General features: G+C 65.4%; 52 protein-coding genes (1 of these 52 cut by a window edge). 27 read left to right on the top strand and 25 right to left on the bottom strand.

Annotation, left to right across the window (positions count from 1 at the left end):
- Positions 1-227: 227 nt before the first annotated feature.
- Genes coxB through ABFP37_RS07180 form a run of 3 tightly spaced genes read left to right on the top strand, consistent with a single transcriptional unit; the run spans position 228 to position 3,236 of the window.
- Positions 228-1,100, top strand: a complete 873-nt coding sequence (coxB, locus tag ABFP37_RS07190) for a cytochrome c oxidase subunit II (protein ID WP_078027828.1) — start codon at positions 228-230, stop codon at positions 1,098-1,100.
- Positions 1,101-1,110: 10 nt separating this feature from the next.
- The gene (gene ctaD / locus ABFP37_RS07185; RefSeq protein ID WP_347033114.1) at positions 1,111-2,838 is read left to right on the top strand and encodes a cytochrome c oxidase subunit I; all 1,728 of its coding nucleotides are present in this window, start codon (positions 1,111-1,113) and stop codon (positions 2,836-2,838) included.
- On the top strand, positions 2,835-3,236 hold the full coding sequence (locus ABFP37_RS07180; protein WP_078027827.1) for a cytochrome c oxidase subunit 4: 402 nt from the start codon (positions 2,835-2,837) through the stop codon (positions 3,234-3,236). Before ctaD ends, ABFP37_RS07180 begins: the two co-directional genes overlap by 4 nt.
- Before the next feature lie 186 nt (positions 3,237-3,422).
- Here the strand turns inward: ABFP37_RS07180 and ABFP37_RS07175 are convergent, their stop codons facing one another.
- Positions 3,423-3,716, bottom strand: coding sequence for an HPr family phosphocarrier protein (locus ABFP37_RS07175; RefSeq protein WP_347033113.1), 294 nt, complete (start codon positions 3,714-3,716; stop codon positions 3,423-3,425).
- A gap of 165 nt (positions 3,717-3,881) precedes the next feature.
- Between ABFP37_RS07175 and ABFP37_RS07170 the strand changes: the two genes are divergently transcribed.
- The gene (locus ABFP37_RS07170; RefSeq protein WP_078027825.1) at positions 3,882-4,673 is read left to right on the top strand and encodes a GntR family transcriptional regulator; all 792 of its coding nucleotides are present in this window, start codon (positions 3,882-3,884) and stop codon (positions 4,671-4,673) included.
- A gap of 123 nt (positions 4,674-4,796) precedes the next feature.
- Here the strand turns inward: ABFP37_RS07170 and ABFP37_RS07165 are convergent, their stop codons facing one another.
- The 4 genes from ABFP37_RS07165 to ABFP37_RS07150 all read right to left on the bottom strand — a co-directional run bounded on the left by ABFP37_RS07165 (position 4,797) and on the right by ABFP37_RS07150 (position 9,071).
- On the bottom strand, positions 4,797-6,467 hold the full coding sequence (locus tag ABFP37_RS07165) for a cytochrome bc complex cytochrome b subunit (RefSeq protein ID WP_078027824.1): 1,671 nt from the start codon (positions 6,465-6,467) through the stop codon (positions 4,797-4,799).
- Positions 6,445-7,515, bottom strand: a complete 1,071-nt coding sequence (locus ABFP37_RS07160) for a Rieske 2Fe-2S domain-containing protein (RefSeq protein WP_078027823.1) — start codon at positions 7,513-7,515, stop codon at positions 6,445-6,447. Before ABFP37_RS07160 ends, ABFP37_RS07165 begins: the two co-directional genes overlap by 23 nt.
- 101 nt (positions 7,516-7,616) lie before the next feature.
- Positions 7,617-8,405, bottom strand: a complete 789-nt coding sequence (locus ABFP37_RS07155; protein ID WP_078027822.1) for a cytochrome c — start codon at positions 8,403-8,405, stop codon at positions 7,617-7,619.
- 87 nt (positions 8,406-8,492) lie between these two features.
- Complete coding sequence (locus ABFP37_RS07150; RefSeq protein ID WP_078027821.1) at positions 8,493-9,071, bottom strand: heme-copper oxidase subunit III; 579 nt, start codon at positions 9,069-9,071, stop codon at positions 8,493-8,495.
- 208 nt (positions 9,072-9,279) lie between these two features.
- Between ABFP37_RS07150 and trpD the strand changes: the two genes are divergently transcribed.
- Positions 9,280-10,338 (top strand): anthranilate phosphoribosyltransferase, encoded by a 1,059-nt coding sequence (gene trpD / locus ABFP37_RS07145; RefSeq protein ID WP_078027820.1) that lies wholly within the window; start codon positions 9,280-9,282, stop codon positions 10,336-10,338.
- A 65-nt stretch (positions 10,339-10,403) separates the two neighbouring features.
- Here trpD and ABFP37_RS07140 read toward each other — a convergent pair whose 3' ends face one another.
- Together ABFP37_RS07140 and ABFP37_RS07135 are read right to left on the bottom strand one after the other, a co-directional pair.
- Positions 10,404-10,682 (bottom strand): Lrp/AsnC ligand binding domain-containing protein, encoded by a 279-nt coding sequence (locus tag ABFP37_RS07140; RefSeq protein ID WP_078027819.1) that lies wholly within the window; start codon positions 10,680-10,682, stop codon positions 10,404-10,406.
- Positions 10,683-10,754: 72 nt separating this feature from the next.
- Positions 10,755-11,168 carry a DUF3054 domain-containing protein gene (locus ABFP37_RS07135; protein ID WP_078027818.1) on the bottom strand — a complete coding sequence of 138 codons (414 nt, stop codon included), beginning with the start codon at positions 11,166-11,168 and terminating at the stop codon, positions 10,755-10,757.
- Between the two features lie 115 nt (positions 11,169-11,283).
- Here ABFP37_RS07135 and ABFP37_RS07130 point away from each other — a divergent pair, with 115 nt between their 5' ends.
- On the top strand, positions 11,284-11,667 hold the full coding sequence (locus ABFP37_RS07130; RefSeq protein WP_078027817.1) for a VOC family protein: 384 nt from the start codon (positions 11,284-11,286) through the stop codon (positions 11,665-11,667).
- A gap of 9 nt (positions 11,668-11,676) precedes the next feature.
- On the opposite strand, the gene ABFP37_RS07125 is transcribed toward ABFP37_RS07130, so the two are convergent.
- The 4 genes from ABFP37_RS07125 to ABFP37_RS07110 all read right to left on the bottom strand — a co-directional run bounded on the left by ABFP37_RS07125 (position 11,677) and on the right by ABFP37_RS07110 (position 15,602).
- Positions 11,677-12,312: a LysE family translocator gene (locus tag ABFP37_RS07125; RefSeq protein WP_078027816.1), complete on the bottom strand. Its 636-nt coding sequence runs from the start codon at positions 12,310-12,312 to the stop codon at positions 11,677-11,679.
- A 120-nt stretch (positions 12,313-12,432) separates the two neighbouring features.
- The gene (locus ABFP37_RS07120; RefSeq protein WP_139362762.1) at positions 12,433-12,795 is read right to left on the bottom strand and encodes a hypothetical protein; all 363 of its coding nucleotides are present in this window, start codon (positions 12,793-12,795) and stop codon (positions 12,433-12,435) included.
- A 638-nt stretch (positions 12,796-13,433) separates the two neighbouring features.
- Entirely contained in the window at positions 13,434-13,868 is a 435-nt protein-coding gene (locus ABFP37_RS07115) for an SRPBCC family protein (protein WP_078027813.1), read from the bottom strand.
- A gap of 72 nt (positions 13,869-13,940) precedes the next feature.
- On the bottom strand, positions 13,941-15,602 hold the full coding sequence (locus ABFP37_RS07110) for an alkaline phosphatase D family protein (RefSeq protein ID WP_347033112.1): 1,662 nt from the start codon (positions 15,600-15,602) through the stop codon (positions 13,941-13,943).
- Between the two features lie 134 nt (positions 15,603-15,736).
- Here ABFP37_RS07110 and ABFP37_RS07105 point away from each other — a divergent pair, with 134 nt between their 5' ends.
- The 10 genes from ABFP37_RS07105 to ABFP37_RS07060 all read left to right on the top strand — a co-directional run bounded on the left by ABFP37_RS07105 (position 15,737) and on the right by ABFP37_RS07060 (position 22,142).
- On the top strand, positions 15,737-15,865 hold the full coding sequence (locus tag ABFP37_RS07105) for a hypothetical protein (protein ID WP_347033111.1): 129 nt from the start codon (positions 15,737-15,739) through the stop codon (positions 15,863-15,865).
- A gap of 134 nt (positions 15,866-15,999) precedes the next feature.
- Positions 16,000-16,152 carry an LPXTG cell wall anchor domain-containing protein gene (locus tag ABFP37_RS07100; protein ID WP_139362761.1) on the top strand — a complete coding sequence of 51 codons (153 nt, stop codon included), beginning with the start codon at positions 16,000-16,002 and terminating at the stop codon, positions 16,150-16,152.
- 257 nt (positions 16,153-16,409) lie between these two features.
- A complete protein-coding gene (locus tag ABFP37_RS07095; protein ID WP_347033110.1) occupies positions 16,410-17,945 on the top strand; it encodes an NCS1 family nucleobase:cation symporter-1 in 1,536 nt (511 codons plus the stop codon).
- Between the two features lie 36 nt (positions 17,946-17,981).
- Entirely contained in the window at positions 17,982-18,920 is a 939-nt protein-coding gene (locus ABFP37_RS07090; RefSeq protein ID WP_347033109.1) for an aminotransferase class V-fold PLP-dependent enzyme, read from the top strand.
- Positions 18,921-19,028: 108 nt separating this feature from the next.
- Positions 19,029-19,664 carry a dihydrofolate reductase family protein gene (locus ABFP37_RS07085; RefSeq protein WP_347033108.1) on the top strand — a complete coding sequence of 212 codons (636 nt, stop codon included), beginning with the start codon at positions 19,029-19,031 and terminating at the stop codon, positions 19,662-19,664.
- Between the two features lie 130 nt (positions 19,665-19,794).
- Entirely contained in the window at positions 19,795-20,241 is a 447-nt protein-coding gene (locus ABFP37_RS07080) for a hypothetical protein (RefSeq protein ID WP_347033107.1), read from the top strand.
- Positions 20,175-20,414 carry a dihydrofolate reductase family protein gene (locus ABFP37_RS07075; RefSeq protein WP_347033106.1) on the top strand — a complete coding sequence of 80 codons (240 nt, stop codon included), beginning with the start codon at positions 20,175-20,177 and terminating at the stop codon, positions 20,412-20,414. The genes ABFP37_RS07080 and ABFP37_RS07075 overlap by 67 nt, the downstream gene beginning before the upstream one ends.
- 317 nt (positions 20,415-20,731) lie before the next feature.
- On the top strand, positions 20,732-21,286 hold the full coding sequence (locus ABFP37_RS07070; protein ID WP_347033105.1) for a dihydrofolate reductase family protein: 555 nt from the start codon (positions 20,732-20,734) through the stop codon (positions 21,284-21,286).
- A gap of 272 nt (positions 21,287-21,558) precedes the next feature.
- Complete coding sequence (locus tag ABFP37_RS07065; protein WP_078027810.1) at positions 21,559-21,885, top strand: hypothetical protein; 327 nt, start codon at positions 21,559-21,561, stop codon at positions 21,883-21,885.
- Entirely contained in the window at positions 21,864-22,142 is a 279-nt protein-coding gene (locus ABFP37_RS07060) for a hypothetical protein (protein ID WP_347033104.1), read from the top strand. The genes ABFP37_RS07065 and ABFP37_RS07060 overlap by 22 nt, the downstream gene beginning before the upstream one ends.
- Before the next feature lie 143 nt (positions 22,143-22,285).
- Here the strand turns inward: ABFP37_RS07060 and ABFP37_RS07055 are convergent, their stop codons facing one another.
- On the bottom strand, positions 22,286-22,690 hold the full coding sequence (locus ABFP37_RS07055; protein ID WP_347033103.1) for a VOC family protein: 405 nt from the start codon (positions 22,688-22,690) through the stop codon (positions 22,286-22,288).
- On the opposite strand from ABFP37_RS07055, the gene ABFP37_RS07050 reads away from it, so the two are divergent.
- Both ABFP37_RS07050 and ABFP37_RS07045 read left to right on the top strand, forming a co-directional pair.
- A complete protein-coding gene (locus tag ABFP37_RS07050; protein ID WP_347033102.1) occupies positions 22,689-22,835 on the top strand; it encodes a hypothetical protein in 147 nt (48 codons plus the stop codon). The genes ABFP37_RS07055 and ABFP37_RS07050 overlap by 2 nt on opposite strands.
- 541 nt (positions 22,836-23,376) lie before the next feature.
- Positions 23,377-29,316, top strand: a complete 5,940-nt coding sequence (locus ABFP37_RS07045) for a peroxidase family protein (RefSeq protein ID WP_347033101.1) — start codon at positions 23,377-23,379, stop codon at positions 29,314-29,316.
- 169 nt (positions 29,317-29,485) lie between these two features.
- Here ABFP37_RS07045 and ABFP37_RS07040 read toward each other — a convergent pair whose 3' ends face one another.
- Entirely contained in the window at positions 29,486-31,879 is a 2,394-nt protein-coding gene (locus ABFP37_RS07040; protein WP_347033100.1) for an excinuclease ABC subunit UvrA, read from the bottom strand.
- A gap of 130 nt (positions 31,880-32,009) precedes the next feature.
- On the bottom strand, positions 32,010-32,366 hold the full coding sequence (locus ABFP37_RS07035; protein WP_347033099.1) for a VOC family protein: 357 nt from the start codon (positions 32,364-32,366) through the stop codon (positions 32,010-32,012).
- Between the two features lie 346 nt (positions 32,367-32,712).
- Here ABFP37_RS07035 and ABFP37_RS07030 point away from each other — a divergent pair, with 346 nt between their 5' ends.
- The 5 genes from ABFP37_RS07030 to ABFP37_RS07010 are packed head-to-tail and all read left to right on the top strand — an operon-like array spanning position 32,713 to position 37,456.
- Positions 32,713-33,894, top strand: coding sequence for a type III polyketide synthase (locus tag ABFP37_RS07030; RefSeq protein ID WP_347033098.1), 1,182 nt, complete (start codon positions 32,713-32,715; stop codon positions 33,892-33,894).
- A 6-nt stretch (positions 33,895-33,900) separates the two neighbouring features.
- Entirely contained in the window at positions 33,901-34,596 is a 696-nt protein-coding gene (locus ABFP37_RS07025) for a methyltransferase domain-containing protein (RefSeq protein WP_347033097.1), read from the top strand.
- On the top strand, positions 34,593-35,738 hold the full coding sequence (locus tag ABFP37_RS07020) for an NAD(P)/FAD-dependent oxidoreductase (protein ID WP_347033096.1): 1,146 nt from the start codon (positions 34,593-34,595) through the stop codon (positions 35,736-35,738). Before ABFP37_RS07025 ends, ABFP37_RS07020 begins: the two co-directional genes overlap by 4 nt.
- Positions 35,739-35,786: 48 nt before the next feature.
- A complete protein-coding gene (locus tag ABFP37_RS07015; RefSeq protein ID WP_260680720.1) occupies positions 35,787-36,746 on the top strand; it encodes a hypothetical protein in 960 nt (319 codons plus the stop codon).
- Entirely contained in the window at positions 36,743-37,456 is a 714-nt protein-coding gene (locus tag ABFP37_RS07010; protein ID WP_078027801.1) for a peptide deformylase, read from the top strand. Before ABFP37_RS07015 ends, ABFP37_RS07010 begins: the two co-directional genes overlap by 4 nt.
- Here the strand turns inward: ABFP37_RS07010 and ABFP37_RS07005 are convergent.
- On the bottom strand, positions 37,453-39,513 hold the full coding sequence (locus ABFP37_RS07005; RefSeq protein WP_347033095.1) for a S9 family peptidase: 2,061 nt from the start codon (positions 39,511-39,513) through the stop codon (positions 37,453-37,455). The genes ABFP37_RS07010 and ABFP37_RS07005 overlap by 4 nt on opposite strands.
- A gap of 90 nt (positions 39,514-39,603) precedes the next feature.
- Between ABFP37_RS07005 and ABFP37_RS07000 the strand changes: the two genes are divergently transcribed.
- The 4 genes from ABFP37_RS07000 (at position 39,604) to ABFP37_RS06985 (ending at position 42,856) form a co-directional block, all read left to right on the top strand.
- Positions 39,604-40,539, top strand: a complete 936-nt coding sequence (locus ABFP37_RS07000; protein WP_347033094.1) for a methyltransferase domain-containing protein — start codon at positions 39,604-39,606, stop codon at positions 40,537-40,539.
- Positions 40,540-40,661: 122 nt separating this feature from the next.
- Entirely contained in the window at positions 40,662-41,123 is a 462-nt protein-coding gene (locus ABFP37_RS06995) for an NfeD family protein (RefSeq protein WP_347033093.1), read from the top strand.
- Positions 41,124-41,224: 101 nt separating this feature from the next.
- Complete coding sequence (locus ABFP37_RS06990; RefSeq protein WP_078027797.1) at positions 41,225-42,175, top strand: SPFH domain-containing protein; 951 nt, start codon at positions 41,225-41,227, stop codon at positions 42,173-42,175.
- 333 nt (positions 42,176-42,508) lie between these two features.
- Positions 42,509-42,856 carry an RNA polymerase-binding protein RbpA gene (locus ABFP37_RS06985; protein ID WP_056627246.1) on the top strand — a complete coding sequence of 116 codons (348 nt, stop codon included), beginning with the start codon at positions 42,509-42,511 and terminating at the stop codon, positions 42,854-42,856.
- A 98-nt stretch (positions 42,857-42,954) separates the two neighbouring features.
- On the opposite strand, the gene ABFP37_RS06980 is transcribed toward ABFP37_RS06985, so the two are convergent.
- The 10 genes from ABFP37_RS06980 to pafA all read right to left on the bottom strand — a co-directional run.
- Positions 42,955-43,701 (bottom strand): polyprenol monophosphomannose synthase, encoded by a 747-nt coding sequence (locus ABFP37_RS06980; protein WP_347033092.1) that lies wholly within the window; start codon positions 43,699-43,701, stop codon positions 42,955-42,957.
- A 507-nt stretch (positions 43,702-44,208) separates the two neighbouring features.
- On the bottom strand, positions 44,209-45,870 hold the full coding sequence (locus tag ABFP37_RS06975; protein ID WP_347033091.1) for an amidohydrolase family protein: 1,662 nt from the start codon (positions 45,868-45,870) through the stop codon (positions 44,209-44,211).
- Positions 45,871-45,938: 68 nt separating this feature from the next.
- Positions 45,939-48,842 carry a DEAD/DEAH box helicase gene (locus ABFP37_RS06970; protein ID WP_347033090.1) on the bottom strand — a complete coding sequence of 968 codons (2,904 nt, stop codon included), beginning with the start codon at positions 48,840-48,842 and terminating at the stop codon, positions 45,939-45,941.
- 24 nt (positions 48,843-48,866) lie between these two features.
- Positions 48,867-49,703: a twin-arginine translocase subunit TatC gene (gene tatC, locus ABFP37_RS06965; protein ID WP_347033089.1), complete on the bottom strand. Its 837-nt coding sequence runs from the start codon at positions 49,701-49,703 to the stop codon at positions 48,867-48,869.
- A gap of 6 nt (positions 49,704-49,709) precedes the next feature.
- Positions 49,710-49,991: a Sec-independent protein translocase subunit TatA gene (tatA, locus tag ABFP37_RS06960; protein ID WP_078027792.1), complete on the bottom strand. Its 282-nt coding sequence runs from the start codon at positions 49,989-49,991 to the stop codon at positions 49,710-49,712.
- Between the two features lie 32 nt (positions 49,992-50,023).
- Positions 50,024-50,386 (bottom strand): hypothetical protein, encoded by a 363-nt coding sequence (locus ABFP37_RS06955; protein WP_078027791.1) that lies wholly within the window; start codon positions 50,384-50,386, stop codon positions 50,024-50,026.
- A gap of 10 nt (positions 50,387-50,396) precedes the next feature.
- Complete coding sequence (locus ABFP37_RS06950; RefSeq protein WP_347033088.1) at positions 50,397-52,415, bottom strand: WYL domain-containing protein; 2,019 nt, start codon at positions 52,413-52,415, stop codon at positions 50,397-50,399.
- 106 nt (positions 52,416-52,521) lie between these two features.
- On the bottom strand, positions 52,522-52,917 hold the full coding sequence (locus tag ABFP37_RS06945; protein ID WP_078027789.1) for an FKBP-type peptidyl-prolyl cis-trans isomerase: 396 nt from the start codon (positions 52,915-52,917) through the stop codon (positions 52,522-52,524).
- Positions 52,918-52,958: 41 nt separating this feature from the next.
- Entirely contained in the window at positions 52,959-53,885 is a 927-nt protein-coding gene (locus ABFP37_RS06940; RefSeq protein ID WP_078027788.1) for an FKBP-type peptidyl-prolyl cis-trans isomerase, read from the bottom strand.
- 114 nt (positions 53,886-53,999) lie between these two features.
- Positions 54,000-54,967: the 3' portion of a Pup--protein ligase gene (gene pafA, locus ABFP37_RS06935; protein ID WP_078027787.1), read on the bottom strand. Its footprint extends 397 nt past the window's final position; only the last 968 of its 1,365 coding nucleotides appear in the window; its start codon lies beyond the right edge, outside the window; the stop codon is at positions 54,000-54,002.

Below are 54,967 nucleotides of genomic sequence, written 5' to 3'. Positions count from 1 at the left end.
GGCGGGGGGGCGGGCCCCGCTGTTTTCACACAACACCAACCCCATTATTTGCCCCTCGCCTCCTGTGGGGGGGGCCCGGCCCCCCCCCCCCCCCCCCCCACACTGGTCAGACATGTGGGCGAAATCCCGCGGGGGACGGTAAGCTCTACACCGAGTAGTAAAACTTTTAGTGTGCCCGGGAAGCTTCGCGCCTCCTTGGCAACAGCAACAAGTAGGAAGGGCCGTCTGTGAGTTCGCAGAACCGAACCGGCAGCCGACGCAAAACGATCACCTCGATCTCTGGCTTGGCAATTGCCGGCGCGTTGGTTTTGACTGGATGTTCGCCAGAGGTAACGAAGGGGTGGCTGCCTACAGAGCGTGGCACCACCAATCACACTGACCGCATCATGGACCTCTGGGTCAACTCATGGATTGCCGCCCTCGTGGTGGGCATCATCACCTGGGGACTCATTGTCTGGTGCATCGTCGCCTACCGGCGCCGCAAGGGTACCGTGGGCTTCCCCCGGCAGACCAGCTTCAACCTTCCCCTTGAGGTCTTCTACCTGACCATCCCGCTCTTCATGGTGCTGGTGTTCTTCTACTTCACCGACCGTGACCAGCAGGCCATCGATGACCGCTCCAAGCCCGCCGACGTCGTTGTTGACGTCCGCGGCAAGCAGTGGGCCTGGGACTTTAACTACAAGCAGGGCGACGTCGTCACCGGGGACGTCCACGAAGCCGGTGTCCAGGCGCACCTGACCGGCAAGGAAGTGGACAAGGAAAAGCTGCCCACGCTGTACCTGCCCGTCAACAAGTCGGTTGATCTTGAACTGAACTCCCGCGACGTCATCCACTCCTTCTGGGTTCCGGCCTTCCTGCAGAAGCGGGACATGATCCCGGGCAAGACCAACTACATCCGGTTCACGCCCACCAAAGAGGGAACCTACGACGGCAAGTGTGCCGAACTCTGCGGTGAGTACCACTCCGAAATGCTGTTCCGCGTGAAGGTCGTGTCCGAGTCCGAATTCCAGGCTCACCTGACCCAGCTGCGCCAGGACGGCAACACGGGCCTGCTCGGCGAAGAGTACGACCGCAACCCGAACCTGAACGAAACAAAGTAAGGGGAGCGACGTGGCTACTTACACACAATCCGCACCTGTCGGGACCCTTGGCGCTCCCGTAGTTCCTAAGTCCAAGGGACGCATCGTCGTCAACTGGATCACCTCCACTGACCACAAGACCATCGGGTACATGTACCTGATCGCCTCGTTTATCTTCTTCTGCTTCGGCGGCGTGATGGCACTGCTCATCCGCGCCGAACTGTTTGAACCCGGCATGCAGATCCTGCAGACCAAGGAACAGTACAACCAGCTGTTCACCATGCACGGCACGGTCATGCTGCTCATGTTCGCCACCCCGCTGTTCGCCGGGTTCGCCAACGTCATCATGCCGCTGCAGATCGGCGCCCCCGACGTCGCCTTCCCGCGGCTGAATGCACTGGCCTTCTGGTTCTTCCTCTTCGGGTCGACCATCGCGGTGTCCGGCTTCATCACCCCGCAGGGCGCGGCATCGTTCGGCTGGTTCGCGTACGCTCCGCTGTCCAACACGACGTTCAGCCCGGGCATCGGCGGTGACCTGTGGGTCTTCGGCCTGGCGCTCTCCGGCTTCGGCACCATCCTGGGCGCGGTCAACTTCATCACCACCATCATCTGCATGCGCGCCCCGGGCATGACCATGTGGCGCATGCCCATATTCACCTGGAACACGCTGGTCACGGCCATCCTCGTGCTGATGGCCTTCCCGCCGCTGGCCGCCGCCCTGTTCGCCCTCGGAGCAGACCGCCGCTTCGGCGCCCATATCTTCGATCCGGAAAACGGCGGGGCCGTGCTCTGGCAGCACCTGTTCTGGTTCTTCGGCCACCCCGAGGTCTACATCATCGCGCTGCCGTTCTTCGGCATCGTCTCGGAAATCTTCCCGGTCTTCAGCCGCAAGCCGATCTTCGGGTACAAGGGCCTGGTCTACGCCACGATCGCCATCGCCGCGCTGTCCGTGACGGTGTGGGCGCACCACATGTACGTCACCGGCTCGGTGCTGCTGCCGTTCTTCTCGTTCATGACCATGCTCATCGCGGTGCCCACGGGCGTGAAGTTCTTCAACTGGATCGGCACCATGTGGCGCGGTTCCATCACGTTCGAGACCCCCATGCTGTGGAGCATCGGCTTCCTCATCACGTTCCTCTTCGGCGGCCTGACGGGCATCATCCTGGCCTCCCCGCCGCTGGACTTCCACGTCTCCGACTCCTACTTCGTGGTGGCGCACTTCCACTACGTGGTGTTCGGCACCGTGGTGTTCGCGATGTTCGCCGGCTTCTACTTCTGGTGGCCGAAGTGGACGGGCAAGATGCTCAACGAGCGCCTCGGCAAGATCCACTTCTGGCTCCTGTTCCTCGGCTTCCACGGCACGTTCCTGATCCAGCACTGGCTCGGCGTTGAAGGCATGCCGCGCCGCTACGCGGACTACATGCCGCAGGACAACTTCACGTGGATGAACCAGTTCTCCACCATCTCCTCGTTCGTCCTCGGCGCCTCACTGATCCCGTTCTTCTGGAACGTGTACATCACCGCGCGGAGTACGGAAAAGGTTCAGGTGGATGATCCCTGGGGCTTCGGTGCCTCGCTGGAATGGGCAACGTCCTGCCCGCCGCCACGCCACAACTTCACGTCCCTGCCCCGCATCCGCTCGGAGCGTCCGGCCCTGGACCTGCACCACCCCGAGCTCTCACAGTCACACACCATTGAGTCACCGGCACCGGCAGCAGCTGTGCTCGGCAACGCCGATCAGAAGGACACCGCGCAGTGAAGATCGAATCTTGGATTTTTGGAGCAGGAGTCTTCTTCTTCGTCCCTGTCTCAATGATTTACGGTTTCCTGACCAACTGGTCTGAGTGGGTCGGCATCCTGGGCATCCTCCTCGTGGGCGGCCTGGCCGGCATGATCGGCGCCTACCTCGGATTCACCGGCAAGCGCGTCGGCATGCGTCCCGAGGACCGCAACGACGCCGAGATCCACGAGGGCGCCGGCGAGCAGGGGCACTTCAGCCCCTGGAGCTGGTGGCCGCTGGTGCTGGGCCTGTCCTGCGCCACGGGCTTCCTGGGCCTCGCGATTGGCTTCTGGATCGTCTTCATCGCAGCGGGCATGGCTATTGTGGCCCTCGTCGGCTGGGTCTACGAGTACAGCCGCGGAGACCACGCACACTAACGCCTCAGGACACACCCTGAACGACGGCGGGGCCCCCCCATGTGGGGGGGGCGCCCGCGGGGTTTGTGGTGGGGTTTGGGGGGGGGCACGGCCCCGGCCCGGGGGGGGGGCCCCCCGGGTGGGGGGCCCCCCGCCGTCGTTGTTGTTGGTGTTGTTGGCCGTGGCCATGGCCGCATGCCGTTGGTGTCAGCCCGCCTTTTGGGACTCCAGGAGTTCGGCGAGGCCCGATAGCGCGGATTCCGCCTCCACAACGCTGCGGCCGGCCGGGAGGGCCGCTTCGGTGACGCGGAGTTCCACCTCGCAGCCGCAGTTGAAGTCGGCGGTCATGACCTCGAGCAGGGAGCGGGCGTCGACGGCGTCAATGCCGGCCTTACGGATGGTCACCGGCAGCCCGGTCTCAGTCACGGCACGCACAAAGGCCGCTGCCGGGCGGGCGTGCAGGCCAATGGCGGCAGTGACGGTTGCCTTACGAACTGGCAAGTGGACTCCTCTTCCTGGACGGAACGACGCCGTCGTCTTTTCATCTCTGACGTTAAGAATATCCGCCCGGCAGCGCCTCCGCGGCCGCCCCCGGTGCGTGGTCTAGACCTGACAGGCGAATGGCCTAACCTTGAAATGTGAACATGCATTCCAGGAGCAACGACTGTGGCCGCTAATGCTGCCGGCATTGCCGGCGAAATCGACAGGAAAAGCGGAACCCCCATCTACGTCCAGCTTCGCGAGATCCTCAGGACGTATATCGCCACCTCGTGCCCGCCCGGCTCCGGCCTGCCGTCGGAGCGCGACCTGGCGGAGCGCTTCGGGCTGGCTCGGATGACCGTCCGGCAAGCCATTGATGCGCTCGTGGGGGAGGAGGTCATTGAACGGGTGGTGGGGCTCGGTACGTTTGTCCGCAAGCCCAAACTTGATCTCCAGGTCAAGCTCACGTCCTACAGCGAGGAAATGCAGCGCCGCGGAATGGTGCCGGCCGCCAAAGTGCTGAGTTTTGAGCAGATCGCCGCCAGTGCCTTCCTCGCGCGCGAGTTGCAGGTGGAGGAGGGAACGCCCCTGGTGCGGTTCCGGCGCCTCCTGCTGGCCGATAACGAGCCAATGAGCGTGGATGAGAATTTCATCCCCGCGCACCGGGTGCCGGGCCTGCTGGACGGGGAGCCGCCCACCTCGCTGTATAACGTCCTCAGCGAACAGTTCGGCCTGGTCATGGAATGGGGCGAGGACATGATCGAAGCTACGGCCGCCTCGCCCTCCACTGCGCGGCTGTTGAACGTTGAAATAGGCTCCCCGCTGCTGAAGATCCAAAGGCACGCGTTCGTTGCGCGAGCCATGGTGGACTATTCCGTCTCCTACTACCGTGCCGACCGCTATAAGCTCTGGGTGCCGCTGCAGCGGCCCGGCATCCGGCCCGCGCGAAACTACGCCTCGGGGTACCGCCACCAATAGCCGGTTCCGCCCGGGAGGACTCGCCTGGCGGCGCACCGGGCGAGCAATGAACGCGACACAGAAAAGGCCCGGTCCAAAGCGGACCGGACCTTTTCTGTGTGCTGACCGTGACTAGCGGCAGGGCTAGTGGCTGAGCGTCTTGTGCGCCTCGCCGGCTTCCACTGCCTCGTGGTGGCCGTGGCCGGCCTCGAGTTCAGCGGGCGATGCCGGAGCAACCCTGTCCTCGAAGAACCACTGCGACAGCTTCGCCCGCCGGTTTTCCTTGCGGGTGACGACGCCGTTTTCGTTCGGCTCCGCAGGAAGGGGAAGTGGGGACTCGAAGCCGACGAGCTTGTAGCGCTTGTACTCGTCGAGGGGGGCGTGGACTTCGATGAACTCCCCGTGCGGCAGGCGCACTATGCGTCCGGTCTCCCGGCCGTGGAGGGCAATTTCGCGGTCCTTGCGCTGCAGGGCCAGGGCAACGCGCTTCGTGACGACGAAGGCGATGATCGGGCCGATGAAGAACAGTGCGCGCAGCCAGTACGTGACGTCGTTCAGTGCCACGTGGAAATGCGTTGCGATGAGGTCCGAGCTGGCGGCCGCCCACATGACGCAGTAGAACGTGAACCCGGCCATGCCGATGGCGGTACGGGTCGGTGCGTTGCGGGGACGGTCCAGGACATGGTGCTCGCGGTTGTCCTTGGTGATCCAGCGTTCGATCCACGGGTAGGTGAAGAGCACCGTGAACACGAGCCCGGCCGGAACGAGCGCCGGAAGCAGTACGTTCAGCGTCAGGACGTGGCCGAAGATGACGTATTCAAAGTGGAAGTCGCCGATCACACCGGGCATGAGGCGCAGTGCACCATCAACCCAGCCGATGTACCAGTCAGGCTGCGTGCCTGCGGACACGGGGGAGGGATCGTAAGGACCGTAGTTCCAGATGGGGTTGATCGTGAAGAACGCGGCCATCAGTGCGACCACACCAAACACGATGAAGAAGAAACCACCGGCCTTGGCTGCGTAAACCGGGCCGAGCGGGTAACCGACGACGTTGCCGTCGTTCCGGCCCGGGCCGGGGTACTGGGTGTGCTTGTGCACAACCACCATGAAGAGGTGCAGCACGATCATCAGCAGGATCAGGGCCGGCACCAGCAGGATGTGCAGCATGTACAGGCGGCCGATGATCATCGTGCCGGGGAACTCGCCACCAAAGAGGAAGAACGAGATGTACGTGCCGATGACCGGAATGGACTTGATGACGCCGTCGATGATGCGCAGGCCGTTACCGGACAGCAGGTCATCGGGGAGGGAGTAACCGGTGAAGCCGGCGGCCATGGAGAGGATGAGCAGGACGCCGCCCACCACCCAGTTGAGCTCGCGCGGCTTGCGGAACGCGCCGGTGAAGAACACGCGCAGCATGTGCACGGAGACGGAGGCAACGAACAGCAGCGCCGCCCAGTGGTGGACCTGGCGCATGAACAGGCCGCCGCGGACATCAAAGGAGATGTTCAGCGAGGAGCTGTACGCGACTGACATTTCGACGTTCTTCAGCGGCGTGTACGAGCCGGTGTAGTGCGTCTCGGCCATGGACGGGTCGAAGAAGAACGTCAGGAACGTTCCCGTCATCAGCAGGATGACGAACGAATACAACGCCACTTCACCGAACATGAAGGACCAGTGGTCAGGGAAGACCTTCCGGCCAAACTCACGAAGAATTCCCGAGCCGCCGACGCGTTCGTCGACGAAATCTGTAATTCGGCCGACTTTGGTCTTGGCTACGTAGGCGGGGGCTTCAGCCGTTGACGCTGCGCTCATGCTCATCACGCTCCCAGTAACTTGGTCCTACAGGTTCTTTGAAGTCGCTCGTAGCGACCAGGTAGCCCTCATCGTCAACTGCGATGGGCAGCTGGGGGAGGGGACGGCTGGCCGGGCCAAAGATAACCTTGCATTCCTTGGTGAGGTCGAAGGTCGACTGGTGGCACGGGCACAGCAGGTGGTGCGTCTGCTGCTCATACAGTGCAACAGGGCATCCGACGTGGGTGCAGATCTTGGAGTACGCGACGATGCCGTTGTAGCCCCAGTTCTCCCGGCCGGGAGACGGGTTGAGCGAAGCCGGATCGAGGCGCATGAGCAGAACGACGGCCTTGGCCTTCTCGTTCAGCTTGCCTTCGTGGAGTTCGTTCAGCCCTTCCGGGATGACGTGGAAGGCCGAACCGATGGTGACATCCGAGGCCTTGATGGGCGTTCCGTCGGGGTCGCGGGTCAGGCGCTTGAGCTTGCCCTCCTGCGGGGCCCACATGGTGTGCGCCAGCTTGTCGTCAGGCCGGGGACCAAGGTCGCCGAAGACTGCCAGGGCCGGGAGCGGTGCCAGAGCCACGGCACCGAGCAGGGTGTTCCGGATGAGGGGACGGCGCTTGATGCCCGTTTCCTCGACGATGTCGTCAACGATGCGCACCGCTGCCTGGCGGTCGTCTTCCTCGCGGATTGCGTGACGTTCCTCGGATACTTCGTGGTCCGGCATCAGGGCCTTGGCCCAGTGCACAATGCCCGTACCGATGCCAAGCATCGCGAAGGCCGTGCCCACGCCGAGGAGCGCGTTCTGCAGCCGGATCGTAGCGATCGTTGAGTCACTGCCCAGGTCAATAGCGAAGTACGCCACCAGGAAGATCACGGTGCCAACGACCGACGTGCCGAACAGAATGGCTACCTGCCGTTCTGCTCGCTTTGCGGCCTTCGGGTCCGTGTCAGCCAGGCGCAAACGGTGCGGGGGAATTCCAGGATCCTGGAACTTCTCCACCTCATTCTGACCAGCCGTAGCTACGGTGCCCGAGTGGTTCGGACTGCCGTCACTATGGTTGCCCATGATTCGCCTCATCCTTCTCTCGTCTCGGCGTTGCCGAGTTAATGTTCAATTTCAAACCTGCTGAGCGGTCAGCAGGACGTTTCTTTGTTGTGACCTGCGCGCTAGGACGTGCGGGACGTCAGCCAGATGGTGAAGGCGATGATCACGCCGAGGCCGGCGATCCAGACGAACAGACCCTCAGATACGGGGCCGAGGGCTCCGAGGTCGGCGCCGCCGGGAGATCCGTTGGCTTCAATCTGCTTCAGGAAGGTGATGATGTCGCGCTTGCCTTCGGGGGTGATGTTGGAATCGCTGAAGACCGGCATGTTCTGCGGGCCGGTGGCCATGGCCTCGTAGATGTGCTTACCGGTTACGTCAGCGAGTGCCGGTGCAAATTTGCCGCGGGTAAGTGCTCCACCGGCTGCTGCCGCGTTGTGGCACATGGCGCAGTTGGTGCGGAACAGTTCCCCGCCCTTGGCAGAATCGCCCTTTTCGTCAAGGAGTCCTGCTTCGGGAATGGACGGGCCGGGGCCGAGGGAGGCGACATAGGCGGCCAGCTGGTGGGTCTGCTGGTCATTGAACTGGGCAGGCTTCTTGTAAGCCTGGGGTCCGTTCATCTGCATGGGCATGCGGCCGGTGCCAACCTGGAAGTCAACGGCAGCGGCGCCGACGCCAACCAGGGACGGGCCGTCCTGCGTTCCGCTGGCACCCATGCCGTGGCAGGTGGCGCAGTTAGCTGCGAAAAGCTTGCCGCCCTCCTCGGTGTCGCTGGCGCTGAAGTCGGCAGTGCTGGCTTTCGCCTGGTTGACGGTGGTGGCAACGGCGTACAGCCCACCAGTGAGGAGGAGACCCATCAACAGCAGCGCAATGGCTGCCAGTGGGTGACGTCGCTTCTGCGAGAGTGCCTTCACGTGGTGGTTCCTTTATTCGATCGTGCGTCGGCTCCGCGAGCCGCTTCTTGAAATTCAGTCTCTTGGCAAAGAAGAGTCAAGTTTTGGCTACTGGAGGACATAGATGACCAGGAAGAGGCCAATCCAGACGACGTCCACGAAGTGCCAGTAGTACGAGGTGACAATCGCCGACGTTGCCTCGAAGTGGCCGAACTTCTTCGCAGCGAAGGAGCGGCCCATGATGAGGAGGAAGGCGATCAGGCCGCCGATGACGTGCAGGCCGTGGAAGCCCGTGGTCATGTAGAAGGCGGAGCCGTAAGCGTTCGTGGACAGCGTCACGTGCTCGGAAACCAGCATGGCGTATTCCGTGGACTGGCCGGCAACGAAGAACGCGCCCATGAGGAACGTCAGGGTGAACCACTCGTTCATGCCCCAGCGGGTGAACTGCAGCGGACCTCCGCTGCGGCGCGGCTGGAGCCTTTCGGCGGCGAAAACGCCCATCTGGCAAGTGAATGAACTGGCCACGAGGACGATCGTATTGACGAGCGCAAAGGGGAAGTTGAGCTTTGCTGTCTCTTCCGCCCACATCTGTCCGGACGTAGACCGGAGTGTGAAGTACATGGCGAAGAGGCCGGCGAAGAACATCAACTCGCTGGACAGCCAGACTACGGTTCCAACAGAAACCATATTAGGGCGGTTCAGCGTGGGGTGCGCCGGGGTACTGGGGGCATGGGTCGCAGATGTCACATAGACATTATGTCTGTAAAACTCCGTCCTGCCCAACGCAAACCGCCTTTTGCGGAGACTTTTTCTACAAAGACGCGAAATCGCGCTGAAAAGTTCCTGGCACCGTTCACATTGGTTTTCTGAAGGCGCACCTCGATAGCATCAGGAGGTGACTTCTCAGGCATCGGCACTGGCGGCAGGCAACACCTGGCCGCGGCTCATCTCCGCACTGATGGACGGTAAAGACCTGACTGCGGACAACACGGCATGGGCCATGGACACCATCATGTCCGGGGAGGCGACGCCCGCCCAGATCGCCGGCTTCCTTGTTGCGCTGCGCGCCAAGGGCGAGACCGTGGAGGAGCTCGCCGGCCTCGTCGACGCCATGGTTGCCCACGCGAAGCCCATTGATATTGCAGGCGAGAAGCTCGACATCGTGGGCACCGGCGGGGACCAGCTCAACACCGTCAACATCTCCACCATGGCGGCGCTTGTCTGCGCCGGAGCCGGCGCCCGGGTGGTCAAGCACGGAAACCGCGCCGCGTCGTCGTCGTCAGGCTCCGCTGATGTTCTCGAGGCCCTCGGCGTGCGGCTGGACCTTTCCATCCCGGACGTTGCCCGCAACGCGGAAGAGGCGGGCATTACGTTCTGCTTTGCCCAGGTGTTCCATCCGTCGTTCCGCCACACCGCGGTGCCCCGCCGGGAGCTCGCCATACCAACGGCCTTCAACTTCCTGGGGCCGCTCACCAATCCGGCCGGGGTCCAGGCCTCTGCCGTCGGTGTCGCCAACGCGCGCATGGCGCCCCTCGTGGCCGGCGTCCTGGCCAGGCGGGGAAGCCGCGGCCTGGTATTTCGCGGCAGCGACGGACTGGATGAACTAACCACCACCGGCCCGTCGACGGTGTGGGAGATCCGCAACGGCGAAGTGACTGAACAGCAGTTTTCGCCGCAGGACCTTGGAATCCGTCCCGCAACTGTGGAAGAGCTCCGCGGCGGTGACGCCAAAGCCAATGCCGCCGTCGTCCGTGACGTCCTGGCCGGCGTGTCCGGTCCGGTCCGCGACGCCGTTCTGCTGAACGCGGCCGCGGGGCTCGTGGCCTACGATCTTGACGCCGCCGGGCCCCTGACTGAGCGCATGCGCCTGGCGCTCGGACGGGCCGCCGAGTCGGTTGACTCCGGCGCCGCCGCTGCAGTCCTCGACAAATGGGTCAGCCTGACCCAGGCGTAGGACTGCAAAAGGGGATGGCCCGGCACCACGGTGCCGGGCCATCCCCTTTTCAATTTCAGTGCCGGCTACTCGAACCCCAGCGCAAAGGCGGCGTCGAGGTCATGCTGCGAATACGCGCGGAAGGCTATGTGCGTGGTGGTGTGCACCACGGCGGGCACCTTGGACAGTTTGTCGGCGATCACGTCTGCTAGGTCTTCATGGTGTGCCACGCGGGCCACGGCGATCAGGTCCCATTCTCCGGTGACGGAGTAGACCTCGCTGATGCCCTGGATGGCGGAGATCTCCTCGGCTGTCTCCGGGATTCGCGAGGCGTCGGTCTTGATCAGGACGAATGCGGTGATCACTGTGAACCCTTCGGATCAGTTGTGCCGTGACGGTGCCCGGCTCGTGTGCGCTGGTGGTGCCAGCCTAGTACATCAGCCTCGCCGCCGGGATCGCCGCAGCCGGAGCAGGCCGGCGGCCAGAAGGCGGTAGCCGAGCAGGAAAACGGCGAGGCTCAGGAGCGCCACAATGATGAACGCCAGCACGACTGCCTGCCCCGTCAGGGCGCGGATGACCATTCCGATGCCCACGGCGCCAAGCCATACCGCAACGCCGGCCGGCCACACCGCCAATGGCCGGCGCCACACGCGCAGCAGGAGCCAGGCGGCCGCTGCACCGGCCAGGAACGGCCAGGCGGTGAGCAGGATTCCCGCCACGGATTCCCCCCGTGAATGGGCGTCCCGGCCTATGGCTGCGAACGTCAGGATGAGCACGGTGTCCGCGGCCGCCGCTGCTGCAATGATTCGGGGAGTGGACCGCTGGATCACGGGTTTTTCTGTGGAACGCATGCTCCCGAGCCTATCGGGTCCGGGGCCGGCTGTTCCGCGGCAGGTGTTGCCCCGAACGGCAAAATCGCCGACGATGACTCGACCGGTCCATGCACCGTCCAGCGAAGGAGGACCAGTGAGACTCGTACAGATCGCACAGCACGCCGAGAACCTCGACCGGGCGGCGGAGTTCTATTCGGCCCTGCTGGGGACCCGGCCGCAGGCCGTGTTTGACCCGCCGGGACTGCTGTTCTTCGACCTCGACGGCGTTCGCCTCCTGCTCGAGAGGGGAGCCCCGCCGTCGCTGATCTACCTGGCCGTCCCGGACGTCAGGCGGCTGATGCCTGAACTGGAGGCTGGCGGGGTCGAGGTGGTGGCCCCACCCGAGGTGATTTTCCGTCACGAGGACTCAAAGCTCGGCCCCGCGGGAACCGACGAATGGATGGGTTTCATCAGGGACAGCGAAGGAAACACGGTGGGACTGGTGAGCCAGCTGCCGGGCGGCGGGTCCGCGGCCTAGCTGGACTGCTCAGGCGGCTTTGCTGGTGGCGATCTTTGCGGCAAAGGCCAGGAGGACGACGCCGGCGATCCGGTCTGTTGCCTTGGACACCGTGTCCGACTGGAGCCAGCGCCGCGCATGATGGGTTGCCAGAATGATCAGCGCGAACCAGGCCATTCCTTCGACGTTGTGAACCAGCGGCAGCAGGACGCCCATCAGGAGCGGGGACGCGCCCGGCGGCAGGAACTGCGGGATCATCGCCATGTAAAAGACGCCCACCTTGGGATTCAGCAAGCTGGTGGTGATGCCCGACAACCACGCCGCGCGCGCACTGCCTTGCCCGGCCGCGATTGCGGTGTCAACGGCTGCGCCCCGGCGGAAGCTGCGCACGATCATATTGATGGCCAGCCATGCCATGTAGCAGGCGCCGGCCACTTTCAGCACCGTGAAAGCCGCTTCGGAGGCAGCCAGCAGCGCCGACGCACCGAGCGCTGCGGCTATGCCCCAGAACACCGTGCCGGTGCAGATGCCTGCCGCGGTGGCAAACGCCGATCCGTGGCCCCGGCTGATCGCCGTGCGCAGAACCAGCACCGTGTCCATCCCCGGAATGACGGTCAGGAGGGCCGCGACGAGCGCGAACTGAAGGAGTGCTTCGGAAATCGCCATAATCGATGCTAAACGGACCACCCGGGAAGCGCGCAAAAGTGACCCCGCCCGCCGTTGTCTCTGCGCGCGGGTAGGGGAATACGCTCAAGCCGCAGCAGATCGTCCCGTCGGTGCCGGTGATTACGTTGTCCGGGTCCCGATTGAAATCACCGCGGTGAGGAAAACGGGAAGTGCTGCTGCCGAAACGGCGACGAGGATGCCTGCTCCCACCCACGCGGGTACCTGCGTCCTCCCGCGCCCTCCCAACGAGCCGGCAGGAAAGATCGTCATCCAGGTGAGCAGCGCCAGTGCGCCCAACCCCACGGCGACGGCCGCGGGCGGGAAGAGCACGAATCCCAGAAGCAGCGGAACGTAGTATTTGGCTGTCCTGTCGGACCACAGGGGCAGCCATTCACTCCACCAGCCAGCCGCGGCCGCGGCTATGGCGCAGTGCAGGATCGAGAGGCCCGCGAACAGGGCGACTGCGAGCCAACCGGGTCCCATTGAAGTCGATGTTGTCTGCGCGCAGGGGATCGAGCAGGGCGCCCAGCCAAATGAGAACGAGGATCCCAAACAGGGGTCCTGCCAGCCGGCCGGCCGGAAGCCAGCGGTGCAGGACAACGAACAGGATCGCGACGAGGTATCCGGCGGGCAGTCCGGCGACGACAAACAAGACCAGAGACCCCTCAAGGGTTGGGAAGCCGACGTTGGCCTGTGCCTCCGTCAGCCTGCCCTGGGCGGAGTCCGGCGAGGTGAACGCAAGGACCCGCATGATCAGCCGGCCGCCGGGCCACACGGCCAAAATGCGGAGGCCAGCGCCGCGAACGTGGCCACATTGGCCCACCAGAGATAGTTCCGGAGCGCAGCGATTTTGGCGTCTGATGGGTCAACCCTCGCTCCGCCGGCTCCGCCGGCTGCGCCCGGCGGGGGAGCTGCAGAGTCAAACGGGGGAGAAGGAGCAGCGGCGGGCTCGGCGTTGGCAGATGCGGGGTACGCAAGGCGATGGCCTCCCCACCGGATCACCGTAAAGAGGCCGAGCAACAGCAAGACGGTGCACCCGATCACTATTGCGGGGGCCATTTGCGATCACCACCGGGCTAGGGATGTGACCATTGTGCTCCCCGGGGCCCGCCGGGCCATCCCTAGATTGCTTCGATGATTCCCTTGAGGTTCGCGAGCTGGGCGACTTCGGATTCCATGGTTTTGGTGACGAGGGAGTCCAGGACCCTCATCATCAGCGGAAGTTTGAGGTCTAGGCTGAAACGGACCGTGGTGCTTCCCTCATGTTCCGCTAGCTGATAGCGGCCCGCGGGGCGGGCGGGTCCGGCCACCACCTGGAAGCACAGGAGGCGGCCCGGCTCGGCGTCGGTAATTTCGTAGTCTCCCTGCAAGGGCCGCCCTTTGGGACCGGTCAGCGTTTGGCTGTATACGGCTCCGGGTTCGCCGGCGGCGCCGCTCTTGAGGGCAATTTTTTGGACGCCCGGCCGCCACTTCGGGTTGTTGAGCCCGTCCGCGAGGAAGGCGTAGACCTCCCCGGCGGGTCGGCTGATGGTGATGTCGTTCTCGGCGTGTGCCATGTTGTTCCTCTCGGCCGGGCACTTCGATTCTCGGACTTCGTCCGGACCATGTGGCTACAGCCTACGTTCAGGCTAGGTGCTCCTCGGAGCCAGCGTCAGCGTGGCGACGCTTTCCAGCCGGGGGTGCAGGTGGTCGCCGTCGTCCACCACGCCGGTCTGCCACCAGAGCTTCAGGCCCTCCGGCGCCACCTCGAGGCAGGCAAGGTTGTTGTAAAACCACGGGCCCTTGAGTCCGGACCAGCGGAAAGGCGGGTCCGGGACACGCGCCGAATGCGCGGCCAAGGAACCGATCGGCGCGGCCAGGCCATAGGACATGATGGCAGCGAAGGACCTCATGATCCGTGGCAGCGGGTTGCGGATGGGGGAGCAGACTGCCTGCACTATCCGGCTGCCCGCGGCACGCTCCACCTCCGAGACGAAGGAGTAGTGGACGTCACCGGAGAGGAAGGCGACGACTTCTGGTGCTGGGCCGCGTTTGCCGTCGGCGACCTCGGCCACCATGTCCGCTACCCTCCGGAAGCTCTTTTGGAAGGCACCCCAGTGTTCAAGGTCCAGCGCCTGCCGCAGCCTTTCGCCGGCACGGGCAGACAGTTTTCCCCAGGCGCCTTCAGAAACGGCCTCGTTCCAGGACTCCACATAGTGCAGGCCCATCGGCAGCAGGAACGGCAGGGACGTCGCAACCAGCAAGTGGCGGAAACCGCCTCGCACCCGGCTATCGAGCCAGGTCATTTCCGCCTCGTCAATCAGCGCGCGGTCTTCAGGGGCAAGGTTCCGGGCGGCGCGGGAGTCCACCACTATCAGTCGCGTGTCCCCGAAGTCACGGCAGTAGCTCCACCGGTAGGACGTCGGATCCCGGTTGGCCCGTTCGGCGAAGCTGTCCAGCGCTTCGCTCAGGTCAAGCTCGGTTTCGCCCGTGTGCCCGGCGATCTGCTGCCATAGAGCATCCTCCGAACGCTCCAGCGGCGACAGGTTCCCGAGATGCTGGTAGACCCAGTACGAGGCCAGCCCCGAAACAATCCGCTCACGCCACCACGAGGTGGCTTCCATTTTCTTCCTCCAGCTGCGTGAGGCGTTCCAATCGTCGCGGATGTCGTGGTCGTCAAAGATCATGGCGCTGGGAAGGGTGGACAGCAGCCACCTGTTTGCCGGGTCCGACCAGGCCAGATTGTAGAGGTGGGCGTACTCCTCGTAGTCCTTGAGCTCCTTGCCCGGCGGCGCGTCGATGTCCCGGCGTGCGCTGATGAATTCCTGCATCTGCTCGCTGGTCAGGTCCGCGTACACCTGATCCCCGAGGAACGCCAGCAGATCCGGCCACGCCTGGGCACTGCCCGAGGCCATCCCGAGCGCGAATGCGCGGAGTGCGTCAACGCCGTGGGTCCGGTTGCCGGACGCATCGTGCGGGACACTGGTGCGGCACGAGCCGTAGGCCATCCGGAGCGGCTTGCCGGGTTTCAGTGTCGGGATCACCGGCGGCGGGAACCCGGACGCAGGTTCCGGCCAGACCTGCGTTCCGTCGATTTCAAGGGTGTAGGGCGTGACAGTTCCTGCCGCGAGTCCGTCCAGCGGCACCAGCGCGTAGTGGTGGCCGTGCACTGCGAAGGTGCGGGCCTCCCATTCCCTGCCCCCGGCACGCACCGCGACCCGGGCAGCTTCCCGGGTCTCCACCCAGATACTCGCCGAGGTTTCATCCACGTATCGCATCATCGGGCCGAGCACCAGGAGCGAGGTCGTCATGACTCAGTTGTACCTGCTGGGGCCGGGTGCGGCCATGGCTCGGCGGGAGTTTGTCATGGCTGGCACATAGGGCTCTGGGCGGCCTCGTAACCAGATCCAAGGGAACGTTCAGGAACCCGCGGTATGACTGGATGATGCGGGAGTACAAAGACAGCGAAGATTCGGCTCGGTCTCCCACCTGGTTGCCTTATCTCAAGTACGGGTCCATCATCCTTCTCGCCGCTTTCGCCGTCTGGATCCTCGTGGTGGCCCTTGCCCGGTAGCTCAAAGACTGCATCCGTTCGGGCAGCCACATCGTGCCCTGTGGGTTCGACGATCAGCACCCGTTGCTAGTCGCGCGCACGACGAAGCCGCGTTGCGCGGCAGCCGGAACAAGCCGCAGGCATAGGATGCCTGTATGGGACTAATAATTGCGCTTCTGGTCATCTGGCTTGTTCTTTCGATCGTTGGCTTTGCCGTGAAGGGCCTGATTTGGCTGGCCATCATCGGCCTCATCTTGTTTGTCGCCACGGGCGTGTGGGGCTGGGTGAAGCGGAAGGCTAACGTTTGATCCGCGACTTGGCCTGACTTGGCGGCGGCTGCACCGAATTGGTGCCGGCCGCCGCTTTCGTTTTGTGTGGCCAACGACGGCGACCAGGGCCGGACTTTCTTGTTCGCCCGACAGCGCAGCCCAGGCAGGTTGGGTCTGCGGCGCCGTTGCCAAGCTGGGTATATTGGCATTAGTGGCAGCGCTACGGCAGCCTCAAAGCGGGCGGCCTCTAAGAAGTAACTCTCAGTACCTGTGAATGTTTGGGAAGCGAGGGCCAGATGTCTCACGCCATTCCGCCCGGGGCCAGCAGGCGTCTGTACAACGAAGACCTGGCACCTGCCGAGCATCGCACGTGGGGCTTCTACTCGCTGTTTGCGATGTGGATGTCGGACATTCATTCGCTCGGTGGATATACCTTTGCCGCTGGCCTCTTCGCGTTGGGCCTGGGTGCATGGCAGGTGTTCCTTGCTTTGGTGGCGGGAATTGTCATCGTCTTCTTCCTGATGAACTTCTCCGGATACGCTGGCCAGAAGACCGGCGTTCCCTACCCGGTGCTCGCCCGGGTTTCGTTTGGAACATTCGGCGCGAACCTGCCGGCCCTGATTCGTGCGCTCGTGGCGATCGCCTGGTATGGCATCCAGACGTGGCTGGCCTCTCGCGCCGTCATCATCATCGCGTTGAAGATCTGGCCCGGACTGCAGGGTCTGACGGAGAACAACTTCCTTGGTGAGTCCACGCTGGGCTGGCTGGCGTTTGTGTTGATGTGGTCGCTCCAGCTTCTTTTGCTGCGAAACGGCATGGAGACCATCCGGAGGTTCCAGGACTGGGCCGGTCCTGCCGTCTGGGTGGTGATGGGCCTGTTGGTCGTCTATATCCTGATCAACGCGGGCTGGAATATTTCCCTCGATCTGCCCGGGGGAAGCGCTCAGTGGGGGGCAGCACATGCCTTCCTTGCCGCCGTCGCGCTGACGGTGACCTACTTCTCCACACTGATGCTGAACTTCTGCGATTTCTCCCGGTTCGCGCCGTCCCGCAAGGCAGTCCGCACCGCGAACCTGTGGGGGCTGCCGGTGAACTTCATCGCCTTCTCCGTGGTCTCAGTCGTCGTCACCGCCGGAACGTTCAAGGTCTACGGGGAACACATCTACGACCCGGTTGAGATCGTCGGGCGGATCGACAGCATCTGGGCTCTGCTGCTCGGGGCCGTCACCTTCGCTGTCGCAACGCTGGGAATCAATGTCGTGGCAAACTTCGTCTCGCCGGCCTATGACCTCGCGAACGCCTGGCCCTCGAGAATTGATTTCAAGCGCGGCGGCCTGATAGCGGCAATGATCGCGCTGGTCATTACGCCCTGGAATCTGTTCAACAGCCCGGTCGTGATCAGCCTTTTCCTCGGCGGGCTCGGCGCGTTGCTCGGGCCGCTTTTCGGGATCATCATGGTCGACTATTACGTGCTCCGCCAGCAGCACGTGCTGGTTCGGGACCTGTTCAGGGAAGAGGGGTACTACACGTATACGGGTGGCTGGAACCGGAAAGCGGTCATCTCCTTCCTTGTCTCGGCGGTCCCGGCAGTGGTTGTCGCTCTCGTTCCCGTATTCGGTGCACTGTCGGCCTTCTCCTGGTTCATCGGAGCCATCGCGGCGGCCGCAGTGCATTACTTCATTTCGCGCCATGACACGAGCCTGGCCGAATCGATCGCCGCCGCGGCCGCTGAAGAAACGGAGCCGGAAGCTGCTTGGACACAGATTCCCTTTAGTGCGAAAGCGTCGACCGGGCGGACCGCCATCCACGGCGGCACCGCGCGAAAGAAATAGACTTCGGCTGTTGCGATGACAGGGGGTGGCGCAGCAGTGCATGCCGTTGATATCCGTCGGCTATTCCCCGGACTCCACGACATCATTTATCTCAATACGGCCAGCATCAATGTTGGCCGCGCCCCGGCCCGAGCAGCCTATGAGTTGGCGGTCGAACGCTGGTCTGCTGGCCGGTTTGACTGGACAGAGGCGGAACAGGCGGGGGAGGACGCCCGGGCCATTTTTGCCGAGATTGTTGGCGCCAGGGCCGGCGAGATTGCCATCGTTCCTGCCGTGAGTACTGCTGCGGGAATTATTGCCGCTAACCTGCCGTCAGCGAAGTTCGGTGAGAACATCGTCGTCGCAGAGAATGAGTTCGCCTCGAACTACTTTCCCTGGCTCCTGCTTCGAGAACGCGGTTACGAAGTGCGCACGGTGGCGCCCGGCGGAGATGGCGTGTCGGTGCAGGAGGTTCGTCAGGCGGTCGACGGCGGGACCCGCCCGATCGCGGTAAGTGCCGTTCATTCGGCCAACGGCTATCGAGCTGACCTGGCGGCCATTGGCCGGGTTGCTGCCGAGTCTGGAGCATGGTTTTTCGTCGACGCTTGCCAGGCGGCCGGGGCCGTGCCGCTAGACGTTGTGCGCGACGGCGTCGATTTCCTCTCGACATGTCGATGGCGTGGTTTCCCGCCATGGCACCACCGTCTCCGTCCGGGTCAGACGCCGATGCGGTCCTGGCGCGGCTCCGCCAGGCAAACGTGGTGGTCTCGGTCCGCGCCGGCAGAATACGGCTGGCAGTACATTTCTACAACCTGGATGAAGAAATCGATCGCGTCGCCGAGCTCATCGGACACCCGTGAATTGACCGTAAACCGGCATGACCACGGGTGTCGGCGTAGATCCACTCGTGGTGGGAGCGCCATTGCCTGTCGACCCGAGTTGGCCCCACTTACAGCTATGCGGCCATCTTCCGTTCCCGTGCCCTTGAGCGTCTGATCGCTCCAGGGATAGCATTGCCGGCACGGGCCTCGGTGGCCCACCTGTACACGTGGTGCCGGTCAGGGACTTGCGGGGGGCGACGTCGATCAGATCGAGGAGACGGCGATGGTGGAGACATCTGCAGAGGCGTCATCAGCGGAGCTGATGGTCGGCCTGATCATCTCCCTGGACGGGTACGCCTCGGCCGAGGGATGGCCCGGCTGGTGGGGCCTGGAGGGGCCGGAATACCTGGGGTGGCTCGAGCAGGAGGGGGAGATGGGCTACACCTTCCTTCTCGGGGCGAACACATATCGGGTGATGTCCAGCATGTCAGAGGATGCAGCGTCCGGCGGCTCGGGATTCTCCGAGAATGAGGGGGCTAGTCTGACCGGCCTTGCCGCCGTGCCCAAGGTCGTCTTCTCCTCCACGCTGCAGGCGCCTCTGACTTGGCCGAACTCGGAGTTGGTCACCGGGGACGCGGTCGAAGCCGTGACGGAATTGAAACGGACCCGGACGGGACCCTTGAGCACCCTCGGCAGCCTCAGCCTCTGCCGGTCGCTGCTGACCGCCGGCCTCGTGGACAGGTTCCGGCTGGTCGTCTTCCCGGTGATCACCGGCCGCACCGGGCGGGAGCGGATCTATGACGGCTATCCGGACGTCTCGCTCGACATGGTGGACAGCAGGACCTTCGACGGCCGGCTCCAGCTGCTCGAGTACGTCCCCACCGTGCTCAGCGGCCCGCCGGGCAGCGGTCCTACTTGAGTCCATCCGTGCGGAATCCCTCGCACCCCACGTACACGTGACGCGACGCTAACCGGTTGATCAACAACTGCGCGTGTGCTTGTTTATACCCGTAGCGCAGATCCAGAAGGGGTGTCACCACGACATGAGGTTGACGACGACGACTAACGTCTCGGTGGACGGCGTGATGCAAGGGTTGCGCGGACCTGACGAAGATCGCAGCGGCGGTTTCGAGCGCGGCGGATGGGCCATACCCCTTCTCGATAGCGAAACCGGGGACTATCTCAACCAGGTCTACGGCGGTGCGGCCGCGTTCCTCTTCGGCAGGCGGACGTACGAGATCTTCGCCGGCTACTGGGGAGCGATGATCGATCCGAGCACGAGCCCGATCTCCGCAGCACTGAACAGCCGGCCCAAGTACGTGGCATCGACCAGCCTCACCGACCCGCAGTGGGCGGGCACGAGTGTGCTGACCGGCGACGTCGCCGCTGCCGTCCGTGACCGAAGGCGCAGCAGGACGGCGAACTGCTGGTGCCCGGCAGCGGTGCCCTCGTCCGGTGGCTGCTTGCCAACGACCTGGTCGACCAGCTCGACATGATCACCTATCCCGTCGTCGTCGGCCAGGGCAGGCGGCTGTTCCCCGAAACGGGTCCGGACGTCGCGCTCGATCTGGTCAACTCGCGGACCACTGCGCGGGGCATCACCATCCAGGCTTATCGGCCTCTTGGGCGCCCGGAGTACGCAACGTCCTCGGCTGACCCGAACGCATGACCTAGCTGCGCGACCGATGCCGAAGCCGATGCCTACGACCGAACGGTTCGAGGATGGGTACTACTCGTGATTGGCCGCGCGCAGACAGAAGCAAGAAGCTGACCGCTAGGTGGGGGAGCGGGCGCGGCTGCTCGGGCAGGAATCGCCGAGCACCTTCACCCGTCCAGCCCGGCGAGCGGGGTCACCCGTTCGCCCTGGACAGAATGCCTCGCCCTTGGGGACTGAGGATTCTTGCCGGTGGCGAACACCGCGCCGGCCCGGACCAGCGCTACTGAGACAGGCGTCGCTGACCGCGTGCCCACGGGCTAAGTGGCGCCATGCGAAAACTCATAGTCCAGCAGTGGGTTACCGTCGACAACATAGCCGCCGAGGAAGACGGCGGCCTCAGCTTCGTGTCGGGGGAGCCCTTGTCCGAAACGGACACCCGTGCGTTCAAGGCGAACGTGATGGGGTTCATCGACTCCGTCGACACGATGATTCTGGGCGCGAATACCTACAATCAGAACAAGGACTACTGGCCGTACGCCGATGAGCAGGGCGAGTACGGCGAGAAGCTCAACAACCTCACCAAGTTCGTCGCCTCGTCGAAGCTGGATGACGCGCCTTGGGGCGACTTTCCCGCCGCGACCGTGACGCGCGACCCGGTCGCCACCATTCGGGAGCTTAAGGAGCAGGGCGGCAAGGACATCTGGCTGTGGGGGAGCCTGAGGCTCATGTATTTCCTCATGGACGCCGGCGTCGTCGACGAAGTCCGGATGCTGGTCTGCCCGGCGTCACCGGGAGTTCCACACTCTCGATTCTTCCCGGATCGTCGAGTGCCCCGCGTCAGCGCATCCCTCCGGATCAAGCGGATGGCACGACCTCGCACATAGAGTGATTCCTACTGGTGACCCGGAGTATTGGCGGAGGCGGTGATACTTCATCAGATGCAATCGTCGCTATTCAACTTGACATAATGTAGATTATCGGCGTTTGAGGCACGGGAGTAGAAGTAGCTGCAAGAACTCCCGTCCACTGAGGAATTCATCGAACGACACTCGACTCTGCCGCGGCCTATGCCGGCTACGTAGCTGCTGTCAGCGAGGTCTGCCGGGGCCGCTAAGCCAGCATGCCAAGGGCTGGAAGCACCTGAGAGACTTTCATCATGACCATCGACATCAAAGCCATGCTCCATCGGGTCGTAGCTGAGGTGTTCGACGAGAACTTCGCCTTGGCGAACGTCAGCTCAAGCGATGATTCCTGGCTCCATGGCGTCCATGTGAGCAACTGCTCCGACAAGGACCGCACAGCAATTATCCGAGCCAGCTGCGGGTGGATGGACGCCCATGTCCCTGAGCTGAACGTCCAGACCATCCTTTTCGACGAAGACGACGTGGAGGCGGAGAAAGAAGCCGAGTTTCGAAGGCTCTGCTTCGTAATGCGTGCCTACCTTCAAGGGGAAGGGTGCGAATGGACAACTCCTGGCCAATGAATGCCTGCGCACGCCAGTTAAAGTACGAGAGTCACAGTGGCCACGAGAACGCCATCATTGCCGAAACGCTTCGACTAACACCGTCCGATGAATTCCTGCGCATGACAGTTAAGTACGACGAGCTCACCGTCCTGCGCGCCACCGCCGCCATCGTGGTTAAAAGGGCCGAGTGCAAATCGTTCGTGATCAGATTTTCGGAAAGATTTTCCCTGATCCAGCGCATTACCGGCCGTCCGACGAAGTGCCGTACAGACTAAGCAGGCTCTTGCCTTGCAGCTTCTGATGGCCCCCGGATACATGCCTATGTGTAAGCGCAATTGCTGCGTCCCACATCAACACGTCCTCTGCCGTTTAGCCTGCCGCCCACTGTCGGGTTAATAAGGGCGTGCGAGCATTCCGGCTACGACCCGGATCCACCCAGGTATGCGTCCTTAACTACAGACGGCGTTGCGCCCTGGAGGACCCAGCGGTTGCCATCCGGATCACCGAAGTAGGCAAACTGCACTCCGCCCATGTCCTGGATCTCGCTGATATCGGCACCGCGGCTCACGAGCTCGGCGCGTACAGCGCCCAGGTCGGGTACGACGAGCTGCAGTCCCTCAAGGGTGCCCGGCGTCATGCTGGTCATTCCCGTGCCGATCACGATGGAGGCAGCCGAACCTGGCGGAGTGAGCTGCACCACCCTCATTCCGGGGATGTGCTCAACGTCGTGATCGAGCACAAAGCCCAGCTTCTCGGTATAGAACGATTTCGACGCGTCGACATCGGCCACCGGTACCTGAACAACTTCAAGGCGCATCTCCATGCGTCTCACAGTACCGTCCGTCCGGGACGCAGCTGCGTTCGGCACGACTGCTGGAATTGACGAAACCCCCACTGTCCCCTCCATTGGCGAAGCTCCGGTCAGGTGGTCGACCGAAGGTTCGGCCATTGTGCCCGGCTACACCTGAGGGCTTGCTGAGAAGGCGGGCAGCGGGTCGAAGGCCCCATCGAAAACGGAAGTGATCCCGCTCCCCCGGCCCATGCCATGACTCCGGCATCCCGGCGAAATGAGGAACGGCATCCGCCGCCGAAGCACTCCGTTGGGCCGGGCAATGGCGTCCGGGCATTTTCCCTCCGAGTTCTGAGGGAAATCTCAGGAATGGCTTTTAGTGTGGCGTCAGGCCCCCGAGTTATCGGCTTGGCGGACCTGCCGCTAGGAAAGCCCCCGCAACGCCTCGAAGGCGCCGGGGGCTTTTCTTGTGCCGCCACTGAGCCTCCACGCCAGCCGCGAGATCGTGAACCAAGCCGGCCGGCTGCCGGCCACTGAACGGGTCTTGATCCGACGTCGGCCTGCTCCACCGAGGGCTGGATCGTGCCACCTTGTAGTTGCCTTGGGCACCCCCCGGAACGAGGGGACTTTTTTCGGGGATCGCGTCCTCGGTCCAAGGTTTTCCGGAGAAGTGCACCCAATCATGGGCGCGTCCTATCCCTCGAATCGGCAGGTGTGCCATGAAACTCTCAGCCAGATCCGGCCTGGCAGTGCAAGATAAGCCCCCAGGCCCCAACCAACTACCCCCCGCCCGGCGCCAGCGGCGACGCGTCGCCGGCAAGTACTCCGGAAAGTTCCGGCTGGTCAGCGCAGCGACAGCCCTCGCCCTCCCAATGGCCATGGGGTTGCCAGTCATCGCAGCCCAAGCCGCAACCGCCCCCGTCGGGCAGGGCTTCACCGTCACTGCCTCGGACCTGGCCTTCATCCTCAAGCAGATCAAGATCGCCGAAGCCCACGTGGCAAACACGACGTCGGCGACCGGCCCTTGCGGTGCCTTGGTCGGAACCGGTCCGAACCAGATCCCAGATGCGCTGACGTCCTACGGCCTGCGGACGGTGGACGGCACGTGCAACAACCTGATCCCGGGTCGGGAGAAATTCGGTGCAGCAGACCAGCCCTTCCCGCGCTACACCAAGCCCGTCTTCAAATCCGCCGAGGACACGCCGCCTGGCTTCGGTCCGTCCGGCCCCTCCTCCTATGCGCAGAAGAAGGGCAATGTCTTCGATTCGCAGCCGCGTGAGATCAGCAACCTGATCGTCGACCAGACGTCGACCAACCCGGCTGCCGTGGCGGCTGCCGCATTCCCGGTCAGGACGCAGGGAAACCCAGGCCTTTTCCCGTGCACCACGGACCCGAATCCCGGGCCCCCGCCCGTTGACGGCGTTCCCGCCGGCTGCGTGCCGTCGCACAAGACCCTGTTCATCCCGAACGTGACCACCGACGTCGGCCTCTCACCGCCCTACAACTCCCTGTTCACCTTCTTCGGCCAGTTCTTCGACCACGGTGTCGACCAGACCGTCAAGAGCGGCGGTACGGTCTTTGTGCCGCTCCACGCTGATGACCCGCTGATCGCCGGACCGGACCACATCCTCGGCAACGCCGACGATCTGCCCGCGAACCAGCGGTTCATGGTGCTGACACGGGCGCAAAACCAGCCCGGCCCCGACGGCATCCTGGGCGACGACCCCACAACCCTGGTCGACGAGAGCGCCGACGACATTCAGGATGCCAACAACACGGACTCGCCCTGGGTGGACCAGAGCCAGACGTACACCTCGCACCCGTCGCACCAAGTGTTCGTCCGCGAGTATGTGAACAACGCTTCAGGCAAGCCGGTTTCCACTGGACGTCTCCTGGGCGGACTGCCCGCGGGCCAGACCTATCTCAACTCCCCGGACGGAACCACGGGCATGGCTACCTGGGCTTCTGTCAAGAAGCAGGCCCATGACCTGCTCGGGCTCAAGCTCGTCGACACGGACGTGACCAACATCCCGATGCTGGCCACAGACCCGTACGGCAAGTTCATTCCCGGCCCGGCGCGCGGCCTGCCGCAGTATGTAACGGCGACCGGTCTTGTCGAGGGACAACTCGACGACCCGTTGACGACAACGGTAGACGAGACCGTACCTGTGCCTGCCAACACGCTGCACTTTGACACGCCTTTCCTGACCGACATCGCGCACAATGCGGACCCGAGCCCCGCCGACTCAGACCACAACCCGGCGACTCCGCCTGTTGCACCGACTGCGGATACCGATAAGGTCCCGTCGGCCGACTTCGCCAACCAGCCCGCTGGAACCTACGACGACGAAATGCTCGACGCACACTTCATCGCCGGTGACGGCAGGGTCAACGAGAACATCGCGCTGACCACGATCCACCAGATCTTCCACTCCGAGCACGATCGGCTGGTGGAGGACTTCAAAAACACGTTGACCAGCGACAACTCGGCCACAGGCGTCGCGGCCCTGGCGGAATGGAAGCTTGCCTCTGGCACCACCGACGGCTGGAATGGTGAGCGCCTCTTCCAGGCCGCCCGGTTCGTCACAGAGATGGAGTACCAGCATCTGGTGTTCGAGGAATTCGCACGCAAGGTCCAGCCCGCAATTCAGCCCTTCCACGTCTACCACTCTGACATCAACCCCGCGATCCACGCTGAGTTCGCCCACGCCGTGTATCGCTTCGGGCACTCGATGCTGGACGACACGGTCGCCCGAACCAACATAGGTGGGTCGGACAACTCGGTCCCGCTGCTCACGGCGTTCCTGAATCCGCCGGAGTATTTCAACGGCGGTTCGGCTGGCGTTCTCACTCCTGAGCAGGCCGCCGGCAGCGTCGTCATGGGCTCCTCGGACCAGGTGGGTAACGAGCTCGACGAGTTCGTCACGGAGACGCTCCGCAACAACCTGCTGGGGCTCCCCCTGGACCTGCCCACGTTGAACATGACGCGGGCCCGTGATGCGGGCGTCCCGCCATTGAACAACGTCCGCAGGCAGATCTTCGGCGCAACCAATGACGGCCAGCTCGCACCGTACACCAGCTGGTCGGATTTCGGTCAGCACCTCAAGCACCCTGAGTCGCTGATCAACTTCGTCGCGGCGTACGGCAAGCACCCGTCCATCACCAGCCAGACAACCCTGGCCGGCAAGCGGGCGGCGGCCAAAGCCATCGTGGACCCGACCTCCGCACCGGCAACCGACCCCGCGGCTATTCCGGCAGACGCTGCGGCCTTCATGTTCGGTACGGGAGCGTACGCGAACACCCCCGACGGCGTGACCGTCACTGGTGTCGACGACGTCGACCTTTGGGTTGGAGGGCTCGCGGAGATCACGAACCTATTCGGCGGCCTGTTGGGCACCACGTTCAACTACGTCTTCGAGAACCAGTTGACCGATCTGCAGAACGGGGACCGGCTGTACTACCTGGCACGCACGCCCGGCATGAACCTCCGCTCCCAGCTCGAGGGCAACTCGTTCGCAGAGATGATCCAGCGCAACACAGACGGCACCAACACGCTGAAGGCCGACGCATTCGCCACGGCCGACTGCAAGTTCCAGCTTTCGAACCTGGACGGAACGCCCGCAGGGTTCGCAGCCAACGGGTCCACCGTTGCCGACGACGTGACGACCCCCGGCTGTGACGAGTCCAAGCTGCTGCTGCGCAAGCCTGACGGGACCATCCAGTACCGCCAAGTCAACAGCGTGGATCCCGTGGGGATCAACGGGCAGTCCGTCTACAACGGCACGCCGGGCATCGACAGCATCTTTGGCGGCAACGACAACGACACCTTCTGGGGCGGCGCGGGCAATGACGTCATCGAAGGCAACGGGGGCGACGACGTTGCCTTGGGCGGCGACGGCAATGACCGCATCACGGACCTCGCCGGCGCCGACGTCCTCAAGGGCGGTCCCGGCAATGACTACCTCAACGCCGGAATCGGGGACGACATCATGATGGGCGGCGACGGCCAGGACTTCACCAACGGCGGAGCCAACGACAATGAGACGTTTGCCGGCCCCGGCAACGACTTCATCCGGGCTGGCGACGGTGCGGATGCGGTATTCGGCGACGGCGGGGACGACTGGATCCAGGGCGGTTCCGGACAGGACCTGCTGCAGGGCGACCACGGTGCTCCGTTCTTCGACGATCCGGCCCAGACCAAACCGGGCAACGACATAATGGTCGGCCAGGTGGGCGAGAACGACTATGACGCCGAAGGCGGCGACGACATCATGGCGGCCAACGCGGCCATCGACCGCTTCGCCGGTGCGGCCGGTTTCGACTGGGCGACCCACCAGTACGACACTGTGGGCGCAAACGACGACATGAAGATCAACCAGGTCCTCGCCGGCCTGCCGATCCAACTTGTGGTCAACCGCGACCGGTGGCAGGAAACAGAGGCCAACTCCGGTTCCGCCTTCAACGACGTCATCAAGGGCGACGACGTTGTCCCCACTGCCGTGGGCGGTGCAGGCTTCAGCGGCTGCGACGTCCTCGACCAGGCAGGCATCGACAGGATTGCGGGCCTCGGCGCCATCCTCCCGGCTCCTAGCACCCCGCTCGCCCCTATCGCCGCAGCTTCCGCCATGGGCGCCTGCCCGCTCGACGGCCCCGTCTGGGGAGATGGCAACATCCTCCTCGGCGGCCTGGGCAGCGATAAGATTGAAGGCCGCGGCGGCAACGACGTGATCGACGGCGACCGGTACCTCCAGGTGCGGATCAGCGTGCGGACCAACGCCGCCGATCCTACTTCGGAAATCGGCAGCACCGACCTCATGGAGCACACCTACCAGGCGGGCAACCCCCATACCCTGGAAGCAGATGTTGCCGCCGGTGTCATCGACCCCGGCAACCTGGTCGCAGTCCGCGAGGTCATTACCCCCACGGCAACACAGGCCGCAAGCGACATCGACACGGCGGTATTCTCCGGCCCGCAGGCCAACTATACCGTCACCACCACCGGCGGCGACGGCAGCGTTGGGTCGGCGGGGTCGACCACCACGGTGACCGACAACGTGGGCACTGATGGCACTGACACCCTCCGCAACATCGAGGCGCTTGCGTTCTCCGACACCGTTGTCACCAACGCTCCGGTGATCGGCGTTGCGACCGCCGGCAACGCGAGGGCCACAGTTACCTGGACAGCGCCGACCGTCGGCGTCGCCAGCAGCTTCAACGTGAAGGTGCTGGATGTCACGACCAACCCAGCCGGAGTCCAGGTGGGAGCCTTGCTCCCCGCAGCCGGCACGGACACGAGCCTGGTGGTTCCTGGCCTGACCAACGGGAATCACTATGTTTTCCAGGTCTCGGCAACCAACGCACAGGGCACCAGCCCGTTCTCGGCAGCATCCAACGTAGTCACTCCGGCGCCAACGGCGGAACTGACTGTTGCGGACGCTCCGACCCTCGTGACCGCAACTGCCGGTGACGGCACGGCAACGCTCAACTGGACCGCTCCGGCCTCGGACGGCGGCTCGCCCATCACCGGATTCACCGTGCGTGCCTTCGACGGAACCACGTTGGCTGCGACCCAGCCGGTCACCGGCAACGTGACCACCGCCGTCGTTACTGGGCTCACCAACGGGACTGCCTATACGTTCGACGTGGCGGCGGTCAACGCAGTAGGCACTGGAACGGCCTCGGCCGCCTCCGCGGCAGTGACACCTGCAGCACCAGTGACACTGGTAGCTCCGGGAGCCGCCCGCAGCGCCGCCGGTGTGGCCGGCAATGCCCAGGTAACCCTCAGTTGGCTCGCTCCGCTGCCGGTACCCAACGCGGCACCGGTCACGGGCTTCGAAATCCGCACGTTCGTAGGGACCAGCACCACCCCCGTGCGGACAACAACTGTAGGAACGGGCACCAGTGCAGTGGTGAACACCCTGATCAACGCGACCGGCTACACCTTCGATGTTGCAGCGACCAGTACCGCAGGAACGGGGGCACGGTCGGCCCGCACGGCCCTCGTGACGCCCCGCTCGGAGTTCATCGCTCCGACCGTGACGGCCAGGACGCCAGCTGCTGGCGCCAGGTCCGTCAACCAAGGAGGCAACGTGACCGCGACGTTCAGCGAAGCGGTCGCAAATGTCGGCACCGGAACGTTCGCCCTGCGGCTCAACGGTTCGGCGACCGCGATCCCCGCCACGGTGACGTACAACAACGCCACGAGGACGGCGACGCTGGATCCGAATGCGAACCTGCTGCCGGACCGCACGTACACCGCATCGATGTCCTCGATCAGGGATACGGCCGGCAACACGATCGCGTTCACGTCGTGGCAGTTCACCACCGGCCCGGCGCCCACGCTGGTTTCGGTATCACCGGGCATCGGCACCACCGGAGCCCGCCGCACCGCCGACATCACGGCGCGGTTCAGTGAGAACATCACCGGCGTTTCGGCGGCCACTGTACGGGTCACGAGAGTGTCCAACGGCGCAACTGTCACTGCCGCTCTCGGGTTCAACAGCACGAACCGGACGCTGACCATCAACCCGGGCTCCACCCTCCTGGCCAACACGCAATACCGGGTCACCATCACCGGCGGCACCGGAGCAGTCCGCGACCTCGCGGGCAACCCGTTCGCCACCCGCACCTGGGTGTTCACGACGGGATCCGCCCTCTAGGGCTACGGGGCGGCCGGGCCCCTAACCCCGGCTCGAACGAAGTCAGACGTCCGGCCCGTCGCGCAAGCGGCGGGCCGGACGTCTGCAGCTCCACGGCGAAAACCCTTGAGGTGAAGAACAAGCCGGCCGAGGGCTGGGTACGCCCCGGGGCGCCCGGCATTGCTTTCCGTCAGCTCCCGACGTAGGCCGCGAGGTGCTCTCCGGTGAGGGTGGAACGCGCGGCTACCAGGTCGGCTGGCGTGCCCTCGAAGACGAGCCTGCCGCCGTCGTGGCCGGCGCCCGGGCCGAGATCGATGATCCAGTCGGCGTGCGCCATCACCGCCTGGTGGTGCTCGATGACGATGACCGACTTTCCGGACTCCACAAGGCGGTCAAGAAGGCCCAGCAGGTTCTGGACGTCGGCTAGGTGGAGGCCGGTGGTAGGTTCGTCGAGAACATAGATGTCGCCTTTTTCGGCCATCTGGGTGGCGAGCTTGACGCGCTGCCGCTCGCCGCCGGACAGCGTCGTGAGCGGCTGGCCCAGCGTGAGGTAGCCGAGCCCGACGTCCACGAGCCGGTCGAGGATTTTGTGGGCCGCCGGTGTGCGTGCCTCGCCTTCCCCGAAAAACCCCTCCGCCTCGGTCATCGACATGGCCAGCACTTCGGCGATGTTGCGGCCGCCCAGCTTGTATTCCAGGACTGATGCCTGGAACCTCCTGCCCTCGCAGTCCTCGCAGGTGGACTCCACGGTGGCCATAACACCCAGTTCGGTGAAGATGACGCCGGCGCCGTTGCAGGTGGGACAGGCGCCTTCCGAATTGGAGCTGAACAGCGCCGGCTTGACCCCGTTGGCCTTCGCGAACGCCTTGCGGATCGGCTCGAGGAGGCCCGTGTACGTCGCCGGGTTGCTGCGGCGCGACCCCTTGATGGCACCCTGGTCGATCACCACAACACCGTCGCGGCCGGCCACCGAACCTTGAATCAAAGAGCTCTTGCCCGAACCCGCGACACCCGTGACCACACACAGGACGCCCAGTGGAATGTCGACGTCGACCGCCTGAAGGTTGTGCGTCGAGGCACCGCGCACCTCGAGCCTGCCGGACGGCGTGCGCACATATTCCTTGACCGCGGCCCGGTCGTCCAGGTGGCGGCCGGTGATGGTGTCGCTCCCCCGCAGGCCGTCGACGCTTCCCTCGAAGCAGACTCTGCCACCCTCGGTGCCGGCGCCGGGGCCAAGGTCAACGACGTGGTCGGCGATGGCGATGGTCTCCGGCTTGTGCTCGACGACGAGCACGGTGTTGCCCTTGTCGCGCAGCTGCAGCAGCAGCTGGTTCATCCGCTCGATGTCATGCGGGTGCAGGCCGATGGTCGGCTCGTCAAAGACGTAGGTGACGTCGGTGAGGGACGAGCCGAGGTGCCGGATCATCTTGGTGCGCTGTGCCTCTCCCCCGGAGAGCGTGCCCGCGGGCCGGTCCAAGGAGAGGTAACCCAGCCCGATTTCGGCGAACGAGTCGAGCAGGTGCTGCAGGCCTTTGAGGAGCGGCGCGACCGACGGCTCGTCGAGTTCGCGGACCCACCCGGCCAGGTCGCTGATCTGCATTTCGCACAGGTCCGCGATGTTCTTGCCTTGGATCTTCGAGGACCTGGCCTCCGGGCTGAGCCGTGTCCCTTCACACTCCGGGCAGGCCTGGAAGGTGATGGCGCGCTCCACGAAGGCCCGGATGTGGGGCTGCATCGCGTCGACGTCCTTGGAGAGCATAGATTTCTGGATCTTCGGGATCAGGCCCTCGTAGGTGAGGTTGATGCCCTCGACCTTGATCTTGGTTGGCTCCTTGTAGAGAAGGTCGTTCAGTTCCTTCTTCGTGAACTTCGCAATCGGCTTGTCCAGGTCGAACCCTGCACCCCTGAAGATGCGACCGTACCAGCCGTCCATGCTGTAACCCGGAACGGTCAGGGCACCTTCGCCGAGCGACTTGCTCTCGTCGTACAGCGCAGTCAGGTCGAAGTCGGAGACCGAGCCCATGCCCTCGCAACGCGGACACATGCCGCCCAGATACACCGCACCGTGCACCACACTCTTCTCGACCCGGCCCCCGGCCTTCTCCGTGCTCAACACCCCGCTTGCCTTGCGCGTGGGGACGTTGAAGGAGAACGCCGTGGGGGGCCCCACGTACGGCTGTCCCAGCCGGCTGAAGAGGATCCGAAGCATGGCGTTGGCATCCGTGGCGGTGCCCACCGTGGAACGCGGGTTGGCGCCCATCCGCTCCTGGTCCACGATGATCGCCGTCGTGAGGCCTTCGAGCAGGTCCACTTCGGGCCGGGCCAGGTTCGGCATGAAGCCCTGCACGAAGGCGCTGTAGGTCTCGTTGATCATCCGCTGCGACTCTGCAGCGATGGTGCTGAACACCAGCGAGCTCTTGCCCGAGCCGGAGACGCCGGTGAATACCGTGAGCCGCCGCTTCGGGAGTTCGACGCTGATGTCCTTGAGGTTGTTCTCACGCGCGCCCTGCACGCGGATCAGATCGTGGCTGTCGGCAGGCTCCAGCGCGGGCGACTGCGTGTCCGTCCTCGTGACAATGCTCATCGTGGCTCCATCGGTTGAGGGGCCGCCTTCGCGGCCTCCGTCGGCGTCGTCTGGCTCTATCTAACCAGCTTCGGGCGCAGTGTCCGGTCCGGTCTCGCCCGGCCCCGCGGCGGAACAGGACCCGGGAAAGTTATTTGTCTTCAAGCAGCCCGAGGACGTTGCCGTCAGGGTCGGTGACGGTGGCCACCATGCGGCCGCCGCCGACGTCGTGCACCGGCTCCTTCACGGTGGCACCGGCGGCGGTCACCTCGGCCAGCTTCGCCTCGATGTCCGGCACGTGCCAGTAGGCCACCGGTGAGGTCATGGCCTGCGGCCCGCCGCCGGGCACCAGTCCGATGTGCTGGCCGGCGGCATCGAAGCCGACGTAGTAGGGCCCCTCGGTCTGCGGCGCTACGCCGAGCAGGGCGGCGTAAACGGCTGTTGCAGCCGCCAGGTCGGAAACGGGATGCAGTACGGTCTTGATTCCCTGGGTTGAAGAGCCGGTCATGGTCACTCCTGAGGTGTTGGATCTGGTCGGGATGGTTAGGCTGAGGACGAACGGAAAGTCCGGAAAGGCAGCCCGGTCGCCCGGCCGGCAATTTCGCCGTCGGTTGTTCGCCTTCGTCGTGCGCAGGCCACGAAAGGACGCCGGACCGCCGGGCTGGTCACATGCGAGATCGTGCCATGTGCTACCGGAGTTGTCTAGCGCCGCCAAGGACCTCTGCCGCTGAGCCAAGACCGCTTCAGCGGGGACGAGGAACTCTTCTCGGCCGGGCTGAAGATGCTGGTCAGGGGCATGATCCGGTCCGGGCACATCCATTGTCTTAAGCTCCGGTGTCGCTAAGAATGAACGAATGACGGTCTATGTGCGCGCCCTCGAAACTGCTGTTCCGCCGACATTGCTTGTCCAGACGGAAGCCCGTGACGTCTTTGCCGCCCAGCCCGGCCTGACACGGCTCGGTTCACGGCTGGTGGCCACGTGCTTCGACTCGGCCGCGATTGACACGCGGTACACGGCGGTCGAGGAACTGACCATGGATTCCCGGGCGGACAATCCGCAATTTTTCGACCCCGGCACCGGCCTGCTCCGCAGTCCCAGCACCAAGGCCCGCAACGACCTCTTCGCCACCGAGGCCACGAAGCTGTTCATCGAGGCCGCCGGCGCGGCCGTGGCTGCGTGCGCCGGCATCGATCCACCCGACATAACTCACCTCATCACCGTCTCCTGCACGGGATTCTTCAACCCCGGCCCTGACTACAAGATCGTGCGCGCCCTGGGGCTCAACCCGGCGGTGCAGCGGTACCACCTGGGCTTCATGGGCTGCTATGCGGCGTTCCCGGCGCTCCGTGCCGCCAAGTCCTTCTGCGAGGCGGATCCGGAGGCCGTTGTCCTCATCGTGTGCGCAGAGCTGTGCTCGCTCCATGTCCGGACGTCCAACGATCCGGACGCCATCATGGGGTCCGCGCTGTTCGCGGACGGCGCCGCGGCCGCCGTCGTGACGGCGCGGGAGGTTCCCGAGTCAACGGCGCTGTTCCAGCTGGACCACTTCGAGACCGTCCTGACCCCCGTGGGTGAAGACTCAATGGCATGGAACATCGGTGATGAGGGCTTTGAAATGGTCCTCGGAAACTACGTGCCGCACATCATCGACGACCACATCGTGGGCGCCCTGGAGCCGCTGCTGGCCCGCGACGACTCGCTGAGCGGACTCCCGTACCGGAACATCACGCACTGGGCCATCCACCCCGGCGGCCGGAGCATTCTGGACAAGGTCCAGTCCCGGCTCGAGCTCACGGACGAACAGCTGGTCCCGGCCCGCGAGACGCTGCGGAATTTCGGCAACATGAGCAGCGCCACGGTGCTGTTTGTCCTCAAGCACATCCTCGACCTCCCGCCGCGTGAAGGCGATGAACGCATCTGCTCAATGGCTTTTGGGCCCGGGCTGACCGTGGAAACCGGACTCTTCACCAAGGTTCGGCAACCCCTGCCGGACATTCCGGTGCCCGCCGGTGAGGCCGAATCGTCCCTCGCCTGACCCGTCATGGGAATCCTGGGAACCCGCGACACCCACGCCGTTGAAGAGATGGACCGGCCGGACTGCGACCCGGACCGCCTTGACCGCACCTACAGGCAGTTTGCGCTGGTCAACCGCGCTTTGTCCGGCTGGCACGGCCTGTATCGCCGCAGGGTACGGCCGCTCCTCCCACGGACGGGCCCGGCCACTCTCCTGGACATAGGCTCCGGCGGAGGTGACGTGGCCCTGATGTTCGCCCGCTGGGCCGCCACGGACGGAATTGATCTCCGGGTCACCGGCATCGATCCGGACGAGCGGGCCTACCGCTTTGCCGCGAACCGGGAGCCGTCGCCGGGTGTGCGGTTCCGCCAGGCCACGAGCGCCGAGCTTGTCGCGGAGGGCGCGGCATACGACGTCGTGATTTCGAACCATGTGCTGCATCATCTGAACGCGCGCGAACTGCAGTCATTCCTCGGCGACTCGGCCGCGCTGGCCCGGGGTGCTGCGTTCCACAACGACCTCCGGCGCAGCGCGGCGGCCTACGCCCTGTTTGCGGCCGCCGCGCTGCCGCTGACAGGCTCGTACATCCGGCGCGACGGCCTGACCTCCATCAGGCGCAGCTACACCGTTCCGGAACTCGCCGCCGTCGTCCCCAACGGCTGGACAGCCGAGCCCCACTCCCCGTTCCATTGCCTGCTCACTTACCGCAAGGGGGCTGCATGACCGATGTCCTGATCGTGGGCGGCGGGCCGGTGGGCCTGTATCTGGGCGCGCTGTTGCTGCAGCAAGGGGTGTCGGTCCGGATCCTGGAGAAGCGAACCGGCCGAAACGCCCACACGAGGGCCATCGGCATCCATCCCCCGGCACTCGCCGCCCTGGACCGCATCGGGGTGGCCTCGGCGCTCGTCGCCCAGGGTATCCCGATCCGCCGCGGTCAAGCTGTCAGTGCCGGCCGCGAGATCGCGGACATGCCGTTTGGGCCGGTGTCCGACCGCTACCCCTTTGTCCTCGCCGTTCCCCAGCCGGTCACCGAGTCAGTCCTTGAGAGGCGCCTTCTTGAGCTCGACGGCGGCGCGCTGCTGCGCGGGGCTGAGGTGACGGACATGCACGACGACGGGGGCCGGGTCACGCTGGACGTCGCCGGGGCCGGCACCGGCGCGGGCGGTGCGGCGGGGCTGTCCGCCGCGCTCGCGGTCGGGGCGGACGGCGCCAATTCGACCGTGCGCCGGCTGCTGTCAGTGCCTGCTCGCGAAAAGCGGTATCCGGACCACTACCTGATGGGCGATTTTCCCGAATCCACCGCTTATGGCAGTGATGCGGCCCTGTTCCTCGAGGAAGACGGCATAGTGGAGTCCTTTCCGCTGCCCGGCGGCGTGCGCCGGTGGGTGGTCAGGCTGGCGCGCCCGCCGGTCCGTCCAGACGCCGCCGATCTCGCCGGGCTCGTCGCGGCCAGGACAGGGGTGGCGGTGGACGCCTCCTGCAACAGCATGCTCAGCAGCTTCGGCGTGCGCTCGCGGCTGGCCTCCCGCATGGTGGCCGGCAGGACGGCGCTTATCGGGGACGCCGCCCACGAAATTAGCCCCATCGGCGGCCAGGGCATGAACCTTGGCTGGCTCGACGCCGAGGCCCTGCTGCCGGTCATCGTTGCCGCACTGAACGGCGAGCCGACCGGCACCGCGCTTCGCTGCTTCGATGCGCAGCGCCGCCGGGCCGCCACGGCAGCCAGGCGCCAGGCGGAGGTAAATATGGCGCTCGGCAGGCCGCTCCCGGGCGGCGTGCTGCGGGCCCGAAACGCTGCCATCGCCCGGGTGGCTGCGGTTCCGGCGTTCAATGAGTTCGTGGCCAGGCGCTTCACCATGCAATGAGCCGGCAGTCCTCATGCGGTGGCGCGGTCCCGGGCCTAGACTGCAAGCATGCGTTCGCGACCGTGGACAGCCCGACGCCGGAACATGGGTGCCGCCGTCGTTCTCGCCGCAGCGGCGTTACTGGCACCGGCAGCATGCAGCCTGCCCGAGGCGACCCGCACGCCGCCGAGTCCGTCGGCCGGTACTCCGACGGCGCCGCCCCTCACGGCCATGGTGAACCAGTTCCGGGACAACTACGGGAAGCAGATCGTCGAGATCCAGCTGACCAACAACAGCTCACACACGATCACAGTCCAGGCAGCGGGCCTCGGCACCCCGCTCTTCGCCGCCGGGATTGCCTGGCGGGCCTCGCCGGACGGAGCCGGGATTCCGCCCGGTCAGGCCAAGAGCCTGCCGGCGCACCTGACGGCCGCCAACTGCGCGGCGGGCACCGGCACCGGGAGTCCCGGCGACGCCCAGGATCCTGTGTCCGTCACGGTCCGGCTGTCGCCCGGCGGTGCGCACGAGAGCCTCCCCGCCACGGACCCGTTTGGTGTCCTCCCGCGGAACAACACCGAACAGTGCCTGGCCAGGGACGCGGGCTCCGTGGCCACGATTGGTCTTGGGCCGGCGCTTGAAATCTCCCGCGATGGCAAGGGTGCCCTGCTGCGGCTCTCCGTCCGTCCGTCGGTCCGCACTCCGCCCGAACAGCAGGGCGGCGCCAGCCGGCTGGTCATCGAGCGCATCGACGGCACGCCGCTGCTGGCCGAGGACCCGGCAAGGCCTTGGCCGCTGGACTTGACCGTAGACGCCGGTGGTCCCGCCCAAGAACTCGAACTCGGAATCCGCCCGGCCCGCTGCGATCCGCATGCCGTGGCCGAGGACAAGGTAGGCACCGTCATCCCGCTGCGCGTCAGGGTGGGCGCCCGGACGGGCATCCTAAAGATCGCTGCGGACAGGGATCTGAGGGGCAGGATCCTTGACTTTGTCACGGTCGCGTGTGCCCGCACCACTAGGCTGTCCCCATGAGCCAAGCATCACCGCCTACGTCCCTCAGCCCGGCCACAATCCGGGAACTCGTGCAGGAAATGCTCGCCGCGGACACGTTGCCGCCCATCGTGCAGGCCGGCCACCCGGTGCTGCGCCAGCACGCCGCGCCGTTCGACGGCCAGCTGGAAGCGGCTGAACTCAGCCAGCTCATAGCGCTGATGAGGAAGGTCATGCACGAGGCCCCCGGGGTCGGGCTGGCCGCCCCGCAACTGGGCATTCCGCTGCAGCTGGCCGTCCTTGAGGACCAGTTCGAAATCGACGAGGAAACCGCCGCGGCTCGCGGCCGGGTTCCGCTGGACTTCTTCGCAATCCTCAACCCGTCCTACACTCCGCTCGGCGACGCGACTGCGGCGTTCTTCGAAGGGTGCCTCTCCGTCTCGGGGCTGCAGGCCGTGGTGGAGCGCCCGGAGCGGGTCCGTCTCGACTTCGTGACACCGGAGGGCGGGCCGGCCAGCCGGGACTTTTCCGGCTGGCAGGCTCGGATCGTCCAGCATGAGACCGACCACCTGCAGGGAACGCTGTACCTCGACCGCGCCGAACTTCGCTCGCTCAGCACCAACAGCGAGTACGGCGCACGCTGGGCGGAGCCGGGCATCGGCAGAGCCCGGCAGGAACTCGGCTTCATGGGCGGGCGGCCGGGAAGTGCCGGCACGCCTGACGCGTCGGGCCAGCGGGACGCGTCGGGCTAGCTGGACGGGTCAGGCTGGCTGGACGGCCCGGGATTCCCGGCGGTGGGCAGGAACCGCGACCACCACGCCAGGATGTGCTCAAAACGCTGCCGGCGGTGATGCGGCGTGCCGGACCGCGAGAGCTCGTGATCCTCCCCGGGGAACACAAGGAAGGCCGACTCCACACCCTGCTGCTTCAGCATGGTGAAGTACCGCTGGCCCTGTTCCACCGGGCAGCGCAGGTCGTCCTCGCTGTGGATCACGAGGGTGGGTGTCCTGACGGCGGCAATCGCTGCCATGGGACTCTGTGCCGCCACCAGCTCTTCCGAGCGGCCGTTATATTCGCCCCCGAAGAACCACCCGATGTCCGATGATCCGGCAAAGCTGACGGGATCCAGGAAGCCGCGTTCCACGATGGCCGCTTTGAAACGGTGGTCCTGGCTGATGGTCCAGGCGGTGAGGTAGCCGCCGTAGGAGCCGCCCATGATTCCCACGGCATCCTGATCCAGCGAGGAGAATTTCTCCACGGCACCGTCGAGGAAGGCGAGCACGTCCTGCATGTCCACAGTTCCCATCCGCTCCTTGATGGACCTGCCGTGAGCCTGGCCGTAGCCCGCCGAGCCGCGCGGGTTGCACATCACCACCGCGTAGCCTGCCTCGGCATACACCTGCGCTTCGTCAAACAGGGCGACTGTGTACTGTGCGAACGGACCGCCGTGGATGTTCAGGAGCACCGGATGCGGGCCTTTGCCCGGGGGCATCAGCACCCACCCGTGCACGGGGTAGCCGTCGGCCGAGGGGAACGTCAGCTCATGCGGCTCAATGATTCCGGCCTCCGTGCGGAGCGCCGACGAAAAGTCCGTCAGGAGCCGGAGCTGGCCGCCTTCGAGAACACAGACGTCACCGGTCGTGGCGGAATCAGCGACGCTGACGTACACCGAGCCTCCTGCCGCAGCGGCTCCCGTAACAACCCTGTCGCCGTGGACCAGGAGCGCGTGGCTGCCGGTGGCGCTGAACTCCAGCAGCTCAACGGTGCCCTGCGCGTTGTTGACCACCAGGACGCCATCGTTTCCCCGGAGTTCAAGGCGGGCGCCCGGCGCAGCGACGTCCATGTGTTCTGCGCCGCTTAGCCCCCGCGCCCCGCCGCCTGCTGCGGGCATGACGTGCAGGACGGTGTTCTTGGCCACAAAGTCCTGGCCCGTGGTGCCGAGGTCCTGCGCCGTGAAGAACAGCCATTTTCCGTCCGACGATTCGCGGACGTCCTGGACTGTCTGCGGCCCGGCGTTGGCCTCGACGCGAGCCGTCTCGCCGCCGTCGGCCGGAACGCGGTAGATGCCGCTGACCAGGTCCTGGTCGCTGGCTTCGTGCAGGGCTGCGACGAAGTACACGGACGTCCCGTCGCTGCTGAAGGACTCGCCGGTGTGGTCTGTCGCCGCCGTGGTGAGCTGCCGGGCGTCGGGAAGGCCTGCCACTTTCGCCCCGCCGCCGGCCGCCGGGGGCTGGTTCCTGTCCTTGAGGGCGCGCCCCGCGGGCTGGACTGCCGGCTCCGTCCCCAGGTCCGGCACTTCCAGCGTGAAAAGCTGAAGCGGCTTGTCCCGGGTATACCCCACGCCATTCATCCTGTACTTGAAATCCGTGATGAGGCGGGCATCTTCACCGCCGGAACTGACGCCGTCCAGCGTGCCGTAACGCCCGGCTTCCGGCTCCCGGGAACCAAAAACAATCCGTTGGGAATCAGGCGCCCACGCGAACGATGAGACACCCAGGGCGCGGTCAGTCAGTGCCTGGGGCTCGCCGCCGGCGGCTTCCACCACGTGGAGCTGGGGCTTGCCGCCCGGTGCGGCGCGGAGAAACGCCAGCACCCGTCCGTCCGGCGAAAACGCCGGGGCCGTGTCACGGAAGCCACGGGTTATCAGCCTCGGCCGTTTTTCGGGGTCCTGCGGTACGCTCCACAGCTGACCGACGTCGGCGTCGGCCTCGAAGTCGGGACGCGTCACCGAAACGACGGCACGCGTGCCGTCGGGATGGACGGCAGGCGCGGAGACGGACTTGAGCAGCGGCAGATGTTCAGGCTTCACCCACGTGAGCCTAGCGTTTCCCGCGCGGCGTGTGAAACACCTCACGTCCCCCTTCACCGGCGCCGCAGCATCAGCCCTAGGATTGTCCGTATGCCTCCCCGCCTGCCGTCCCTGCTGTGCCCTGTCTGCCGGAAGACGCTCTCCCCCGCCTTTGGTGACGGTGACGGCGCCGCCCGGCCCCGTGCCCTGGCCTGCGCGGAGGGCCACAGCTTCGACGCCGCCCGGCCCCGTGCCCTGGCCTGCGCGGAGGGCCACAGCTTCGACGCCGCCCGGCAGGGCTATTTCAACCTGCTGGTGGGTAAGGGAACCGCCTTCCAGCCGGATTCCGCCGACATGGTGGCCGCCCGGGCCGCCTTCCTCGACGCCGGGCATTACCGGCCGCTTGCCGCCGCGGTCGCCGGCGCGGCGGCCCCCGCGCTGCAAGGCCCCGAACCGGCCGTGCTTGACTCCGGAACGGGCACGGGCCACTACCTCCGGGCCGTCCTGGACGGCGCCGGCAGCGCCGGCCGCATCGCCGCCGTAGGCCTGGACATTTCGAAGTTCGCGCTCCGGCGGGCGGCGAAACTCAACCCCGACGCCGTGAACCTGGTCAGCGACGTCTGGCAGCAGTTCCCGGTGGCGGACACCGCCGTCGATGTCGTTACCGTGGTCTTCGCGCCCCGGAACCCAGCCGAATTCGCCCGTGTCCTCAAGCCGTCGGGGCGGCTCATCGTGGTGACCCCGAGGCCAGGCCACCTCGCCGAAATTGCTAGCCAGGCCGGCATGCTCGGAATCGAACCGGCGAAGGACGAACGGCTGGCCGACGCGCTCACGGGCCACTTCGAGCTGCTGTCAGCGCAGGACGTTGATCTGGCCCTCGCGTTGTCCCCGCAGGACGTGGCCAACTTGGCGCTGATGGGCCCCGCCGGCCACCACACAGACCGGCCGGAGCTCACGGCCAGGCTCGCTGGCTTTCCCGCAGTCACCGCTGTCTCCGGGAAGTTCCGCATCAGCGTATTTGTGCCCCGAAAAACCGCAGCCGCATAACGGCTTGGCCACGTTCCGGCGCCTGCCGAAACTCCACCCCCAGCTCCCCGCCGCTTCGGTCTAGGATGGAAGAAAGTTACGGAGGGTCTGCCCCGCAGCCCCCGGAATCAAGGGGGATACGGATGTTTGAATGGCTCGGCCAAAACTGGTGGGCACTCTGGCTCACTGTCTTCCTGGTCTTCGCGGCCGTGGAAATGCTGACCCTTGATCTCTTCTTCATCATGCTTGGCGGCGGCGCCCTGGCCGGACTCGTGGCCGACTTCGCCGGCGCCGCTTTCTGGCTTCAGATCGTCGTGTTCTGCGTCGTATCGCTGCTCATGATCGCGTTCGTCCGCCCGGTCACCCTCAAGCACCTGCACAAGGGTCCGGCCGACCAGCGCACCAACGTTGACCGCCTAATCGGCGAATCCGCACTCGTCATGGAGGCGGTGTCCGCCACCGGAGGCCGGGTCAAGATCGGCGGCGACGTCTGGAGCGCGCGTTCCGAATCCGGCGTCCTGACTGAGGGCCAGCGGGTCATCGTAGCCGCCATTGACGGCGCAACGGCGGTAGTGGCACCGCAGGCCGAAACGGCCATCCAGTAACGCGGACACAAAGATTTCTGCTGCCGCTGTTCCGGTGTCAGGAGATGTGGCGGGCGATCCGCCAAGGTAGAGCTTCACTGAATTTGGGGAGAAGGAGAAGTATGGATAGCCCAGGAGGAGTCGCCGTCACTTTCGTGATGCTGGTCCTGATCGTTTTTGTCGTCATTGTGCTGGTCCGCTCGGTGCGGATCGTGCCGCAGGCCCGGGCCGGAGTGGTTGAGCGCCTCGGAAAGTACCAGCGGACCCTCAACCCCGGCCTGACCATCCTCATCCCGTTTGTTGACCGGCTGCTGCCGCTCCTGGATCTCCGCGAGCAGGTTGTTTCGTTTCCGCCGCAACCTGTCATCACAGAGGACAACCTCGTGGTGTCCATCGACACCGTGGTCTATTTCCAGGTGACTGATCCGCGGGCCGCCACGTACGAAATCGCCAACTACATCCAGGCCGTGGAGCAGTTGACCACCACCACGCTCCGCAACGTCGTCGGCGGATTGAACCTGGAAGAGGCGCTGACGTCGCGGGACCAGATAAACGGGCAGCTCCGCGGCGTCCTGGACGAGGCCACTGGCCGTTGGGGCATCCGGGTGTCCCGCGTGGAGCTGAAGGCGATTGATCCGCCCCACTCCATCCAGGATTCGATGGAAAAGCAGATGAGGGCCGAACGCGACCGCCGGGCCGCGATCCTGACAGCCGAAGGCACCAAGCAGTCGGCCATCCTGACGGCCGAAGGCCAGCGGCAGGCCGCCATCCTCAAAGCCGAGGGTGATGCCAAGGCGGCCATTCTTCGCGCCGACGGCGAGGCCCAGGCTATCCAGAAGGTCTTCGACGCCATCCACAAGGGCAATCCGGACCAGAAGCTCCTCGCCTACCAGTACCTCCAGACGCTGCCCAAGCTCGCCGAAGGCACGTCCAACAAGCTGTGGATCATTCCGAGCGAAGTGGGCGAAGCGTTGAAAGGCATTGGCAACGCGCTGGGCGGAACCAACCCGGATCCGCGCTCGGGCGATCTGTTCGGGCCCGGCCCTGATGCGGGCAAACAGCCCGAATCTTAGGCCCGCACCGAAGCAGGCTGTCCTGAAGTAGGCCGCAGAGGAAAGGGAGGCACGCCGCCAGCGTGTCTCCCTTTTTCCTCCCCGGGGCCCTCGACCCCGGCCCGGGACCTGCGCGAGCGGACAGTCCGGCGGCGGACCACGCATTGCCGTCAGTGCGGGGAAACGGTATAATAGTATATTTGTCCGGCCGGATCAGTCCGGGCGGAACAACAATGCTTGGCAAAGCGTTTCATTTAGTGATGCTACGTAGAGCAACACCGTAGTCCGGAGGCCGTGTTTTAGCCTTCGGCTAGCGCGGAGCCCGACTCCGCGAACCGACCAGAGGGAGAAATCATGAGCGATCGCAGCCTGCGGGGTATGCGGCTTGGCGCACAAAGCATGGAGACCGAATCCGGCGTGGAGCCGGCTCCGCGTCAGCGGGTTGAGTACCGGTGCGAGGACGGCGAACAGGTGTTTGTCACCTTCTCCTCAGAAGCCGAAATCCCCCCTGTATGGGTCTCCAAGACCGGCAAGGAAGCGCTGCTCGTCGATGGCGAACGCCCCGATACCAGCAACGAAAAAGCCGTCCGCACGCACTGGGACATGCTGCTGGAACGCCGGTCCCTTCCCGAGCTTGAGCAGATCCTCGAAGACCGCCTCACCATTCTGCGCGAACGCCGCGGCGAGCGGCGCACTGCCTAGCCCGGCACTAACACACGGGGCCAATACGCGGGAAGGCCGGATCCGCTGCGTTTCTTGAACGCAGCGGATCCGGCCTTTTTCGTGTTCGGTTCGGGCTGTTAGGCCCGGCTATCCGTCCGGTCATTTCCGGTCAACTTGTTCCAGCGTGCCGTCAGGCCCCACTTCGTCACGTTGAGCATGGCCTCGACGACAATGTTGCCGCTCATCTTCGAGGCGCCCAGCTCGCGTTCAACGAACGTAATGGGCCGTTCCACGATGGTGAGTCCCATTTTGGCGACGCGCCAGGCCAGGTCCACTTGGAAGCCGTAGCCCACGGACTCGATCTGGTCGAGGTTCAGCTTCTCGAGGGTGGTGCGCCGGAAGGCGCGGTAGCCGCCGGTGACGTCCTTGATTTTGACGCCAAGCATGATGCGTGAATACGTGCTCCCGATGCGGGAAATCGCCTGCCGGTAGAGCGGCCAGTTGACCACCTTTCCTCCGCGTACCCACCGGGAGCCCATGGCAAGGTCAGCGCCCTGCTCCACGGCTTCCAGGAGCTGCGGCAGCTGCTCAGGCTGGTGCGATCCGTCGGCGTCCATTTCGACGAGGACGTCATACCCGGCGTTCAGGCCCCACTTGAAGCCCGCGATATAGGCCGCCCCCAGGCCTTCCTTGCCCTTGCGGTGCAGGACGTGAACCTGGCTGTCTTCGGCAGCGACGCTGTCGGCCAGCTGTCCGGTGCCGTCCGGGCTGTTGTCGTCCACGACCAGGACGTCGGAGGCCGGCACAGCGGCACGCAGACGGCCGAGCGTTATGGGGAGCGACTCCAGCTCGTTGTAGGTGGGAATGATGGTGAGGACACGCACAGGGAGGCCTTTCCTGGATGGGAGCGGTCAGCGCGCGTGGAGCACGGCGGGACAGCCGGCTCGCAAAGCGCAACTCCCCATTATACGGGCCCGTTGCGGCCCGGCTTCCCGCCGTCACCGGGTCCCGCCGCATATGACGAAAGCCCCGATGAGCACGCCCAGGGATGCCACGGGCAGGTCCACGCTGCTGCGGGCCAGTTCCCGATGACGCGATGTACGCTAAGGGAACTGTTTTCTGCTGCGTTGTGGACCTGCCCCGGAATGCCGCCGCCACGAGTCACCAAGCGCTTTTCGCGTTCCAAAAGGTGAAGCGGCGGCCAGACAGATACTGCTCCAGAAGCACCCGTCCGTTGACCCTCAATGCTACGGACTGCCGTTTGCCTGTCAACCGGCCCCTGACCTGCTCTTACGTGCATCGCCGCAGGTCAGGGCAGGATTCGGCGCCGGCAAACATGCGCCGAATCCTGCTTGGATGGCGGTTTATTGCGGCGGCCGCGCCAGCCCGGGTCAGGCGCGAAGAATGTGGGCGGAAAACAGTTCCTGCCCGTTCCGCACGGTCTGGAGGCAGCGCGGGTCACTGCCGGTGTCCAGTGCAGGAAGGAGCGGCGTCCGGGCGCGCGGATCGGTGCTCCAGGACTGGACCCTGCCGTCGGCCACCTGGACCATGAGTTCCTCGACGTCCCAGACCGCAAACGTTGCCGGAGCACCCGGCACCAGTTGGCCGGCCAACGGGTTGGCGTGCCTGGCGGCCCGCCAGCCCGCCCGGGTGTGGCCAAGGAACGCCGCCCGGGCGGAGATCCGTTGCGCAGGGTTGTTGTGCTCAAGGCAGGCCCTCACGCTGGACCACGGGCGCAGCGGGGTCACCGGGCTGTCGCTTCCGAAGCAGATGGGCACGCCGGCCGAATAGAAGGACGCAAACGGGTTCATGTTCTCGCGCCGGGAGCCCAGGCGCTGCTCGTAGAGCCGGCCGGAGCCGCCCCAAGCCGCGTCAAACCCCGGCTGGACGCTCACCGTCACTGAGTACTTAGCCAGGCGCGCTATGGCCTCGGCGTCTGCCATTTCCACGTGTTCGAAGCGGTGGCCGGCCGCGCGGATCCGCTGCTCCCCCACTTCCGCGGCAGCCAGGTCCAGCGCTTCCAGGGCGGCGTCGAGGCCGGCGTCGCCGATGATGTGGAACCCGCCCTGGATGCCCAGCAGGGAGCAGGCGGCCAGGTGTGCGGCCGCCTCCTCCGCGGAAAGATAGGTTGTTCCCTTCTCCCCCGGGGCATCCGTGTACGGCGCCCGGAGGGAAGCCGTCCGGGATCCGATGGAACCGTCGATGTTCAGGTCGCCGGCAAGCCCTCGGACCGGAACCCCGAGCTCGGCGAGCAGGGCCTCGGCGTCCGTCGCCGACGTCGTCAGTTGACCCCAGTAAGGCAGAACTTCGGGCAGGGGCACGGAATCTGCTCCGGCATTCCAGCCGGCGGCCAGCTGCAGATCGAGCGGGCTCCCGATGTGGGGTGCGCCCATTTCGGCCAGCGCCACGTACCCGTTGGCCGCGGCTTCGTCCAGTGCCCGCCTCTGGTGGTCTTTCAATTCGGCCGCGGAGAGCTGCCTGGTGGCCAGCCGTGCCGCGGCATGTGCCTCCCGTTTGATGTGGCCGCCGGGCGCGAACCCGTCACGGTCCTGCAGGCCGGCCGCCGCAGCCAACGCGGAAGACACGAGCGCCGAGTGGGCATCCACCCGGGACAGGTAGACGGGCCGGCCGCCGGCAGCGCGCTCCAGCTCGCCGGGCTCCGGGAGCGCGGGATCATCCCACAGTGACTCGTCCCAGCCGTGTCCCAGGATGGTGCCTGCGCCGCCGGCTGCGGCCACGGCATCCAGCAGCTCCCGGGCCGAGCGGACGTCGCCCAGCTGGAGCCCGCCCAGGGCAATGCCCGTCTCCGTCAGGTGTGCGTGGGAATCCACGAATCCGGGGGCCAGCAGCGCGCCGCGGAGATCGATGACTTCCATGGAACTGTCCGCGATCGACGTCGCCGCCTGTTCCGAGCCCACCCAGGCAATGGCGTCACCGTCCACGAGCATGGCGGTGGCGAAAGGGTCAGCCGCCGTGTAGACGGAGCCGTTCCGGTATAGCGTCACCTTCGACGGTCCGGAAGCGGCCTGGGCGCGCGCGTGTGCGTCGGTCATGGGGGTGGAACTCCTTGGGGTATCTGATGCGGACGTGGCCGGGACAGCAGGATTCAGGACAGCAGGATTCAGACCACGGTGGAGTAGGCCACGACTCCCCGCCTGACAAGTTTGATGGCTTCGGCGCACAGCCGGGCAAGCCGTGGGTCCAGGCCCGGGATCTTGGCCAGCTGGTCCAGCAGGTCAATCACCTGCTTGACCCACCGGACAAAGTCGCCGGCCGCGAGGTCCGTGCCGTTGAGCACCTCCTGGAGGTGGCGCCCGCGCGCCCACTTGTACATCGGCCAGATCAGGCCGAGCTCCGGTTCCCCTGTGAGGGGGAGCTTGTTCTGTTCCTCCACGTCTTCCAACGCCGACCATTCCCGCACCACGATGTCCACAGCACTTTCGAGCGAGATGCTGGGCATGCGGGGGCGTAGGCCGCGGTCCTCCCGCTTGGCCTGGTACACGAGGACGCTGGCGAAGGCCGCGACTTCCACTGCGTCGAGGTCGTCGAACGCACCCTGGCGCAGTGCCTGGGAGATCAGGAGGTCCTTCTCGCCGTAGATCCGCCGCAGGCGCTGCCCGTCGGAGCTGATGCTGTGCTTGCCCGGCTCCGGAGTTTCAAGGTACCCGTAGGCGGACAGGACATCGCACACGCGGTCGAAGGTCTTGGCGATGGTGTTGGTGCGGCCCTGGATCTGGCGGACCAGGCCGTCCGTTTCCTTCCGCAGCTTCCACCAGCGTTCCGACCACCGGGCGTGGTCCTCACGCTCACTGCAGCCGTGGCAGGGGTGGGCGCGCAGGGCCCGACGCAGGTCGGCGATCTTCTTTTCCTGGTTCGGAAGGGCTGTGCCCAGGCCGAAGTCGTTATTGCGGCTGCTGCCCCTGGCCGGCGGCCGGTTCTCCCGCAGCGCGTTGCGAACGGAGGAGGCAAGGTCCCGCCGGGATTTGGGGACTTTCGCGTTGAAGGACTTGGGGATCCGGATCCTTGTCAGCGGCGAGATGGGCCCCTCGAGGTCGTCGATGCCGATTCTGCGCAGCTGGCTTTCCAGCGTGAGCACGGCAGGCCGAGGCTCGCGGGAGGAGTGGTCCGAACTTAGTACCACCGCAACGCCGGGTGCCCTGCCTGCCGGGACGTCCACAACGTCGCCCGGCAGCAGGCGGCTCAGGGAATCCTCGTTGAGCGACTTCCGCGCCCGCGACTTGCTGCGTGACGTGAAGTTTTCGGCGTCGGAGAGCTCCCGCCGCAGCCGGGCGTATTCAGTAAAGTCGCCCAGGTGGCAGGTCATGGATTTGGCATAGCCGGCCAGGGACTCTTCGCGGCTGCGCACCTGCTTGGCCAGTCCCACCACCGACCGGTCCGCTTGGAACTGGGCGAAGGAGGATTCAAGGATCTCCCGTGCCCGCGGGCGGCCGAACTGGGCGAGCAGGTTGATGCTCATGTTGTAGGTGGGCCTGAAGCTGGAGTTCAGCGGATAGGTCCGCCGCGATGCCAGGCCGGCCACCGCCGCGGGATCCGTGCCGGGCTGCCAGAGGACCACGGCGTGGCCTTCGACGTCGATGCCGCGGCGTCCGGCCCTGCCGGTCAGCTGGGTGTACTCCCCCGCGGTGATGTCCACGTGGGCCTCACCGTTGAATTTGTCGAGCTTCTCCAGGACCACCGAGCGGGCCGGCATGTTGACCCCGAGGGCCAGGGTCTCCGTGGCGAACACCGCCTTGACCAGGCCCTCGGCGAAGAGCTTTTCGACGACCTCCTTGAAGGTGGGCAGCATTCCCGCGTGGTGCGCCGCGATGCCCCTCAGAAGCCCCTCACGCCAGCTCCAGAATCCCAGCACCTCAAGGTCGTCCGAGGGAATGTCCTGGCCCGCCTCGTCGACACGCTGGGCGATGGTCCGCTGTTCCTTCTCGGTGGTCAGCCAAAGCCCAGCGGCCACGCACTGCGAAACCGCGGCGTCGCAGCCTGCCCGGGAAAAGATGAACGTGATGGCGGGCAGGAGATCCTGCCGGTCCAGGCTGGCGATAACCTGCGGCCGGCTGGCTTTCCGGACGGCCGTGCGCGGCGGAGTCTGCTGGGACCGGTCGTCGGCCCGCTGCCGGTGCTGCCGCCGCTGGCTGCGGCCGCCGTGGCCGAAGCGCCCCTGGAAGTTCAGCTGGCTTTCGGCCCTGGCCATGGACAGGAGCTCCGGGTTGACCTCGAAGCCGCGTTGGCCGGCGTCTGCGGGACTCGGTGCCGCCGGCAGTGCGGAGGCGGCGACGGGGTCGCCTTCGGGCGCGATTTCGTCGAAGGTGGTCTCCCCGGCGAACAGGTCAACAATTTCCTTGCCCACCATCACGTGCTGCCACAACGGAACGGGCCGGTGCTCGGACACGATGACGTCCGTGTCTCCCCGGACGGTGTCCAGCCACGCGCCGAACTCCTCGGCGTTGGAGACGGTGGCGCTCAGCGAGGCCACCTGGACTTCGCTGGGCAGGTGGATGATCACTTCCTCCCACACGGCGCCCCTGAAGCGGTCGGCCAGGTAATGGACTTCGTCCATCACCACGAAGCCGAGGTCGTCCAGGGATGCTGAGTCCGCGTAGAGCATGTTGCGCAGCACCTCGGTGGTCATCACCACCACTGGCGCTTCGCCGTTGATGCTGGTGTCCCCCGTCAGCAGCCCCACATTCTGCGCACCGTACTTTTCCGCGAGCTCGGAGTACTTCTGGTTGCTCAGGGCCTTGATGGGGGTGGTGTAGAACGCTTTCAGTCCGCGCTCCAGCGCCAGATAGATGGCGAACTCGCCCACGATGGTCTTGCCCGCGCCGGTGGGTGCGGCCACGAGGACTCCGCGGCCTTCCTGAAGCGATCTGCACGCCTGCCGCTGGAAATCATCCAGGTCAAAGTCCAAGGTCAGGGCGAAGGAACCCAGGTGGGTTTTGGATTCCGCCGTCCGTTCGGCACTGGCCCGGTAGCGTTCGGATGGCGACGGTGAACCGGTTGTGGTGGACATGCCTCAAGCCTAGCGGGGACGGCGCTAGAGATTCCTCAGTTCGCTGCCCGGAGTCGCAATGTCCGCAGTGGCCTCGGTCTCAGCGGTCTGCTTCGCCGCGCGGCGGTCGCGCCGGCGGTCGTTGAGGATGCACAGGCCGATGGCGGCGAAGAAGAGCAGCAGCAGCGGCCCGGCCAGCAGGAACATGGACAGGGCGTCGGCCCCGGGAGCCGCCACGGCGGCAAGGACGAAGACGAGGAACACCGTGATGCGCCATGCCTTCAGGATGGTATGGCCGCGGATGATGCCCGCCATGTTGATGCCCACGAGGACCACGGGCACCAGGAAGGCCAGGCCGAGGAAAAGCACCATGCGGGTGACGAAGTCCACGTAATCGCGGGCGTCAATGAGGTTGGAGAACCCCGCGGGGGTGAATTGCGTGAGCGCCCGGACCACCTGGGGCGTGACCATCCAGCCCACCCAGACGCCGGCGAGGAAGAGCGGCACCGCTGCGGCCATGTAGCCGAGCGTGTACCGCCTCTCCTTGACGGTCAGCCCGGGCGTGATGAACGCCCACAGCTGGTAGATCCAGACCGGACTGGAAATGACGGCGCCGATTAGCAGCGCCAGCTGGAGCTTGAAGTCGAAGGGTGATGCGATGCTCGAGAAGTTCACGGACGATGTGCCCCCGGTGTGCTCCGCGATCCGGTCCACAGGTTCCTTGAGTGCGCTCAACACCGGATCATAGAGGATCCAGCCGCCCACGCCGCCGATAACCAGCCCGATGGCAGACTTGATCAGCCTGTTCTTGAGTTCGTTCAGGTGATCCATGAGGGCCATGCGGCCCTCCGGGTTGGCTTTGCGGCCCTTCGTCAGTGCCACTTCAGGTCAAGCGCGGTTCGACGGCGGGACGTCGGTGCCGTCGGTTGGTTCGCCGTTTGCTGCCCTGGACTGCGGGTGGTTGACAACCCTGCCCTCGACGGGGTCGGTGCCGTCGTTGGAGGCCTCTGGCTTGCCGTCGTTCTTCATTTCCTTGACCTCGGATTTGATGATCCGCATGGACTGGCCGAGGCTGCGTGCCATGGCCGGAAGTTTGGGCGCTGCGAACAGCAGCAATGCCACGATGATGATAATTACGATGGGCCACGGGCCATCAAAGAGTCGTCCCACTGGAAGTCCTTTCCTCTGCTTACATCCTACGTTTAACTGAATTCGATGTCGCGCAGCGCCTGGGGCTGGCCACGTTCCGCCTTGCGCTGGATTCGGCGCTGGCGCCGCGATTCCTTGCGGGCAGATTTGGATGCGTGGTAATCATGTCGCATCCGGTGCGGTGAGGCAAAGACAGCCCCTCCCGGCGGGACGCCTTCGGCGGGGGATGTTCCTTCTCCGGGCGTGAGTGTCTCCGGCACGGGCGCGGGCAGGTGCCCAAGCTTCTCCCCGGCGGCGCCGAGTTCCTTGACCGTGGCCATGAACTGGCGGAACAGCCGGACGCCCATCACCACGAAGAAGAGAAGGGAAAGCGCAATCAGCGCAATCCAGATAAGGATCCATGACCACCAAGGCATGCTGAGTAGTCTAGCTGGCGTACCGGGCCATGGCCGCGTCGATCCATTCCCGGGACGCGTCGGCAAGGGCTGCAGGCTCCAGGATCCGGACCGTTCCGCCGTGCTGGGCAACAAACATCGGCAGCCATGACGGGTTGCCGAACCTGATTTCCGCCACGAGGCCGCCGTCGGGCAGTGCCACTGTCCGCTCGGCGTAATAGTCGTCCGCAAGCCCGGTACCCCTGCCGGTCAGCTGAACGGTCACCAGGGTGTCGTCGTCGTTGGGCGTGAAGAGTTTTGCCGGGAACCCGCCGTCGGGCCTAAGCGGCGAGGAGACGGGCTTGCCGTTCAGTGTGAGCTCCTCGATACGGTCGAGGCGGAAGTTCCGCAGCCCGGCGGCGGAGTGGCAGTACGCCTCGAAGTACCACGTGTTGTCCATGGAATAGAGCCGCAACGGGTCAACGTCCCGCTCCGAGAGGGAATCCTTCTGCGCCGACAGGTAGACGAGATGGAGCTGCGATCCGGATTCGATGGCACTCCGGATGAGGCCGAGGTTGGCGGAATTGGCCGGCCCCACCTCCGGACCGGACAGCGCACCGGCGCGGAGCCCTTCCTCGCCGGCGGCCGCCATGAGCTTGAGCGTCACCGATTCCAGGGCGCTTCCCTCTGCGAGCTCAGGGAGGCCGTTCAGCGTCTCGAGGCCCGTCAGCAGGGCGCACGCCTCGTCCACGGTGAAGCGGACGGGCCTGTTCAGTTCCAGGGACTGGCTGATGAAGACGTGGCCGTCCTCCCACTGGATGTCGAGGAGTTCGTCGGGGTAGCCCTGCGGAAGCCCCGAACAGATCAGGATCAGCAGGTCATTTTCGAGTTCCTTGCGGGTCACCCCGAACCTGTCCGCGACGTCCTGGATATGCAGTCCCTGGTTGTGGACCAGGAACGGAACGAGCTGCAGCATCCGCTTGAGCTGGTCTTCGGAGGTCCGCTTGCGGGGCCGCTTGCCGGATCCGGCGTCAGCGAAGTCAAAGGACGGCACCGGAGCAGCCGCGAAGGCAGCGGCACTCGCCAGCCGGCGCTGCACGGCCGTGGCCAGTTCAGCGGGAGCCACCACCCGGACGTTCGGGCCGTAGGAGGCCAGTTCCTCCCCCAGCAGCTCAGCGTCACGGTACGGCACCGCCAGGCGGTCCCAGCCGCCGTCGGACGCTGCGGATCCCGCCACCGCCTCCGGAGCCACCGCCTCGCCGGCCACGACGGCGGCTGGTGCGGAACGCTTCCGCAGTCCCAGCAGCCGCCCCTTCCGGACGTCCAGGACGGCGGAGGCGAGCAGCAGCTCCGGTAGGCCGGCCAGTTCCGCCCTCACGTTGAAGGCGGCAGGAGGCGTGAATGCCTCCTTCTCCAGTACCGTGACGGCCGACGTGAAGCGGGAGAGCCGGAAGTACCGCCGGGCGGCCCGGGCGCGGTCATAACCCACGAGGTACCACTGCCCGAAGCGGCTGCCGAGGCCCCACGGCTCAACCACGCGCTCCTCCTCCCGGCCGGTGCTGCCGGCGAGGTAGCGGAAACGGACCGGATGCTGGGCGTGCATGGCCGCGACGAGGTCTTCGAAGGCCTGTCCGGCCGGCTTGATGCGGGGCTGGACCCCGGCCGGCAGCTCGACGTCGGCAAGGCCGCCGGAGGCCTGGAGCTTGCGCATGGCGTTCGTGGCGGCGGCGCCCAGGGCAGCCTGCTCCCACAGCTGCGAGGCCAGCAGCAGCACCGTCCACTCGTCCGGGGTCAGTTCCACGTCAGGAAGCCGGTTCGATTCCTTGCCGATCCGGTAGCGCGTGGTGGCAGGGTCCTCCGAGTTCCAGCCGTGGTCCATGACTGTTTCGACGTCAAAGCCGAACTCGCGCAGATCGTTCTTGTCACGTTCGAACATGCGGCCGAAAGCCGCGTCGCTGGCCGCACCGGCGTGGTAAATCTTCTCCCGGAGTTCGCTGCGGCGCAGGCCATACTTGGAGTTCAACAGGGCGATCAGGAGGTTGAGCAGGCGCTCGGTTCGTTGGGCGGACACTCTCGTTAGGTTACTAAAGCTGCCTGGGTTAAACCGCGAAAGCGCGGCAACAATGCGGAAATTCCATCCGATTGTTACCGCGCTTCCGCTGCTCAGCCAGCAGTGGCTAGCGGACGCCTACGAGGTCCACCACGAAAATCAGGGCCTCGTTGGGGCCGATCGCCCCGCCGGCGCCACGGGAACCGTAGGCCAGCTCCGAAGGGATTTCGAGGCGGCGGCGGCCGCCGACCTTCATGCCCAGCAGGCCCTGGTCCCAGCCCTGGATGACCTGGCCGACGCCGACCCGGAAGTCCAGCGGGGCGCCGCGGCCCCACGAAGCGTCGAACTCTTCGCCGGTGGACCAGGCAACACCCACGTAGTGGGTTGAGACGGTGTCGCCTTTTTTGGCCTCCGGGCCGCTGCCTTCGATGAGGTCCGTGATGACCAGCTCGGTGGGAACCGGGCCTTCAGGGAAGTCGATTTCCGGCTTCTGGCGGTCGAGGTCTCGCTGTCCAAATGACATGGTTGCTCCTTCTGCTTGGATGGGAAACTGCTGTGGCGTACTTACTTGGTGCCCAGAATGTCGACGACGAACACGAGGTCGCCCTTGGCATCCCCCTGGCCGGCGTCGCCGTAGGCGAGGGCCTTGGGGATGACGAGCAGCACGCGGGAGCCTACCGACTTACCGGTCAGGCCCTGGGTCCAGCCCTTGATGACCTTGTCCAGTCCGAACGAGGCCGTCTCCTTGCGGTCAAAGCTTGAATCAAACTTCTTGCCGCTGGCCAGGGCCACGCCCACGTAGTTGACGGTCAGGGTGTCCGTGGCCTTGACCGCGGGACCGTTGCCCTTGATCAGGTCCTGGGCGATGAGTTTCTTCGGGGCAGCGACGCCCTTGACGGAGATTTCCGGGATGCCGTCCTTCTCGGTCACGGTCGGCAGTCCGGCCGGCGGAGTGACGGTTTCACCCTCGGGCTTCTCGAGCACCTTCGGCGCGTCCTTGGCGGACAGGACCTTGATGATCAGGAGCTGGGCCGGCTGGGCCGCGGCGCCGGCTTCGGCAGCCTTGCCCGGTATGGCCAGGGCCAGCTGCGAGCCCACCTTGGCTCCGACAAAGGCGTTGTAAACGATTGCGCTGCCGGTCTTGAGCTTGTCGTTCAGCTCGAGGGGTTCGGGGTCGCGGGGGAAGCTGTCGTCCAGCGTGGCGCCGTCCTTGCCGTTTAGGGCAAGCACGGAGATGTCGGCGACCTGGTTGGCTTTAACCCGTTCGCCGCTGCCTTCCGTGACCACCTTGACGGTGGGTTCGGTGACGTCCAGGGGCTTGGTGAACTCTACGCCCGGTGCTTTCTTGTCTCCCTTATCCGTCAGTTTTAGGGAGTCCAGCTTGGCGGTCTCACCCGCGGACTGGCTGGTCGGTTCCGGGGCTGCAGGCTGGCCGCCGCAGGCGGTCAGCAGAAGCAGTCCGGGAATGAGAATTGCTAGTAGTCGGCGCACGTAAGAACTTTCGTCGGGGCAAGATGGAGGCGTTGCCGCGGCAGGTGTAACCCACGGCAAGGCAGTCAGGGCAGCAAAAACAGCCTATTCCAGAGTAACGCGTCAAGCTGGGTATCAGCCCATAGAGTCCAGAAGCGCATCCACGCGCTCGTCGACGTTACGGAACGGGTCCTTGCAGAGGATGGTCTGGTGGGCGCGGTCATTGAGCTTCAGGTGGACCCAGTCCACGGTGTAATCGCGTCCCAGCTCCTGGGCCCTGCGCACGAAATCGCCGCGCAGCTTGGCCCGGGTGGTCTGCGGCGGTGCGTCGACCGCATCCTTGATGGCGGTCTCGTCCGTGACCCTGCGGACGGCACCCCGTGCCTGCAGGAGGTAATACAGGCCGCGGCTGCGCGAAATGTCGTGGTAGGTGAGGTCCAGCTGGGCAATCCGCGGTGCATCAAGCCCCAGCCCGTGCCGGTTGCGGTAGCTGTCCATGAGCTTTTTCTTGATGGCCCAGTCGATTTCGGTGTCGATGGTGCTCGTGTCGCCGCTTTCAATGGCACGCAGGGTCCGGCCCCACAAATCCAGGATCAGGGGCACGTGCCGGTTGTGGGCGCCGTGCTCCTGGACGAAGGCGGTGACCTTGGTGAGGTACTCCTGCTGGATCTCCAGCGCCGTGAGCTGGCGTCCGTTGGCGAGCCGGACCAGTGCCCTGCCGCTCAGGTCATGGGAAATCTCCCGGATGCTCCGGATGGGGTTCTCCATCCGCATGTCCCGCATGATCACCCCGGCCTCAATCATGCGCAGGATCAGGTCAACGGTGCCGACCTTGAGCAGTGCCGTGGTCTCCGACATGTTCGAGTCGCCGACAATCACGTGGAGGCGGCGGTAGAACTCGGCGTCCGCGTGCGGCTCGTCACGCGTGTTGATGATCGGGCGGGAGCGGGTGGTGGCGGAGGAGACACCCTCCCAGATGTGGTCCGCGCGCTGAGAGAAGGCGTAGGTGGCGCCATGGGGCGTCTTGAGGATCTTGCCGGCGCCGGCGATGAGCTGGCGGGTGACAAGGAACGGGATGAGGATTTCGGCCAGCCGGGTGAACT

Origin of the sequence: Burkholderia sp. RS01 (genome assembly GCF_039748055.1) — a bacterium.
Taxonomy (GTDB): domain Bacteria; phylum Actinomycetota; class Actinomycetes; order Actinomycetales; family Micrococcaceae; genus Arthrobacter.
Note: the sequence above shows the minus strand (reverse complement) of the source record. Positions and strands in the feature narration are given on the sequence as shown.

Bases quoted from the DNA above. Each gene is read 5' to 3' on its own strand.
- ABFP37_RS07165 (WP_078027824.1), bottom strand. From the start codon at position 6,467: ATGAGCGCAGCGTCAACGGCTGAAGCCCCCGCCTACGTAGCCAAGACC.
- ABFP37_RS07160 (WP_078027823.1), bottom strand. From the start codon at position 7,515: ATGGGCAACCATAGTGACGGCAGTCCGAACCACTCGGGCACCGTAGCT.
- ABFP37_RS07150 (WP_078027821.1), bottom strand. From the start codon at position 9,071: ATGGTTTCTGTTGGAACCGTAGTCTGGCTGTCCAGCGAGTTGATGTTC.
- ABFP37_RS07135 (WP_078027818.1), bottom strand. From the start codon at position 11,168: ATGCGTTCCACAGAAAAACCCGTGATCCAGCGGTCCACTCCCCGAATC.
- ABFP37_RS07125 (WP_078027816.1), bottom strand. From the start codon at position 12,312: ATGGCGATTTCCGAAGCACTCCTTCAGTTCGCGCTCGTCGCGGCCCTC.
- ABFP37_RS07120 (WP_139362762.1), bottom strand. From the start codon at position 12,795: ATGGGACCCGGTTGGCTCGCAGTCGCCCTGTTCGCGGGCCTCTCGATC.
- ABFP37_RS07115 (WP_078027813.1), bottom strand. From the start codon at position 13,868: ATGGCACACGCCGAGAACGACATCACCATCAGCCGACCCGCCGGGGAG.
- ABFP37_RS07110 (WP_347033112.1), bottom strand. From the start codon at position 15,602: ATGACGACCTCGCTCCTGGTGCTCGGCCCGATGATGCGATACGTGGAT.
- ABFP37_RS07105 (WP_347033111.1), top strand. From the start codon at position 15,737: ATGCGGGAGTACAAAGACAGCGAAGATTCGGCTCGGTCTCCCACCTGG.
- ABFP37_RS07100 (WP_139362761.1), top strand. From the start codon at position 16,000: ATGGGACTAATAATTGCGCTTCTGGTCATCTGGCTTGTTCTTTCGATC.
- ABFP37_RS07095 (WP_347033110.1), top strand. From the start codon at position 16,410: ATGTCTCACGCCATTCCGCCCGGGGCCAGCAGGCGTCTGTACAACGAA.
- ABFP37_RS07085 (WP_347033108.1), top strand. From the start codon at position 19,029: ATGGTGGAGACATCTGCAGAGGCGTCATCAGCGGAGCTGATGGTCGGC.
- ABFP37_RS07070 (WP_347033105.1), top strand. From the start codon at position 20,732: ATGCGAAAACTCATAGTCCAGCAGTGGGTTACCGTCGACAACATAGCC.
- ABFP37_RS07065 (WP_078027810.1), top strand. From the start codon at position 21,559: ATGACCATCGACATCAAAGCCATGCTCCATCGGGTCGTAGCTGAGGTG.
- ABFP37_RS07060 (WP_347033104.1), top strand. From the start codon at position 21,864: ATGGACAACTCCTGGCCAATGAATGCCTGCGCACGCCAGTTAAAGTAC.
- ABFP37_RS07050 (WP_347033102.1), top strand. From the start codon at position 22,689: ATGCGTCTCACAGTACCGTCCGTCCGGGACGCAGCTGCGTTCGGCACG.
- ABFP37_RS07055 (WP_347033103.1), bottom strand. From the start codon at position 22,690: ATGGAGATGCGCCTTGAAGTTGTTCAGGTACCGGTGGCCGATGTCGAC.
- ABFP37_RS07045 (WP_347033101.1), top strand. From the start codon at position 23,377: ATGAAACTCTCAGCCAGATCCGGCCTGGCAGTGCAAGATAAGCCCCCA.
- ABFP37_RS07040 (WP_347033100.1), bottom strand. From the start codon at position 31,879: ATGAGCATTGTCACGAGGACGGACACGCAGTCGCCCGCGCTGGAGCCT.
- ABFP37_RS07035 (WP_347033099.1), bottom strand. From the start codon at position 32,366: ATGACCGGCTCTTCAACCCAGGGAATCAAGACCGTACTGCATCCCGTT.
- ABFP37_RS07030 (WP_347033098.1), top strand. From the start codon at position 32,713: ATGACGGTCTATGTGCGCGCCCTCGAAACTGCTGTTCCGCCGACATTG.
- ABFP37_RS07025 (WP_347033097.1), top strand. From the start codon at position 33,901: ATGGGAATCCTGGGAACCCGCGACACCCACGCCGTTGAAGAGATGGAC.
- ABFP37_RS07020 (WP_347033096.1), top strand. From the start codon at position 34,593: ATGACCGATGTCCTGATCGTGGGCGGCGGGCCGGTGGGCCTGTATCTG.
- ABFP37_RS07015 (WP_260680720.1), top strand. From the start codon at position 35,787: ATGCGTTCGCGACCGTGGACAGCCCGACGCCGGAACATGGGTGCCGCC.
- ABFP37_RS07010 (WP_078027801.1), top strand. From the start codon at position 36,743: ATGAGCCAAGCATCACCGCCTACGTCCCTCAGCCCGGCCACAATCCGG.
- ABFP37_RS07000 (WP_347033094.1), top strand. From the start codon at position 39,604: ATGCCTCCCCGCCTGCCGTCCCTGCTGTGCCCTGTCTGCCGGAAGACG.
- ABFP37_RS06995 (WP_347033093.1), top strand. From the start codon at position 40,662: ATGTTTGAATGGCTCGGCCAAAACTGGTGGGCACTCTGGCTCACTGTC.
- ABFP37_RS06990 (WP_078027797.1), top strand. From the start codon at position 41,225: ATGGATAGCCCAGGAGGAGTCGCCGTCACTTTCGTGATGCTGGTCCTG.
- ABFP37_RS06985 (WP_056627246.1), top strand. From the start codon at position 42,509: ATGAGCGATCGCAGCCTGCGGGGTATGCGGCTTGGCGCACAAAGCATG.
- ABFP37_RS06975 (WP_347033091.1), bottom strand. From the start codon at position 45,870: ATGACCGACGCACACGCGCGCGCCCAGGCCGCTTCCGGACCGTCGAAG.
- ABFP37_RS06970 (WP_347033090.1), bottom strand. From the start codon at position 48,842: ATGTCCACCACAACCGGTTCACCGTCGCCATCCGAACGCTACCGGGCC.
- ABFP37_RS06955 (WP_078027791.1), bottom strand. From the start codon at position 50,386: ATGCCTTGGTGGTCATGGATCCTTATCTGGATTGCGCTGATTGCGCTT.
- ABFP37_RS06945 (WP_078027789.1), bottom strand. From the start codon at position 52,917: ATGTCATTTGGACAGCGAGACCTCGACCGCCAGAAGCCGGAAATCGAC.